This window comes from Streptococcus tangpeifui (assembly GCF_011038795.1).
Taxonomy (GTDB): Bacteria; Bacillota; Bacilli; order Lactobacillales; family Streptococcaceae; genus Streptococcus; species Streptococcus tangpeifui.
This window is the reverse complement of sequence record NZ_JAAKDU010000014.1, coordinates 1-53,864: the sequence shown is the minus strand read 5'-3', so window position 1 is coordinate 53,864 and position 53,864 is coordinate 1. Positions and strand designations below refer to the sequence as shown.

At 40.7% G+C, this 53,864-nt stretch carries 45 protein-coding genes, 14 tRNA genes and 1 rRNA gene; 3 read left to right on the top strand and 57 right to left on the bottom strand.

The genetic code is table 11. From position 1 onward, the window contains the following. Window positions 1–117, bottom strand: a 16S ribosomal RNA gene (locus G7Y32_RS09595); the annotation flags it as partial. Window positions 118–437: 320 nt separating this feature from the next. Between G7Y32_RS09595 and G7Y32_RS09590 the strand changes: the two genes are divergently transcribed. Then, entirely contained in the window at window positions 438–1,811 is a 1,374-nt protein-coding gene (locus G7Y32_RS09590; RefSeq protein ID WP_165213172.1) for an NAD-dependent succinate-semialdehyde dehydrogenase, read from the top strand. 95 nt (window positions 1,812–1,906) lie between these two features. Here G7Y32_RS09590 and purB read toward each other — a convergent pair whose 3' ends face one another. The 22 genes from purB to G7Y32_RS09480 form a co-directional block, all read right to left on the bottom strand. After that, window positions 1,907–3,205 carry an adenylosuccinate lyase gene (purB, locus tag G7Y32_RS09585; RefSeq protein ID WP_165213170.1) on the bottom strand — a complete coding sequence of 433 codons (1,299 nt, stop codon included), beginning with the start codon at window positions 3,203–3,205 and terminating at the stop codon, window positions 1,907–1,909. Window positions 3,206–3,445: 240 nt separating this feature from the next. Next, on the bottom strand, window positions 3,446–4,117 hold the full coding sequence (locus tag G7Y32_RS09580; protein ID WP_165213168.1) for a hypothetical protein: 672 nt from the start codon (window positions 4,115–4,117) through the stop codon (window positions 3,446–3,448). Window positions 4,118–4,269: 152 nt separating this feature from the next. Next, window positions 4,270–4,881: a CPBP family intramembrane glutamic endopeptidase gene (locus G7Y32_RS09575; RefSeq protein WP_165213166.1), complete on the bottom strand. Its 612-nt coding sequence runs from the start codon at window positions 4,879–4,881 to the stop codon at window positions 4,270–4,272. A 72-nt stretch (window positions 4,882–4,953) separates the two neighbouring features. Beyond that, complete coding sequence (locus tag G7Y32_RS09570; RefSeq protein WP_165213164.1) at window positions 4,954–5,646, bottom strand: aspartate/glutamate racemase family protein; 693 nt, start codon at window positions 5,644–5,646, stop codon at window positions 4,954–4,956. A gap of 56 nt (window positions 5,647–5,702) precedes the next feature. Further along, the gene (locus G7Y32_RS09565) at window positions 5,703–7,178 is read right to left on the bottom strand and encodes a YecA family protein (RefSeq protein ID WP_165213162.1); all 1,476 of its coding nucleotides are present in this window, start codon (window positions 7,176–7,178) and stop codon (window positions 5,703–5,705) included. Further along, window positions 7,175–8,266: a 5-(carboxyamino)imidazole ribonucleotide synthase gene (gene purK, locus G7Y32_RS09560; RefSeq protein WP_165213160.1), complete on the bottom strand. Its 1,092-nt coding sequence runs from the start codon at window positions 8,264–8,266 to the stop codon at window positions 7,175–7,177. Before purK ends, G7Y32_RS09565 begins: the two co-directional genes overlap by 4 nt. After that, window positions 8,253–8,741, bottom strand: a complete 489-nt coding sequence (gene purE, locus G7Y32_RS09555; protein ID WP_004226150.1) for a 5-(carboxyamino)imidazole ribonucleotide mutase — start codon at window positions 8,739–8,741, stop codon at window positions 8,253–8,255. The genes purK and purE overlap by 14 nt, the downstream gene beginning before the upstream one ends. Window positions 8,742–8,968: 227 nt before the next feature. After that, a complete protein-coding gene (locus tag G7Y32_RS09550; RefSeq protein WP_165213158.1) occupies window positions 8,969–10,150 on the bottom strand; it encodes an ATP-grasp domain-containing protein in 1,182 nt (393 codons plus the stop codon). 59 nt (window positions 10,151–10,209) lie between these two features. Next, a complete protein-coding gene (purD, locus tag G7Y32_RS09545; RefSeq protein ID WP_165213156.1) occupies window positions 10,210–11,469 on the bottom strand; it encodes a phosphoribosylamine--glycine ligase in 1,260 nt (419 codons plus the stop codon). Between the two features lie 147 nt (window positions 11,470–11,616). Further along, window positions 11,617–13,014, bottom strand: coding sequence for a hypothetical protein (locus G7Y32_RS09540; RefSeq protein ID WP_165213154.1), 1,398 nt, complete (start codon window positions 13,012–13,014; stop codon window positions 11,617–11,619). Window positions 13,015–13,024: 10 nt separating this feature from the next. Further along, window positions 13,025–15,112: an ATP-binding protein gene (locus G7Y32_RS09535; protein ID WP_165213152.1), complete on the bottom strand. Its 2,088-nt coding sequence runs from the start codon at window positions 15,110–15,112 to the stop codon at window positions 13,025–13,027. Between the two features lie 3 nt (window positions 15,113–15,115). Further along, complete coding sequence (locus tag G7Y32_RS09530; protein ID WP_165213150.1) at window positions 15,116–16,369, bottom strand: DNA cytosine methyltransferase; 1,254 nt, start codon at window positions 16,367–16,369, stop codon at window positions 15,116–15,118. 39 nt (window positions 16,370–16,408) lie between these two features. Next, window positions 16,409–17,284: an Abi family protein gene (locus G7Y32_RS09525; RefSeq protein WP_165213148.1), complete on the bottom strand. Its 876-nt coding sequence runs from the start codon at window positions 17,282–17,284 to the stop codon at window positions 16,409–16,411. 140 nt (window positions 17,285–17,424) lie between these two features. Next, on the bottom strand, window positions 17,425–17,520 hold the full coding sequence (locus tag G7Y32_RS09520; protein WP_435796730.1) for a type II toxin-antitoxin system RelE family toxin: 96 nt from the start codon (window positions 17,518–17,520) through the stop codon (window positions 17,425–17,427). Window positions 17,521–17,606: 86 nt separating this feature from the next. Then, on the bottom strand, window positions 17,607–18,590 hold the full coding sequence (locus tag G7Y32_RS09515; RefSeq protein WP_165213146.1) for a Gfo/Idh/MocA family protein: 984 nt from the start codon (window positions 18,588–18,590) through the stop codon (window positions 17,607–17,609). A gap of 326 nt (window positions 18,591–18,916) precedes the next feature. Beyond that, complete coding sequence (gene garR / locus G7Y32_RS09510) at window positions 18,917–19,798, bottom strand: 2-hydroxy-3-oxopropionate reductase (RefSeq protein WP_165213144.1); 882 nt, start codon at window positions 19,796–19,798, stop codon at window positions 18,917–18,919. Between the two features lie 99 nt (window positions 19,799–19,897). Next, window positions 19,898–21,040 carry a glycerate kinase gene (locus G7Y32_RS09505; protein ID WP_165213142.1) on the bottom strand — a complete coding sequence of 381 codons (1,143 nt, stop codon included), beginning with the start codon at window positions 21,038–21,040 and terminating at the stop codon, window positions 19,898–19,900. A 25-nt stretch (window positions 21,041–21,065) separates the two neighbouring features. After that, the gene (locus G7Y32_RS09500) at window positions 21,066–21,974 is read right to left on the bottom strand and encodes a dihydrodipicolinate synthase family protein (RefSeq protein WP_165213140.1); all 909 of its coding nucleotides are present in this window, start codon (window positions 21,972–21,974) and stop codon (window positions 21,066–21,068) included. Window positions 21,975–21,986: 12 nt separating this feature from the next. Then, the gene (locus G7Y32_RS09495; protein WP_165213138.1) at window positions 21,987–23,315 is read right to left on the bottom strand and encodes an enolase C-terminal domain-like protein; all 1,329 of its coding nucleotides are present in this window, start codon (window positions 23,313–23,315) and stop codon (window positions 21,987–21,989) included. Between the two features lie 37 nt (window positions 23,316–23,352). Continuing rightward, the gene (locus G7Y32_RS09490) at window positions 23,353–24,480 is read right to left on the bottom strand and encodes an L-talarate/galactarate dehydratase (protein WP_165213136.1); all 1,128 of its coding nucleotides are present in this window, start codon (window positions 24,478–24,480) and stop codon (window positions 23,353–23,355) included. A gap of 18 nt (window positions 24,481–24,498) precedes the next feature. After that, window positions 24,499–25,842: an enolase C-terminal domain-like protein gene (locus G7Y32_RS09485; RefSeq protein ID WP_165213134.1), complete on the bottom strand. Its 1,344-nt coding sequence runs from the start codon at window positions 25,840–25,842 to the stop codon at window positions 24,499–24,501. Window positions 25,843–26,085: 243 nt separating this feature from the next. Beyond that, on the bottom strand, window positions 26,086–27,426 hold the full coding sequence (locus G7Y32_RS09480) for a GntP family permease (protein WP_165213132.1): 1,341 nt from the start codon (window positions 27,424–27,426) through the stop codon (window positions 26,086–26,088). A gap of 505 nt (window positions 27,427–27,931) precedes the next feature. Between G7Y32_RS09480 and G7Y32_RS09475 the strand changes: the two genes are divergently transcribed. Then, window positions 27,932–29,050, top strand: a complete 1,119-nt coding sequence (locus tag G7Y32_RS09475) for a CdaR family transcriptional regulator (protein WP_165213130.1) — start codon at window positions 27,932–27,934, stop codon at window positions 29,048–29,050. Window positions 29,051–29,120: 70 nt separating this feature from the next. Continuing rightward, window positions 29,121–29,960: an aldo/keto reductase gene (locus G7Y32_RS09470; RefSeq protein ID WP_165213128.1), complete on the top strand. Its 840-nt coding sequence runs from the start codon at window positions 29,121–29,123 to the stop codon at window positions 29,958–29,960. Window positions 29,961–30,038: 78 nt separating this feature from the next. Here G7Y32_RS09470 and G7Y32_RS09465 read toward each other — a convergent pair whose 3' ends face one another. The 34 genes from G7Y32_RS09465 to G7Y32_RS09300 form a co-directional block, all read right to left on the bottom strand. Continuing rightward, window positions 30,039–31,241, bottom strand: a complete 1,203-nt coding sequence (locus G7Y32_RS09465) for a LysM peptidoglycan-binding domain-containing protein (RefSeq protein WP_165213126.1) — start codon at window positions 31,239–31,241, stop codon at window positions 30,039–30,041. A 238-nt stretch (window positions 31,242–31,479) separates the two neighbouring features. Next, the gene (locus G7Y32_RS10500; protein WP_346773319.1) at window positions 31,480–31,857 is read right to left on the bottom strand and encodes an HXXEE domain-containing protein; all 378 of its coding nucleotides are present in this window, start codon (window positions 31,855–31,857) and stop codon (window positions 31,480–31,482) included. Window positions 31,858–32,017: 160 nt separating this feature from the next. After that, complete coding sequence (gene purH / locus G7Y32_RS09455) at window positions 32,018–33,565, bottom strand: bifunctional phosphoribosylaminoimidazolecarboxamide formyltransferase/IMP cyclohydrolase (RefSeq protein ID WP_165213124.1); 1,548 nt, start codon at window positions 33,563–33,565, stop codon at window positions 32,018–32,020. Between the two features lie 67 nt (window positions 33,566–33,632). Further along, window positions 33,633–34,193: an LOG family protein gene (locus tag G7Y32_RS09450; RefSeq protein ID WP_165213122.1), complete on the bottom strand. Its 561-nt coding sequence runs from the start codon at window positions 34,191–34,193 to the stop codon at window positions 33,633–33,635. Beyond that, a complete protein-coding gene (locus G7Y32_RS09445) occupies window positions 34,190–34,507 on the bottom strand; it encodes a MazG nucleotide pyrophosphohydrolase domain-containing protein (protein WP_165213120.1) in 318 nt (105 codons plus the stop codon). Before G7Y32_RS09445 ends, G7Y32_RS09450 begins: the two co-directional genes overlap by 4 nt. Then, window positions 34,507–35,061 (bottom strand): phosphoribosylglycinamide formyltransferase, encoded by a 555-nt coding sequence (purN, locus tag G7Y32_RS09440; protein WP_165213118.1) that lies wholly within the window; start codon window positions 35,059–35,061, stop codon window positions 34,507–34,509. The genes G7Y32_RS09445 and purN overlap by 1 nt, the downstream gene beginning before the upstream one ends. Next, window positions 35,061–36,083: a phosphoribosylformylglycinamidine cyclo-ligase gene (gene purM / locus G7Y32_RS09435; protein ID WP_206221366.1), complete on the bottom strand. Its 1,023-nt coding sequence runs from the start codon at window positions 36,081–36,083 to the stop codon at window positions 35,061–35,063. The genes purN and purM overlap by 1 nt, the downstream gene beginning before the upstream one ends. Before the next feature lie 147 nt (window positions 36,084–36,230). Next, complete coding sequence (gene purF, locus G7Y32_RS09430) at window positions 36,231–37,670, bottom strand: amidophosphoribosyltransferase (RefSeq protein WP_165213114.1); 1,440 nt, start codon at window positions 37,668–37,670, stop codon at window positions 36,231–36,233. A 27-nt stretch (window positions 37,671–37,697) separates the two neighbouring features. Then, on the bottom strand, window positions 37,698–38,786 hold the full coding sequence (locus tag G7Y32_RS09425; RefSeq protein ID WP_165213112.1) for a hypothetical protein: 1,089 nt from the start codon (window positions 38,784–38,786) through the stop codon (window positions 37,698–37,700). A 36-nt stretch (window positions 38,787–38,822) separates the two neighbouring features. Then, on the bottom strand, window positions 38,823–42,548 hold the full coding sequence (locus tag G7Y32_RS09420; protein ID WP_165213110.1) for a phosphoribosylformylglycinamidine synthase: 3,726 nt from the start codon (window positions 42,546–42,548) through the stop codon (window positions 38,823–38,825). A 59-nt stretch (window positions 42,549–42,607) separates the two neighbouring features. Beyond that, the gene (gene purC / locus G7Y32_RS09415) at window positions 42,608–43,315 is read right to left on the bottom strand and encodes a phosphoribosylaminoimidazolesuccinocarboxamide synthase (protein WP_165213108.1); all 708 of its coding nucleotides are present in this window, start codon (window positions 43,313–43,315) and stop codon (window positions 42,608–42,610) included. A 439-nt stretch (window positions 43,316–43,754) separates the two neighbouring features. Continuing rightward, a complete protein-coding gene (locus G7Y32_RS09410) occupies window positions 43,755–44,657 on the bottom strand; it encodes a helix-turn-helix domain-containing protein (protein WP_165213106.1) in 903 nt (300 codons plus the stop codon). A gap of 455 nt (window positions 44,658–45,112) precedes the next feature. After that, window positions 45,113–45,358 carry an acyl carrier protein gene (locus G7Y32_RS09405; RefSeq protein WP_004229666.1) on the bottom strand — a complete coding sequence of 82 codons (246 nt, stop codon included), beginning with the start codon at window positions 45,356–45,358 and terminating at the stop codon, window positions 45,113–45,115. A gap of 95 nt (window positions 45,359–45,453) precedes the next feature. Continuing rightward, window positions 45,454–46,452 (bottom strand): phosphate acyltransferase PlsX, encoded by a 999-nt coding sequence (gene plsX / locus G7Y32_RS09400; protein ID WP_004225475.1) that lies wholly within the window; start codon window positions 46,450–46,452, stop codon window positions 45,454–45,456. A gap of 207 nt (window positions 46,453–46,659) precedes the next feature. Further along, the gene (gene recO / locus G7Y32_RS09395; RefSeq protein WP_004226755.1) at window positions 46,660–47,415 is read right to left on the bottom strand and encodes a DNA repair protein RecO; all 756 of its coding nucleotides are present in this window, start codon (window positions 47,413–47,415) and stop codon (window positions 46,660–46,662) included. Beyond that, the gene (locus G7Y32_RS09390) at window positions 47,405–48,580 is read right to left on the bottom strand and encodes a pyridoxal phosphate-dependent aminotransferase (protein WP_165213104.1); all 1,176 of its coding nucleotides are present in this window, start codon (window positions 48,578–48,580) and stop codon (window positions 47,405–47,407) included. Before G7Y32_RS09390 ends, recO begins: the two co-directional genes overlap by 11 nt. 105 nt (window positions 48,581–48,685) lie before the next feature. After that, window positions 48,686–49,654 carry a ribose-phosphate diphosphokinase gene (locus G7Y32_RS09385; protein ID WP_165213102.1) on the bottom strand — a complete coding sequence of 323 codons (969 nt, stop codon included), beginning with the start codon at window positions 49,652–49,654 and terminating at the stop codon, window positions 48,686–48,688. Window positions 49,655–49,785: 131 nt separating this feature from the next. Continuing rightward, window positions 49,786–51,102 carry a CHAP domain-containing protein gene (locus G7Y32_RS09380; protein ID WP_165213100.1) on the bottom strand — a complete coding sequence of 439 codons (1,317 nt, stop codon included), beginning with the start codon at window positions 51,100–51,102 and terminating at the stop codon, window positions 49,786–49,788. Between the two features lie 90 nt (window positions 51,103–51,192). Beyond that, complete coding sequence (mreD, locus tag G7Y32_RS09375) at window positions 51,193–51,696, bottom strand: rod shape-determining protein MreD (protein ID WP_165213098.1); 504 nt, start codon at window positions 51,694–51,696, stop codon at window positions 51,193–51,195. A 1-nt stretch (window position 51,697) separates the two neighbouring features. Then, complete coding sequence (gene mreC, locus G7Y32_RS09370) at window positions 51,698–52,528, bottom strand: rod shape-determining protein MreC (protein WP_165213096.1); 831 nt, start codon at window positions 52,526–52,528, stop codon at window positions 51,698–51,700. A gap of 64 nt (window positions 52,529–52,592) precedes the next feature. Next, window positions 52,593–52,680, bottom strand: a tRNA-Ser gene (locus tag G7Y32_RS09365). Between the two features lie 5 nt (window positions 52,681–52,685). Next, window positions 52,686–52,757: transfer RNA gene (locus tag G7Y32_RS09360), tRNA-Glu, on the bottom strand. An 11-nt stretch (window positions 52,758–52,768) separates the two neighbouring features. Continuing rightward, window positions 52,769–52,842 (bottom strand) — tRNA-Ile (locus G7Y32_RS09355). Window positions 52,843–52,876: 34 nt separating this feature from the next. Beyond that, window positions 52,877–52,947, bottom strand: a tRNA-Gly gene (locus G7Y32_RS09350). Window positions 52,948–52,961: 14 nt separating this feature from the next. Then, window positions 52,962–53,034 (bottom strand) — tRNA-Phe (locus G7Y32_RS09345). 18 nt (window positions 53,035–53,052) lie between these two features. After that, window positions 53,053–53,126: transfer RNA gene (locus G7Y32_RS09340), tRNA-Met, on the bottom strand. A gap of 10 nt (window positions 53,127–53,136) precedes the next feature. Continuing rightward, window positions 53,137–53,226: transfer RNA gene (locus G7Y32_RS09335), tRNA-Ser, on the bottom strand. A gap of 22 nt (window positions 53,227–53,248) precedes the next feature. Continuing rightward, window positions 53,249–53,322 (bottom strand) — tRNA-Ile (locus G7Y32_RS09330). Window positions 53,323–53,344: 22 nt separating this feature from the next. Next, window positions 53,345–53,418 (bottom strand) — tRNA-Met (locus G7Y32_RS09325). Window positions 53,419–53,423: 5 nt separating this feature from the next. After that, a tRNA-Pro gene (locus tag G7Y32_RS09320) sits at window positions 53,424–53,497 on the bottom strand. Window positions 53,498–53,504: 7 nt separating this feature from the next. Beyond that, window positions 53,505–53,578, bottom strand: a tRNA-Arg gene (locus tag G7Y32_RS09315). Window positions 53,579–53,592: 14 nt separating this feature from the next. After that, window positions 53,593–53,678, bottom strand: a tRNA-Leu gene (locus G7Y32_RS09310). Between the two features lie 8 nt (window positions 53,679–53,686). After that, window positions 53,687–53,758, bottom strand: a tRNA-Gly gene (locus G7Y32_RS09305). 3 nt (window positions 53,759–53,761) lie between these two features. Next, window positions 53,762–53,834: transfer RNA gene (locus G7Y32_RS09300), tRNA-Thr, on the bottom strand. Window positions 53,835–53,864: the final 30 nt, after the last annotated feature.

Below are 53,864 nucleotides of genomic sequence, written 5' to 3'. Positions count from 1 at the left end.
TACTCACCCGTTCGCAACTCCTCGTACTAGAGCAAGCTCCAGTACTCAGCGTTCTACTTGCATGTATTAGGCACGCCGCCAGCGTTCGTCCTGAGCCAGGATCAAACTCTCATCTAATAGTTTGAGCGCTTAACTCACTTGTGTCATCGCTGACTTATTGTCCTTTGACAGGTTACTCTCGTAACCCGCACGTCTTGGTTCGTCTCTATTCAGTTCTCAAAGGTCTTGCCCCTCTCTCGAGGACAGCTCCCTTATTCTAGCAAACACCTCCTCCTTTGTCAATACCTTTAGATTAATTTTTTTATGTATTATAAAATATTGCAAGACTGAAGCCTTTTGCTCTTAGGATTTGCTCTCTTGAGTTCTTTTATAGCAAATTCTTGAAAACGGTTTCTTAGGTGATATAATGAATATATATCATAAAAGGAGGAATCATCATGGCTTATAAAACCACCTACCCCTACACTGATGAGGTATTAAAATCCTACAACAATGTCACCGACCAAGACATAGAAGATGCTCTAGCTGCGGGGCATGCCCTCTATAAGACTTGGCGCGAAAACGATCAGCTACAAGAACGCAAGGTTATCTTGCATAAGGTGGCTGACCTTTTGCGACGTGACCGCGATAAGTACGCCGAAATTATGACCAAAGACATGGGTAAACTCTTTGCTGAAGCCCAAGGTGAAGTGGATCTGTGTGCAGCTATTGCTGACTATTACGCTGACAAAGCGGAAGAATTCTTAAAACCACAGCCTCTGGAAACCGATACTGGTGATGCCTACTATATTAAGCAAGCTACTGGGGTACTTTTAGCCGTTGAACCTTGGAACTTTCCTTTCTATCAAGTCATGCGGGTCTTTGCCCCTAACTTTATGGTAGGAAACACCATGGTGCTCAAACACGCGTCTATTTGCCCAAGTTCTGGTCAAGCTTTTGAAGACTTAGTTAATGAGGCAGGCGCTCCTAAAGGCTCTTTCAAGAATCTCTTTGCTAGCTATTCACAAGTTTCCGATATTATCGCTGATCCTCGGGTGACTGGGGTTTGCTTGACTGGTTCCGAACGGGGAGGCGCTTCCATCGCTGCCGAAGCTGGGAAGAACTTGAAGAAATCTTCTATGGAATTGGGAGGTAATGATGCCTTTATCATATTAGACGATGCTAACTGGGATGACCTCAAGGCTCTCTTGCCTGATGTCCGCCTTTACAATGCCGGTCAAGTTTGTACCTCATCTAAACGCTTCATCGTTTTAGAAAAAGATTATGATAAATTCGTGAACATGCTCGTTGAAGCTTTCAAAACAGCTAAGTGGGGTGACCCGATGCAAGCAGACACGACACTGGCTCCTCTGTCATCAGCTTCTGCCAAGGAAGAAGTCTTGGGTCAAATTAAACTAGCCGTTGATAATGGCGCTAAGGTTGCCTTTGGTAATCAGCCAATTGATCACCCCGGCTACTTTGTTATGCCGACCATTTTAACAAATATCACTAAAGAAAACCCTATCTATAATCAAGAAATTTTTGGTCCTGTTGCCTCGGTCTACAAGGTAGCTACCGAAGAGGAAGCGATTGCTTTAGCCAATGATTCCAGCTATGGTCTCGGTGGTACGATCTTCTCCAGCAGTCCTGAACATGCAGAAAGCGTTGCTGCTAAGGTCGAAACTGGTATGTCCTTTATCAATTCCGGTTGGGCTTCTCTGCCTGAACTGCCATTTGGTGGTATTAAAAATTCTGGTTATGGTCGTGAACTAAGTGAGCTTGGTTTCGATACCTTCACTAATGAACACCTCATTTATACCCCAAAGAAATAAGATGTCATTATCCTTAATAGGTCAATTGTCTTGATATCAAACAGCTATTAAAAGAGAGATTGAAAATCCAATCTCTCTTTTGCTTTCTTCTATGATCAATCTTCTAGACCGATACGTTTGAAAATCTCATCCACACGCTTGGTATAATAGGCTGGATTGAAGATTTCGTCGATTTCTTCTTGGCTCAGGCGGGAAGTCACTTCTGGGTCTGCTTCCAGCAGCGGTTTGAAGTCTACTTGCTTGTCCCAAGACTGCGCAGTCTTAGGCTGGACAAGGTCGTAAGCCTCTTCACGGGTCATACCTTTTTCGATCAAGGCCAACATAGCACGCTGACTGAAAATCAGACCGAAAGTAGAGCCCATGTTGCGCTTCATGTTTTCTGGGAAGACCGTCAGGTTCTTGACGATATTGCCAAAACGGTTGAGCATGTAGTCGATCAGAATAGTCGTATCTGGCGCGATAATGCGCTCAGCCGATGAATGAGAAATATCACGTTCGTGCCAGAGAGACACATTTTCATAGGCCGTCACCATGTGACCGCGGATCACACGCGCGAGGCCAGTCATATTTTCTGAGCCGATTGGATTACGTTTGTGAGGCATAGCAGAGCTTCCTTTTTGACCCTTGGCAAAGAACTCTTCCACTTCGCGCTGTTCAGACTTTTGCAGACCGCGAATTTCCGTCGCCATGCGCTCGATTGAGGTCGCGATACTGGCAAGCACTGCGAAGTATTCTGCATGCAGGTCACGCGGCAGCACTTGGGTTGAAATTTCCTGAGCACGGATACCCAATTTATCACAGACATATTTTTCCACAAATGGCGGAATGTTGGCAAAGTTCCCAACGGCACCGGAGATTTTCCCAGCTTCTACGCCAGCGGCAGCATGCTCAAAACGCTCGATATTACGCTTCATTTCGCTATACCAAGTCGCAAGCTTAAGCCCGAAGGTCGTTGGCTCCGCATGGACACCATGAGTGCGGCCCATCATGATGGTAAATTTGTGTTCCTTAGCCTTATCAGCAATGATAGCCAGAAAATTGTCCAAATCCTTGCGAATAATGGCATTAGCCTGCTTGTAAAGGTAGCCGTAAGCCGTGTCCACTACGTCTGTCGAGGTCAAGCCAAAGTGCACCCACTTACGCTCCTCACCCAGAGTCTCAGACACCGCACGGGTAAAAGCCACTACATCGTGGCGGGTTTCCTGCTCAATCTCCAAAATGCGGTCGATATCAAAATCCGCCTTCTCACGAATCTTGGCCACATCTTCCTTAGGAATCTCACCTAACTCAGCCCAAGCTTCGTCGGCAAGGATTTCCACCTCCAACCAAGCACGGTACTTGTTCTCTTCACTCCAAATATTCGCCATCTCAGGGCGTGAATAACGTGTTAGCATAATTTAAGATACCAAGGGCAACAAGAAAGTGACTGAATTTTAGAAAACCAACGATGGACGCTCACGTCCGAGGCGGTTTATCTAAATTCCGAGCTTTCCGCTCGGGTTCAGTTTGACAATTCTGGTGCCCATCTCCTTTCATTTTTTACTGCTCTACTTTTTATAATAGCCGAAAGAGCAATTCTGCTATTTGAAATTCACTCAGTTATATTTTTATGAAACAGTTTATATAATAGAAATCTATCTCATCAGTTGTTTCCTCACAGTTTGCTTATACACTTCTATATCATGATTACCTTTATGTCGATACGAATAATGGTATATAAACTTAAAATTTGTATCTGGACCCAACTCACTCTGTAACAATTGCTTATTTCTTTGTATAGATTTTTTAACTTCATCACCTAATGAAATAATCAATGGATTTTTAACACCAAGTTCTAGTAATTCTTGAATTAAATTGTTGATTTGAACTGATTCATAGTTACTATCTTTTCTTAATTTCTTGCCAACTTCTTGAGAATTACTATTTCGATACCCTCTTGGTTTCCCATCTTCATCATATTTTACTAAATCCGTTAAATAGGCTCCTAAAAAATTATTATCAACACAGATAGCTTTTAACTTGTCATCATTCTTTTGAACCCCTTCAACATGCTCGTGAAAGCTTTGAAAATTCATAACATAACTATCCAAATCATCTTCTGTTCTATCTGCAAAATTTAAAGCAAGAATTACTATATTAGGGTTCAAATTTAAACTATCTAGACTGGACTGGGAATCTATTTCATTTAAAGTATTAACAGCTGAGTCATAATCTCCTAACGACCTATTTTCCCAAACTGCCCAACTAGATACCTTACCTAGTTTTTCTTTATTTGTTAAAAAAGCATCTAACAACAACTTCTTCATTTGAAATACCCCTTTCTAGAAATCAATCCTCTCTCCAAACTCCCTCACTTCATCTGGCTCATCACTAAACACCGTCACATGCCCCATTTTGCAATTGTGTTCACCACAACAAACTCATTTTATTGAACAATATTTCTACGACTAACTTGCTACTAAATTAGCATAAACGCAGCACATATGCCTGAAAAAATATTAGCTGCCGCATGAATAATCCAACTTGGAATAATGGAACCTTGAGCCTTGTTTTCGTTGATATAGCCCATTCCATAAGCAATAGCAAACGTAAACACTGTAACCATCATTGTGGAACCAATATCCAGCACCTTTAAAAACATGAAACCATGTATCAAAGCAAAAAACAAGGACTGGATGGTATTAGCCAAAGGAAAGGTCAGCTTTTGCATCAGACGCTTCAATAAAAATCCTCTGAAGAACAATTCTTCTGGCAAAGCGGTATTAAATAGTCCATAAATGAGAATAGCAGGCAAAACCTTGAAACCACCGCCTCGGAAAATGGTTGTCGCCGTTGATACTCCCTTTAAGCGGAATAAAATAAAGAGAGAAATGAGTGAAAATAATACTGTCATCACTAGCGAAGGCACAAAGACTTGTTTAAAATCATGTTTGCTGACTTTTTTAAAGCCTAGCCAGTCTAGAAAAGGAGAGTGTTTTCTTTCTATAGCAAACCAATAAATAAATGGAATGATAGCAAATAATACTATTTCTAAAAAGCTGCTGATGACTTTTGAAATGAATAGTTCCATGTGTTAACCTCCTGATACCTATCCTACCACCTTAACATCCGCTGTCAAAATGGTCACAGGTCTCTTTCTAATTTATTCATTCACCGCTAATCGTGCGGCTTTCTCTGCATGTATAGCTGTCGTGTCATAGAGGGGGAGGTCGGTGTCTGCTTGTTGGACTAAAAGACCAATCTCTGTACAGCCTAGAATAACAGCTTCTGCGCCAGCATTTTTCAAATCATCAATGATAGCAAGGTAGGTTTGCTTGGAGCTGTCTTTGATGATTCCCAGACAGAGCTCATCATAGATGATTCGGTTGACCTCGGCAATGCCAGCTTGATCTGGAATCAGTACTTCGAGTCCAGCCTCAAGCAGCTTATCCTTGTAAAAATCTTGGGTCATAGTGTACTTGGTACCTAGGAGACCGACTTTTTGAATGCCATTTTCAAGAAGAGCCTCAGCGGTTGCCTGCGCAATGTGCAAAATCGGAATCACGATTTGCTCTTGAATCTGCGGTGCAACCTTGTGCATGGTGTTGGTGCAGATGACAATGAAGTCGGCACCGGCCTGCTCCAGCTTCTGGGCAATTTGGCTCAGCACTTCCGCACTCTTAGCCCAATCTCCGCAGGCCTGATAGCGCTCAATCTCCGCAAAATCAACACTGTAAAGCAGAATCTTAGCCGAATGCAGACCGCCAAGCTCTTTTTTGATTGTCTCGTTGATGAGCTGATAATAAGTCGTTGTGCTCTCCCAGCTCATGCCACCGATAAGACCGATTGTTTTCATGTTTGTTCTCCGATTAGGGTTTTACCATCTCAGTGTGTGAATAAAATAACTATTAATTACAATCTATTCATGCCACAACATTTTTTATATTTTAATCCACTACCACATGGACATTTATCATTACGTTTAATCTTTATCACATGTCTTGGGATTCCAATAATTTCATTGCCAACTTTCCTAAAGCCACCTTTTTCATAATCTTTCTTTTCACGATCATTAATAATCGTTAAACCAATTCCATCCGTTATTAATTTTAATTTACGTAATGTATATACAATTTCTAATATATAAAATATTAACGAAAAGTTACTCAAACACAATTGAGCAAAGTCAACAATAGAACATCTTTCTATTCGTACCTTTCCCTTATACTTATCCTCAAAAATGATTTCTTGCTTATCATAGTTCACCTCTGAACTGTAATGCTGTATTGCATTCCTAATCCTATTTGTCAAACTTGACATAGGCTTGCTAAATGGTTCAGATATGTCAAAATAAGGTTTCTGTGATGATTTGGAATTAATTTTATTAAATTTACTACCAATCTTTTCCAGGTCATTACAATAATTTTTATTATTGCAACATTCAGTGTATGAATTTCTTACAAAAATATTGTTAAGACCTATAACAATATTTATATTATCAAGAATCCATTCATAACTTGAAGCATAAAATTCTTTCATTTCTTTATAGTTACTTGCTGATATACCATAGCGTTCTTGATCTAACCTATCATATTTTCTTATATTATTCAAAGTGACAATGGGTATTAGTGTATGATAAATCTTAGAAAAAGTAATAATATTCTCAAAAGCACTTTTTTCAATTTTATCAAAATTAGGTTCAATATAATTAGTATAACTAAGTATATTATTTCTATGTAATTCCGATAACTGTATCTTCTTCCCTAATTCTGTATACTCAGATAAAACATTCTTTCCAATAACTGAACTTATTCCTGAAATGGTTAATAATAACTGATGTAAAGCCATGGTTGCATCAGTTCTATTATAAACTTTATTAATTGGTGTCAAACCTGTATATTTATCTAATAATTCTTCTAGTTCATGATATAAATATTTATCTTGTCTACCCCAGTATAAATTATATAAACGATAATAATTTTCTAAATCTCCATCTTGTATAAATTCAGCAAATGTTAAAGTACTTTGAAAATCTTTAATATCATTAAAATATTCCTTTTTATCAAATCTTGAAATTTGAGATAAAAATGGTGTTAAACTATCCAAAGCAGATTTCCTTAAACGTAATTTTTGCGTAGGAAAATCTGAAGATATTTCTAAACACCAAATTGGAAATTGAGTAAGTTCATCATAGTCTGGTCTATCATTTTCTAATCGCGTAGCATTTTTTAAATTTAATTTAAATGGTTCAAAATCAACTTGACCACTGATATTTGTTTTACACTCTGGACACACTAGACTAAAAGGCACTGAAAAGTTTCCCATTTGAATTCTTAGGTTTATGCACTTATTACACGTTATACATAAAATAAACTCATTATAAGTCATAAATCCACTCCTTCCCCAAACTCCCTCACTTCATCTGGTTTATCACTAAACACGGTCACATGGCCCATTTTACGGTTGTGCTTGGCTTCTAGTTTACCATAAAGGTGGAGGTGGGCGCTAGGGTGGGCGCGAACATAGGCTTGGGCTTTTTCCATGTGCTGGCCAAGGACGTTGAGCATGATGGCTGGAGCATGGAGATGGATTTGAGGAAGGGGTGCACCGAGCACGCCTAAGATATGAGTGTCAAATTGGGAAAAGTCGCAGGCTTCGATGGAATAGTGCCCTGAGTTGTGAGGGCGCGGGGCGATTTCGTTTACAATGATATCATCGGCTGTCGCAAACATTTCCACGCAGAGAGTGCCTGAGAGATTGAGTTTTTTAGCAATTTGTACTGCCATGGTCTTGGCCTTCTCAGCCAATTGGTCTGAGATACGGGCTGGGACAATGGTTTTTGAGAGGATGTTGTTGCGGTGGATATTTTCCTGAACAGGGAAAACCGTCACGTCCTTGCCATTGCCTGACACGATGACCGAGATTTCAAGGTCAAAGTCTACAAATTCTTCCAAGACACACTCAGCAGCGTTAGCTAATTGGCTAGCGGCAGCTAAATCGTCCTGTGATTTGATGACGACTTGACCATGGCCATCGTAACCGCCTGTAGCCGTTTTCAAGACATAAGTCTTGCCCAAATCCAAATTCTCCAAGTCCAGGCTAGAGGTTACCACCTTGTATGGAGCGACTGTCACACCAGCCTTGTTGTCGAGGAAGTCTTTTTCAAAGATACGGTTTTGCGAAATGCGCAACAAGTCAGTCCCCTGCGGCAGCTGACCGTCCCTGACAACAGCGTCGAGGGCGTCTGCATCGACATTCTCAAACTCATAGGTGAGTACATCACAGCGCGCAGCCAGTTGACGCAAAGCGTCCACATCATCGTAAGGCGCAACAATCATCTCAGACACGCGTGAGGCAGGACAGTCCGCCGTCGGATCCAGCGTCACTACCTTGTGCCCCATGTAAATAGCGGAAATGGCCATCATCTGACCCAGCTGACCGCCGCCGATAATACCAATGGTTTTAGTTGAGCTCATCTGTTGACGCCTCCGCGATTTTTCCTTGTTCCTCTGCAAAATCTGCAAGCAGTTTCGCCAGATCTTGGTCTTCAATGGCCAAGATACGTAGGGCAGTAAGAGCAGCATTAGTGGCTCCCGCTTCCCCAATGGCCATAGTTGCCACAGGCACGCCGCCCGGCATCTGTACAATGGAATAGAGCGAGTCCAAGCCACTGAGAGCGCGTGATTTGACAGGCACACCGATAACGGGCAGCGTTGTTTTGGCTGCTACCATACCCGGCAAGTGCGCTGCACCGCCAGCACCTGCAATGATGACCTTGATGCCGCGGTCACGTGCTTCTTGAGCATGTTTGAACATGAGGTCTGGTGTGCGGTGGGCTGAGACGACTTTTTTCTCATAAGCCACACCGAACTTATCTAAAACTTCTGCTGTTTTTTGCATGGTGGCCCAGTCGGATTTGGAGCCCATGATAATAGAAATAATTGGTTTCATAATAAGATACAAACGCTGTTAAACGACACCCAGCAAATAAGGAAGTCTGACGACGAGGATAGCCCTCTAGGAAAGACTTATCTTTTTGCCCAGTGTTGTAGGCGTGTTCAGTTCCTTTCGTTTTTTTATGTTATAGCGACTTTTGGTTATTTGCGAAAATCCCGTAGAAAAGAATAAGTAACCTAAACGAAATATTCCTTTTCCTTTGAATAAATGGAATCTTTTACTCAAATATTTTTTAGGGTGGCTGCTTCCACACTGTAATGTTTAACAGTATTATTGACCAGTTTTGTGACACTTCCAGGATTTATCAATAATCGGATTATAATAATGGCAAGAGGAATAAAACTCAAAAAGTCTTTCCAAATTGGTGTTAAAACCTCCTCACTATCACTTTTTAAAAGCCAGTGCCCTGTTGTTTGCAATATCTTTCTCCTGCTCTTGGTTCTTTCAGCAGTGCCAATTATCAATGCCAACAAACTGTGTGTTTTTACTCCAGCCTTTCCTATATAGATATCAGGCTGAGTGCAGCTGCCCTTGCCTAATTCTATCATCATTTTCGGGAAATTAACCCCCGCTTTATAAGCATTAGCAGGTTCAACCATTCTGGGATTGCACTCTATATAATAAAATTGATGATGAACACGTATAAAATCCAAGGTTAGACTTCCATGCCATTTTAAATAACTTCCTAACTTTTCAACATGTTTTTTCGTTATTTCAGATTCTATACTTAATCTAGCAGCAGCTGAACCGCCAGCACCAGATGCAATCTTTATACTTGAATGAACTGCAAGTAATTTCCCTTGATTAAATATTGCTTGAACTTGCCCATATTCTCCATCTATATCTTGCTGAACCATCCATCTCTCATTGTCAATTGACAAGACCTTTACTAGACTTTTCAAATCAGCTTCGCTTGTAATTTTATAAACTGAACGTCCGGCAGTGCCATAGTCTGCCTTTAACCAATAAGGATAAGGAAGTGAAATAGATTCTAGTTTTTCCACACGCTCCCATTTAGGAATCGGCAAATTTAACTGATCTGAAATTTCAGCAAAAGCGATCTTCCCAGCTAACTTTTCAAATTGTTCCTTATCAGCAAGCGCTACTGGCAAACGAGTTGGTAAAAACTTCTTCCCACTTGCCAATAACCAGCCTTCTTCATGTGTTGGCAAAATAGCCACATAATTTTTTTGATGAAGCAGCTGATTAACTTGTTTCAAATAATCTACAGGAAAACGATTCACATCAACTGTCGGAATTCTATGAGTGAGTCGACTGAATCTTGCAATAGAAAACTTATCTAGAGACAAGACATCAACCTTGTAGCCCTCTTTTAGCAATACTGTTAGCGTCTCTCTTGAAGTTAAGCTAGAACCTTCTAAAAATAGCAGTCTATTTTTCATTTTTCAAACACCAAAATTTTATATTCAAGCCTCATGTCTCAATATTTAATGCGCCTGAATTATAAAGCTTTGCTTCCGATGTCATGTCGGTAAAAGAGGCCTGCTGTTTCTTGTTGGGCAAGTTTCTTATAGATTTTGTCCTGCGCAGCTTTGACGCTGTCGGCTGTGGTGACTAGCATGTAGACACGGCCGCCATTTGACAGCAGCGCTTTGCTATTTTCCGCAAACTTAGCGCCTGCATAATAGGTGATAATGTCGCCGTCGGTCTTTTCTGGTAAAGCCACGCCTTTTTCGTAGGCCAGCGGATAGCCATCTGAAGCGACCACCACACCGAGGGTCACACCCGCGTCTAGCCAAGTGATGTCAGGCTCCTTACCAGCCAAAATGTCCGTGATGTTCTGCGCAAAATCCGAAGTCAGGCGCGGCAGGATAATCTGAGTCTCAGGATCGCCAAAGCGGGAGTTGAACTCGATGACCTTAGGACCATCCTTGGTCAAGATAAGCCCCGCGTAAAGCACGCCCAAATAAGGACGCCCTTCCCTAATCATGCCATCAAGCACTGGCTTGACAATGCTGTCAACCGACTGGTCAATTACGCTTTGCGGTAGGTGGGGAACTGGTGCATAAGCTCCCATGCCTCCTGTATTTGGCCCCTTATCGCCGTCATAGACCCGTTTGTGATCCTGAGCTGTCGGCAGGATGTAAAACTTATCGCCGTTGACCAAGGCAAAGAGGGAGAACTCCTCACCGTCCAGAAACTCTTCGATAACTACACGCGCACCCGAATTACCAAACTTATTGTCCAAAAGCATCTCACGAGCTGCTTCGACTGCTTGCTCCACGGTTTCAGCTACGACCACACCCTTGCCCAGCGCCAAACCATCAGCCTTGACGACGATTGGAGCGCCTTGCTTTTCAATATAAGCCTTGGCTTCCTCAAAGTCGGAAAATGTGCCATAGGCTGCTGTCGGAACGCCGTATTTGACCATGATTTCCTTAGCAAAATCTTTCGACCACTCCAGCTCCGCTGCTAACTTAGTCGGACCAAAAGCTTTGAGTCCAGCTTGGTTAAAATCATCAACGATGCCAGCTGCCAACGCATCATCAGGGCCAATAAAAGTCCAAGCAATATCATTGCTCTTTGCAAAATCAATCAAAGCAGAATGTTCGGAAATTCCGATATTTACAATTTCCAAACCATCCAACGTCATCCCGTCATTGCCGGGCGCCACAAAGACCTGCTCAACCTGCGGAGACTCCAACAACTTCCTCGCAATCGCATGCTCACGACCGCCAGAACCAACAACCAAAAGTTTCATAGCTAAGATACCTCAATATAAAACAATCACGAGTGCCTGCGCACCCAAACCAGCAAACCACGCAAAAACCAGACGCTTTTTACGAATTATATAGGAATATTATAACAAAAAAGTTCGGTTCAATCTACTTGAACTCGAACTTATATTTTATAATTGTTGGTAGCCCTTTTTTTGAATAATCTCTGCAAGCTGATTTTTAATCGATTGTAAAATATCACTGTTCAAAGAAAACAAGCCTCTCTTACCTTCTAAATAATCTCGATCTCCATCTTTTGTTACTGGTATTGTCTTAAGTTGAGATAAATCTAATATCATAAATACATCTTTTAATTGTTCTCCATCTTTTAATTCAAACTCTGGAAGGCAGAAAATCGATTTGGGTAATTTACTGAATTGTACCTCTCCAGAGTTTTTGCAAAAATAAATTAGAGAGTTATTTTTAGCACCCTTATCCAGACCTTTTGTTATTTCATCAAAAACAGATTTCATCAGTGACGAAGAAATAATAATTCCAGGAATTACTCTATAAAAATTTCTTTTATCCTGAGCAACATCACATTCTGGACTAATTTCAAGGCCAATGAACTGAAGATAGTCCTCATCAGCCTTTTTCTCTTGAGCAATCCTAACGAACTCGCCTCTATTATTAGTATTTTTAACAAGATTATAATCCAAAAAGAAAGATTCTTCTTCACAAAAAACCTTACCAATGTGAGTGGGATTATCTAAAGTATTAATATTTAACCACCTATTCAGCCTTTTTTTGTTAACATTATACCCACTATTTTGGGTTGATAGGCCTGAAAATGCTTGATTGTTGAGGGAAATATCTTCTATTTTATGATTTAAATACGACGAATATACACTATTCAAACTCTGATACGCTGCAGAAATCAGTTTCGCATCCTCCATTCCTTTCATTGACTGCTCTAGATTGATTTCTGCCAGCAAATGCACTAAATTCCTAGCATCTAAGTCAATCTCAGATGTTTTATTGAGCAACTTTTGACTTGTTAAAAGAACTTGATTTTCCCAATGAGAATAAAACTCTAACAATTCAAGTTCGCCAATTGTTTGATAAATTATATCTTTAAGATCTTTTTCTTTTGTAGGCTTAAATTTATATGCTTCATTTTCTGATTCAAAATACTCACTTTTACTTAGATTCTTCACCTTAACAGGTTGTAAATAAGGATAATCTTCTGTATATCTCGCCAACTCATTCTCAAATTCCTCTGCATCATCCTTATTTTTGCTCCACAACAAGGTAAAATAAGGACCATTATTTTTAGGGATGATTTTGCTTAAATTAGATGTGATTGTTGCAATGTGGTTTGTTCCACTAGTTCCTGAAGTTAAATTATAATCTAAAAATAAAACACGAACTGCCTCTTTGAGGCCTTCATCACTTGGTAAACTGCTCTTGTGCCCATCAAAATATCTAAAAGACTTATTTTCTTTAGACAAAAATCTTATCAATGGTTCCGCCTCATTTATCTGATCATCCAAAATAACAATGGAACCATTATTTGGTAAAACACTCATCTTTTCTCCTCTAATTTGATTGTGGAATACTTAAAATAATTATTGCTCCAGATTTATACTCTTCTGGGACATCTACCGAATCATTATCCGGAAAAAGCAACTGACCTTTTTGAGAATTCATAATTTCATTAACGATATTTAGTCCTAAACCTAATCCGCCTTGCTTTTCTCCAACAAAAGGTCTAATCATATCTTCTGGATTTCCTTGAAAACCAACTCCATTATCTGCAATCATAATTTCAACTCTATTGTCCTCAGAAAGTTTCGTATCAATGAGTATTTTATTTTGAGAATTCTTTGCTCTGTGAGTCCAATATATTGAATTATCAATAATATTCATAATGGCCGAAATTATTAAACCTTTATCACAAGATACAGTGAACTCTTTTTTCTTGTATGGTGTCTCTAAATTCACCTTATGGGCTTCTAACCTAAATTCAACGTTAAATAAGGAATCTTCGATGATTTCATTAACTGAATAATTTGACTTTCTCCTATTTCTCAAAATAGAGGTGTATCCTTCGATAACATCTCTTAACCTATGCGTTAATTTATCTATCCTATCAATCTCATTAGAATTCCAAGAAATACCAGACAACTCTTTGACAATTTTCTCCATCTCGTGAATAACAATAGCATAACTACTTGTAGCCGACGAAGTTTTAACGTAAGTTTCTTTAATAAACTTATACTCAGACTTTACCCTGTTCAGTTTTTTATTGATTTGAGATTTTAATTTTTTATCAATATCCAACTTTTGTATAGAATCATTAATTTCTCCAACAAGGTCAGCAATTTCTTTATTATCTTCTTTTAAAGATTGACGTAGCCTATCTTTATCAATATTCCTTTCTTTAGTAAATTCAAACAGGTATTTTTCAATAATCTTCTCGAAAATCTCATAACTTTTATTATCAATAAAACCTTCTCGGTTAGCTTTCTCAATCAACCCAGAACTGCTATCTCTCTTCAAAGAGATAGCTCCTAAGATAATATTATTACTTAATGAACTAGCAGGGTTATTAACACGCTTAGAATCTAGACTTAACCAGTCATTACCTTTCTCACCGTAATCAAGCACTCGCATATTGTCACGATAAATACGTATTCCCCCATTATCATTTAGATACTCTTTAAATGATTGTTTCCCTTGATTAATGAATCTAGTTACTTCCGAAGATTTATCAAATACATAAAGTTCAATACTAAAATCATTAATTCCATACTCTGACATGAATTTATCACTTAAAGTATCAAAAAACTGAGCAGGGTCTTTTTTCTTACCATCATCTGAAAAATTCAAGGGAATTTGTTTTTTTTCAACTTTCCTTTTTGCTACAGACATATTATCATAAGGTAAAAATTTATATTTAAAATTTTTTATATTGCCATCTATGAATTGTGCATTAGACTGGTACAAGGCATACTCTTTTATCTCACTAAAGTTTATTATTCCCTCTATCCAGTCACTATTCGTAGTATCAACATTGACTGTAAAAGATTCTAAAGACTCAAATGGCGAATTTAAAGACGTGATCTGACGATAAGTATCTCTAAATTTTTTCTTGTTCCAAACTTCAATATGTCTTATTCTTATCCATGTTCCTGTATTGTTGACAAACTTCTCTGGAATTCTCTCCTCTATAACAATTGGAATTTCATCTAAAAATTGACTGGAGTCAAACTGCTCCCAATCAATTTTAAAATATACCTCTTTCTTCCCTTCAGCCCTAGAAACTATTTCTATTTCTTTACCTAATTTGTGAATACCAAAACGACCGATTCCCTTTTCACCAATCGGAAGTCGGCCTAAGCGAGTGGTTTTTCCTTGGATTACTTGATCTTTTTTATGAGTATTTCCTGGTTGCATCCAGACATCTCTAATCGTTTCAAAAGACATACCCAAACCATTATCCTCAATTATGATTTCACCCATCATTTCAGAATCAAGATAACTTAATTCAAGGTTACAGACAGTTGCATCAGCATCATAAGCATTCTTAATAAGCTCTAATAGAGCGATTCCTTCGTTCTTTATCAATTGATCGCCTAATTGTATTAATATCTGAGCTTTTGGTCTAAATTTAACCTCTGTCATCTGCTAATCCTCCTTTGTAAAGAACTCCTTTAACTTATCAGCGATGTAATAAGCCATTAGTGGTGGAACAGCATTTCCTATCTGTGTAAACGCTGATGTTCTTGGACCCTCAAAAAAATAATTATCAGGAAATGATTGAATCCTAGCTGCCTCCCTAACAGAAATTGAACGACATTGTTTAATATCTGGATGGATAAAATAGTGTCCGTCCTTTGCAATATGAGCAATCATTGTATGAGATGTTGGCAAATTTGCTCCTAATACCTTAAATCTATCAAGAAATGATTTCTTATTTTGATGAGTAATCAAACTCTCCGGAAGCATATCATATTTTAAACGTTCACCATAGGTATTCCACCGTTCAATAACTTCTCTATAAATTTTTCTATCGTTACTATTTGTGTATCTAACTGTATGCCAAGTCAACGGGCTATTGTCATCTCTAATTCCGCTCCTCACTAAGTATTCATTCGGTTCTTTAATATAAGTATTATTTGTAGAGTTTATAGGAACAGCCGCTAAATCTTCTAGTATGGAATTTACAGTAATATTTGAATTATAGACATCTTTGAATTTTGGATAAGAAAAATTAAGTCCCTTTTTCCAACCAATTATGATAACTCGCTTCCTATTCTGAAGTACTCCAAAATTCGCGGAATCTAAAATTTTATACTCTAAATTATAACCAATATTTTTGAAAGATTCGATTATATCCGAAAGAATTAAACCGTTTCCTGCTGTTAATAACCCTGGTACATTTTCAAATATAAATACTTTTGGGGAATAGTAACTTATAAATTTAACATATAATTTATAAAGATAATTCCGCGGATCATCCTTCATGCCATTACTACTGACTGATCTGCCCATAATTGAATATGCTTGGCAAGGTGGACCTCCTATCACTAAGTCTATCGTTTTTGTTTCCGAGTCTGCAACTAATTTATCAACTTTCTCGAAGACCTCTTCTAAATTATTCTCACTAAGTTCAGTATTCAAGACACTTTCCAATATATTCTGAGGTATAGCTTTCCAAAGTTTATCCCTTGAAATATTATTCCTTAGGTAATCATAATAAAATTCTGTTCTATTATTTTCCTGCAAATAATAATAGGCAAGTCTTGATTTGAGGGTATCACAAGCATGCTTGTTCATTTCAATATGAGCAATCGGTCTATAATTCCCAGTTCTTTTAAAACCCTCAGATAGTCCTCCAGCACCTGCAAATAAATCTAAGTATTGTATGTTAGCTTTCATTTTTATATCATTTCACTTTTATATAAGTATTATACCATGTCATTTCTTCAAAACAGCTTCCCAGTCACTTGTAAAACCTAAGTGATGTAAATGAATACTAGATTGGTATTTAGTAAACAAGTCTTTTAAACGAGGAATAAAATAATTATTCCATTTATCGCTATCAATGTATAGTTGTTTGATCGCGTATAATTGTGCCATGAGGCGATTTTTAATTTTGATATTTTCAGTCATAAAAGACGGCAGCTGTCTGGGAACTTTCGTGAAACTTCTATAATATAATCTGCCATAATGTGCACAATAGTTTCTGAGGACAACTGCAACTTCAAGGTAAGTACGAACTTGAGCTGTCTTGATATTTAAGTCTTTAGCAATAAGACTTTGAACTGTACTTGGACTGTCGGCATAAAATTTAGAAGTCATACCAAATGAGAAAAATTCAACCAAGACCCAAAGAGGGAATTCGCCATCATACTTGAATTGATGATGTTTGTAAACAGGATCCTTTCTTCGATAGCTCAATTCTTTTTTTAGATTATCCATAAACTCATCGTGTTTATGAAACTTGTTAAAATTCTCCCTATTTTTATAAGCCAAAGCGCCATATTGTTCAGAATGGTGATAGGCTATTTGTGTTCTAAAATATAACTCAATATCTTCAAGATACTCCATTAACAGTAGTCTGAGTTTTGAGTCAAACTGATAGATGCTGTAGACCTTTTCTAGGGATATCTTGTTGCTATCATATTTTTGAGATTTTTCATCTCTAAAAGGTAGAAAATAAGCAGTTAGCCGATAATAATTGATACGTTTCAGAATAGTGATGGCATATTCCTTGGAAGTTATATCCTCACATCCGTGTTCAATTAGCTTGGCTACCTGCTCTTCAAAAGTCTTAAATTCTTTGATTTCCATTCAATTATCCATAAAAAAATGTCCGCCTTGTCACATCAGAGAGAGGTGGGCGGTCCTATTAATTTCATTTTACTAAAATTAATTCAGGTTTGTCAAGATTGAGATGCTTATTGCACGACAAATGCATGAAGCCATCTAGCTCACTTCTTATAGATTTCCTTCCCATGCCCCACCGCAAAGACTCCGATCACAATTTCGTCGGTATAAACATTCGCCAAAATACGATAATTGCTCACACGGTATCACCACTCGCCAGAACAGTTAGCTATCAAGCCTTTAACAATCCTACTAAAACAGCCCCGCTTATACGGAGCTCTTTTCATTATTCTTCCTCAGGATATGTCATATCCCATTCTCGGCGCAGCTGGGTCATGATGGTCATGACATCTTGTGTATAGTCCAGGTGCATGCTATCCTCGATACCTGCTACCGCTTTTTCCATATCGGCGACTTCGTAGGCCAGAGCCTGAGCGGTGTCCCCTGCTTCGATCACCTCTTGATGGCCATCCTCGGTATAGGTAATAACTGCTTTTTGACCGCGCGGATACTCATAAATCTCGATATAGCCTTTATCATAAGCAATGGTTCCCCGTTTAGGCTGCTTAGCGTGGAGGCTGAGGGTAATAGTCGCCATCTCGCCTTGGTCATTGGTCAGAAGGATACCGACCTGTTCATCTACACCTGTCGGTGCCAGCTTAACCTGCGAAGCTATCTGGTTGGGGCTCGATGCCATAAACCAGCGAACAAAGGACAAAGCGTAGACGCCGATATCCAATAAGGCACCGCCCGCCAAATCGCGACTAAAGAAGCGATTGGTCATATCGTAGTCTTTATAGCTGCCAAAGTTCATCTGGATAAGCTTGAGTTCACCCAATTTCCCCGAATTCACAATCTCTGATAATTGGCGATAAATAGGCATGTGGAAAATTGTCATAGCTTCTGCTAAGACAACATGATTGTCTTCAGCTAAGTGAATAGCTTCCGCTAATTCCTCAGAGTTGAGCGTAATGGACTTTTCGCAGAGCACATGCTTACCGTGGGCCAAAGCCTTGCGTAAAAAATTGATATGAGTATTGTGGGGTGTTGAGATATAAATAATATCAACGGCTGGATCTTCAAACACTTCATCAATCTTGTCATAGACTTTCTCAATCCCATATTTTTCAGCGAAGGCTACACCCTTTTCATAGGTGCGATTAGCAACTGAGTAGAGTTTTCTGCCCTGAGTCTGCAAGGCCTGGGCTAATTCATTAGCAATGACACCCGTTCCTAAGGTTGCCCAATTGTACTGCTTGGTTCCTGTCATAATAGTCTCCTAACCTTATCCTCTGAGAGTTTCTTTATACGCTTAATTATAGCAAAGTTCTGATAAAATCTACCAAGGTAAAAGCAAAAGGATTAAATCCGCTAAATTAGAAATTCAATCTCTTCATAAAAATCATTCAACTTTTTGAAAGTCTTACCTCAAGTCAAATACTTTTTCATAAATTAAAAAAGCCAGCAACACCACTGAATCGGTCGCCTGCTGGCTCTCTCAGTGCTATCGTTTTTCAAGAAGTTTCCGCCTTTAAGACCTCCTTCTAAGCACTAATTTTTTATCCGTAAGTATTTTTAACACTTGTAAAGAGCAACCTACTGCAGTTTTTGTCCGTTGACCAACTCATAGTAACGGGCAATGGCTGAATGGTCGTCTGAACCGTAATCATGAGCTTTCAGCACTTGTAAAATTTCCATTGCCTGAGCTGTGAACGGCGTTGAGACATTGTAAGAATGAGAGGCATCCAGAGCGTTTTGCAAATCCTTGATATGCAGATCAATACGGAAACCTGGTGCAAAGTCACCGTCAAAGATTTTTTGTGATTTTTGATCCATAACAGTCGAACCAGCAAGACCGCCTCGAATAGCTTCGTAAACCCGTGATGGATCGACGCCGGCTTTCTTAGCCAAAGAGTAGGCTTCTGACACTGCCGCAATATTAACCGCAACAATCATTTGGTTGGCTAATTTAGTCAAATTACCTGCACCGACTTCACCGACTAAGGTTACACTGCTGGCCATAGCCTGCAAGACATCCTTATATTGTTCAAAAACTTTTTCGTCGCCGCCAACCATAACAGCAATAGTCCCATCAATGGCCTTAGGTTCACCGCCAGATACAGGAGCATCCAAGAAGGAAACAGACTGCTCCTTCAATTTGTCGTGAAACTCTTTACTAGCTACTGGTGAAATAGAGCTCATATCAATGACTGCTTGACCAGCACTTAAGCCTTCAGCAATCCCATTTTCATCAAACAAGGCTGCTTTGACATGCGGTGAGTTTGGCAGCATAGTGATAACAATATCACCTTTTTGAGCGGCATCCTTGCCACTGTCTGCAGCATGACCGCCAGCTGCCACCAAAGCATCAATACCCGCTTGATTAAAATCGAAACCATAGACTTCATGACCAGCTTTTACTAGATTGATAGCCATTGGTTTTCCCATAATACCTAAACCGACAAATCCGATTTTCATCTTTAATACATCCCTTCTAAATTCTTATTCTACATTGTAACAGACCTTAATAGCAATATAAATGGTCTATGTACTACAATTATAATGCATTGCGTTCAATTATTTGATCAATGTACCAAATAAACTGATAAGATTACGGCTGGCTGAAGCGACTAAATTTCTTGTGTCCGTCATAGCTTCTTCCAAACTCATTGGACGATTAACAACATCAAAGACACCCGCTATACCCTGACGGTAGACTTCATCCAAGTCTAAAGAACAGCTACCAACAATAGCTACCGTAGGCACCTGATATTTTTGGGCAATGGCAGCAATGCCAATAGGAGCCTTCCCATTGATGGACTGGCCGTCCATACGCCCTTCGCCAGTGATAACGAGGTCCGCCTTTTTAATATCTTCTTCAATATGGATCATTTCCAGAATCTTATCAATTCCGCGCTCTAGTTTACCATCCAAGAAAGCCATCAAACCGGCTCCAAGGCCGCCAGCCGCCCCTGCTCCAGGGATATCTTTAATATCCTTTTGTAAGTTTTTCTTGATGACCTCAGCAAAATTGGCAAGCCCCTCATCTAAAACAGTAATTAAATCAGCAGTGGCACCTTTCTGCGGTCCATAAACTGCTGTCGCACCATTATCACCGCAGAGCGGATTGGTCACATCGGATAAAATATGTAATTCTACTGGACGACAGTTATTCCTTATAGCAGAAGCATCCAAGTCGGCTATTTTTCCTAAATTTTCAGCTGTCGCTGCTAGTTCTTGTTGGTGGCTATCAAAGAATCTGACACCCAGCGCTGATGCCATGCCTAAGCCGCCGTCATTTGTGGCCGAACCACCAATACCAATATAAATGCGTTCTACACCATGCTCCAGAGCATTTTTTATGAGCTGTCCGGTACCATAGGTAGAAGCTCGCATCACATTTAAAGACTCTGGCGCAATCAAGGTGATACCTGAAGCTGATGCCATTTCCAAAACAGCCGTTTTTCCATCGTCAATAATAGCATAGGAAGCGTTGACTGGGGTACCGAGCGGCCCTTGCACACAAACCGTAACCTTTTCACCGTGATTAACATCCAGAATAGCATCGACCGTTCCTTCACCGCCGTCTGCAATTGCAAAAATTTTAGTCTCATAATCAAGATATAGGCTACGGATACCCTCAGAAATATAGGTTCCAACCTCTTTAGAACTGGCACTGCCCTTAAAAGAGTCCGATGCAATGACAATCCTTTTCCCCATACAGATCCCTCCTGCTAATGTTTATTTACTCAGGCGGAAGAAAACCACCTTTGCGCATTTCTTCTTTCATCTTCTCTAGGACAGGGTCTACGGTTGCTTCCGTTGGCAAGATTGATTTACCGACATCCATTCCCATCAGATTGGCCATATCCTTAGTAGCAGCTGGGAAGCTTGCTGCATCTTGTGATAAACGAATTGGATTTAGTTTAAACTGAGCTTCCAAAGATTTGTCAAAATCACCAGCAACATAGTAATCATAGATGCTGCTAACTAACTGAGTATACATATTCGCTGTAGAGCAAACACTGCCGACAGCTCCTACGCAAAGTCCCGGAAATACAACGGTATCCTTACCTGTCAGCACTCGAAAATTAACATCCTGAGTCTGACGGACCAGTTCACTGCAAAAGGTGATATCTCCGCTTGATTCTTTGATACCAATAATATTGGGAACATCGTGAGCTAAACGGACAATAATATCCAGCGGAATCGTATAGCCGGAGCGCCCCGGGTTATTATAAAGCAGCATGGCTGTATCAGAAACGCTGTCCGCAATCGCTTTAAAGTGATGATACAGCGCTTCAGGAGTCGGCTTAATGAACATGGGATTCAGCACTGAAACAGCAGCAATGTCCCTTTTAGCAGCTTCCTGAGCAAGCTCAATGCATTTGCGGGTACGAATAGCACCGATACCAAAATAAATGGGAACACGGCCGGCAGCCTCTTCCAGCATGACATCCAGAGCCTGAAACATTTCATCGGGCTCAAACATGTAAAATTCTGAATTGCTGCCAAAAGCCAATATGCCATGGACCCCGTTTTCAATAACATGATTGACGATTTTCCTCAGTCTAGTATCATCAATATTTTCATCATCATCCACCGGTGTAATAATTGGGACGATGATACCTTTTACATCTTCTTTATTAAACACTGAGATTGTCTCCTATCTTACTAAACTTGGCTTTTTATTGTCAAACGTCCAATCTGGAATCAAATATTGCATAGCGATAGCATCATCACGCGCGCCTAGGTTATTATCAAGATAGAGCTGATGCGCTTTTTTGATAGCCTCTAGGTCTGGTTTGATGCCTAAACCGACAGAATCTTTAGCAATATGAATAAGTCCATCTTTAATCACATGAGGATTTTCTGTTAGCGCTTGGCCGTCCTGCCAAATATAATGCGTATCACAAGCATTGATGTCACCCGGTGCTGCAGCGGCCGCATGGGCCACCATAGCCAAGGAAATATCAAAGTGGTTGTTGGAATGAACGCCCCAAGTCATACCAAAATTGTGGCACATCTGAGCGACGCGGACAGAACCCTGCATGGTCCAGAAATGCGGATCAGCAAGCGGAATGGTTACAGAATGCAGAGCAACGGAATGCTGCATTTGCCGCCAATCTGTTGCAACCATATTGGTCGCTGTCGGAATACCGGTAGCTTTGACAAATTCGGCCATGACCTCACGGCCGCTAAAGCCGTCTTCAGCTCCGCAAGGGTCTTCAATATAAGCAGCAACGCCTTTTAAATCCTTACCGATTTCTATGGCTTCTTTCAAGGACCAGGCTCCATTAGGATCCAGAGTAATACGGGCATGTGGAAATTCTTTTTTCAAAGCCTTGATGGCCTTCGCCTCTTCTTTACCTTCCAGAACCCCGCCTTTAAGCTTGAAGTCCTTGAAGCCATAGCGTTTGTAGGCAGCCTTAGCTAAGTCAACAATAGCTTCCGGTGTCATGGCTTCCTTGCGGCGCAGGCGACCCCAGTCATCAGAGTCGTCATCTCCTTGTAGATAAGGAAGATCGGTTTTATTAGGATCAGCAACATAGAAGAGATAACCTAAGAAAGGCACATCTTCACGAACTTGTCCATCTCCTAAAAGAGCAGCCACCGGCACTTGCAGATGCTGACCCAAAAGGTCAAGCAAAGGCGTTTCTACTGCTGTTTGAACGTGAACAGTTGTCCGGAGGTCAAACGTTTGGAGACCGCGGCCGCCTGAGTCAAGCTGGCCAAATTGCTGACCAATTTCTTTGACAATATTTTTATATTCTCCGATACTGCGTCCGACAACTAATTCTTTAGCCTTTTCTAGCGTATCGGTAATTTTTTGGCCGCCCGGAACCTCACCGACACCCAAATTACCTGAACTGTCTTCCAGGATCACCACATTGCGCGTGAAATAAGGCCCATGAGCCCCACTTAGGTTTAATAGCATGGAATCATATCCGGCAACCGGATAAACATCCATGTTTACAACTGTAGGAACTGACATTTTTTATCCTCCAAAATTATCCTATCTAGCCGACGCTTTATTGAAAAATCTGAGCATCTAATTGCAAATCCGGTAAAACAGCCTGATTAAGTGTAAGTCCCAGACCCAGACGTGTTGGCACTTTCATCTTGCCATCGACCAATTCCACCTTTTCCTCAAAAAGACCGACGGTTTCAAACCATTCAAAATGTTCTACCCAAGCATCGCCGCTGTAGCAGGCTGTCAGCGGTAGATGGAGCTCCATGCTGTAGTGCGGCGCCAAGACTAAATGATTTTCTTCTGCCCGCTGGAGTACCTTTTGAAACTGTGTGATACCGCCGATACGCGGCGCATCTAATTGACAGACATCAAAAGCCCGTTTTTCAAAGAAAGGAACCCCTTCTTCGTAACTGGTCAGCATTTCTCCTGTTGCAATCGGTGTGCCAAGAGCTTGGGACAGGCGCAGATGCCCTTCAACATCGTGACAGGTCACAGGCTCTTCAAACCAAACCAGATTGTAGTCATCAAAATACTTACCAGCCTTAAGAGCCGTTGAGACATCCCACTGCTGATTGGCGTCAATCATAATAGGAACATCATCACCCAACGCCTTTCTTAAAGCAGCGACGCGTTTGACATCTTCCTTGTAGTCGGGTTGGCCGACCTTGATTTTTACACCGCCGACACCTTGTTCCAATACCGTATTCGCATGGGCAATAACTTCCTCAATAGTATCCTGCAAGAAACCACCAGTCGTATTGTAACAAGGGACGTATTCTTTATGCTGACCCAAAAGCTTACTCAAGGGCAGGCCGGCGCGTTTAGCCTTAATATCCCACAGAGCGATATCAAAAGGCGTGATTCCCTGCACAGCAACACCAGTATTGCCGATGGAAATACTAGACCACAATAATTTATTCCATAAGCGGCTGATATCGTTAGGATCCTGTCCTAATAGCAAGGGTGCATATTCCTTCGATAGAGCATACTGAGCCGGGCCACCATTACGCTTACAATAAGTATAGCCCATCCCCGTGTAGCCTGCTTCAGTTTCAATAAGAGCCGCTGTAATCATGACTTCTTTTAGGGGTGTCTGCTTACCTTGGATAACCTTGGCATCACTGACAGGCTTTTTGAGCGGAACGCGTATCAACTTTACTTCAACTTTTGTAATCTTATCTATCATATAACTAAGCCTCCATATTTAGCGGTGGCAAAAGACCGGCCGGTTAGGATCAAACTGCCAACCTTTTTCCAGATATTGCATGGCAATAGTATCGTCACGATCCTTGAATTCCATTTGATGGTAGAGCTCGTTTTGTTTTTGTAATTTATCCAAATCGATATCAACACCTAAACCGGGTTTAGTTGGAAGTTTGATTTTACCATCAGCAAAACTTAGCGGTTCTTTAAGCAAGGACTCACCGTCCTGCCAGATCCAGTGGGTATCGACCGGAGCAATCTTGCCTGGAGCTGCAGCCGCAACCTGTACAAAGGTCGCAAGTGTAATGTCAAAATGATTATTGGAATGCGAGCCCCAAGTTAGACCCCACTCATTCAAAAGATAGGCCATACGAACACTGCCATTTAGAGTCCAAAAATGCGGGTCGGCTAAAACAATATTGACGCTGCGCAGAGCCGCAGCATGGTGAAATTGCCGCCAGTTGGTCGCAATCATATTGGTCGCCACAGGAATTCCCGTGGCATCGCGGTATTCTGCCATGATTTCCCGACTGGAGAAGCCCTGTTCCGGACCGCACGGATCCTCAATATAGGTCAGCACATTTTTACGCTTTTGTGTCAAAGCCACTGCTTCTTCCAGTGTCCAAGCGCCATTAGGATCAATATTAATGCGGGCATCTGGAAAGGCTGCCTTCAAAGCGTCAACCGCCTTCATTTCTTCTTCACCGGCTAAAACACCGCCCTTTAGTTTAAAATTATTAAAACCATACTTATCTTTGAGCACGCGCGCCTGTTTAACAATAGCCTCGGGCGTCATCATTTCGGTTCGGCGCAGTGATTCCCAGCTGTCGCTGCCATCGCTTTTTTCATAAGGCAGATCAATCTTGGAAGAATCTGCTGAATAAAAGAGATAACCCAAGAATTCAACCTCATCACGTTGAATACCGCCTTCACCCAAAAGAGCAGCAATCGGCAGCTCTAGGAACTTACCTAGTAGATCCAGCATAGCGCATTCAACAGCTGCTTCAGACTGAACAACAAATTTTAAATTGGAAATATTTAACTGCTGCAGACCCTCACCAGTATCTTGGGCCGCTCTCTCACGGCTCCTGCGAATATTGGTCAGAACCTTGCGGTATTCACTGACCCGTTCACCAAGAACAAAGGGCTTATAGCTCTCAATCTGCTTGGTAATATGCTCTCCGCCGTGTATTTCTCCGATACCAAGATTACCGCTATCGTCTTTTAAAACAACAATATTTCTTGTAAAGTAAGGAGCGTGACAGCCACTTAACGTTAGCAAGGGGCTGTCATGACCGGCAACAGGATAAACAGCCATTTCAATGACTTTTGGTGCTTTCCCCATATTTTTCTCCTTTATTTAAGATACTAAGGCGTGAGCGACACAAAGCAAAATAGGAGATTCGACGAAGCGTCACAGGACGCTAGGAGAAGCTGTCTTTTTGCACAGTGTCGTAGCCGTGTTCAATTACATAAGATACTAAGGGCGTTAAGAAAGCGAGAAGAAAATAGGAGGCTGACGCCATGCGCTTTGCGCATAAGGCAGGCTATCTTTTACTCGACGTTCCTTCAAATGTGATAATTGGCCTTAAACAATACCAAACGAGGCGATAATAGCAATGAAAACTGAATTCAACAGAGGGAAAGCAGCTCCCAGCCAAAATTCATGATAGTAGCCTTCTTTATGAGTTAAATGAGTGTAGTTGAGACGGTTGATAACCGAACCATTGTGGGGTAGAGAGTCCAGACCGTAACAAGAGATATTAACCATACGGTGCAAAACATCTGCGCTGATACCTTGTTTTAAGAAACGCGGTGCAAAGACATTGAGCGAAATAGCTTCACCACCCGAAGCAGAACCTGTAATACCAGCAATTAAGTTCGTCGCAATCGCTAATTGAATCAGCGGCGGTCCTGGGATTTTGTCCAAGTTATTAACCAGATAATCAAAGCCTGGTGCCGCAGCAACAATACCACCGAAACCAACAACAGAAGCAACATTCATGATAGACTTCATCGTGGAATTGACACCGTCAGCCATGGTATTTTTAAAGTTAGCAAATTTATTATAGTAGAGAGCAAAGCAAGCCAAGCAGCCCAGAGTCAAAGAAAGGTAAGGAGGGACATTAAAAACATTCATAGCGACAATCAGAACAATAGAGGGCACAAGTGCTTTGATAAAATCTAACGTTGTCGTCTTTTTATCCATAGCCTTTAAGGCTAAAATTTGCGAAGCTTCTTCCATTTTGTGCCCAGTCTTTTCGAAACCTTCTCCGCGCTTTTCATTGCGTTTGAGCATCCACCAGATATACCAAGCCCCAAAGATGATGGATACGCCGGCAGCGATAATACCAAGTATGGGTGCCGCCGTTGGTTTGGTTCCTAAAGTTTTCATCGGAATCAAATTTTGAATGGCAGGCGAACCTGGTAAGATAGCTGTCCACATAGATCCACCATAAACCGCAACAGCAATGATGAAATGCCAAGGAATATCCAACTCTTTAAAAATACGGAAACATATAGGAGCAATGGTAAAGATAACAACGAAACCACTAACACCACCAAATGAGAGAATAGCCGTAATGAGAGAAAGACCCATTAAAACCCAAAACTTAGCATTTTTATTGCCCATCTTTAAAGACCACTCTGCAATCTTATTAGCAATATCTTGGGCTGCTCCACAGTCTCCGAGCATCGAACCAAGAATCGTTGCTGGTAAGAAAATCAAAAAATTGTCTTTTGCGAAATCAGCAAAAGCTGAGGCGTAGTCAGTCGTTAAACTCTTTGTCACTGGTAAGCCTGACAAGAGAATAACGATAAGAGAGGCAACCGGTCCTAAAATCAGAATAGGAAACTGCTTATAAGATCCCCAGATCAAAAAGGTCAAGGCAGCCAGAACACCTAACAAGCTAATTAGTCCACTGTCCATAATCGTACTCCTTTAGTATTGAAATTTAACATTGAGAAAGCAATTAACCAAGATAAAACACTTTATAGTGACATCCCTGCATTAGCATTCTCAATTACCGATGTCTGAGAATTGACAGGCTATCATAAATAACAACTCTATCCTCAGTTCCGATGGCTTCATGGTACCACATCCCTCTTTCTATGTTCAACGTTTCACAAACTATAGTTTACTAGAAAGTTTCCCCATGTTCTTTGGTATACATAACAAATCATTTTCTCAACAGCTAATCCTATTTAGAATTTCAAAAACTTAATGCTTTGGCTATAGCAATTGGAATGAAAGGAATAATCCGCACTATTTAAGCAATAGAAAGGCATGAGAGCCTAAAGATTATTCTCTTTTTGACACTTTTATCCAAAAAACTGCGACCGACTAACCATCGTTCTTTTTTATTACAAAAACTAATACCAAAAGTAGTATAATAACTCTAGCACCTGTGTAAGGATAAGGGGAGGAAAAACTTATGATTGAGGCTAGTGTCGTCCAGGATATCCTGACTCGTATGAAAAAAATTATCAATCAGGAACTGAACTTCTTTTCGACCGAGGGAGTCATTATTGCCAGCACCGATCCTAACCGTATCGGTCAAGTCAATCATGAAGGGGCGCAGTTTGCTCTTGATAAAAATCAGCCTATCGTCATTGAATTCGATAACCAATACGAAGGGGCTAAACAAGGGATCAACCTACCTGTTGATATTGATAACCAAATCGTTGGCGTTATCGGTATCACTGGCAAAAAAGAAGAAGTCGCTCAATATGGAGAAATTATTAAAGAGATGACCAAAGTTTTAATCCTAAATAACGCCGCTAGGGAGCTTGTTTATAATCGGCGCAATGTCCACCGAAACATTATTGATTATATTCAAAATGATGATCAGAGCGATGCTTTTTCAGTTGAAATGCTTTATGGTATCAATCTGTCGTCTAAAAAATATACAGCTATTGTTGGTTTGCCAAGCGATGATCGGCTCACTGAGCAGTATTTTGAGGATATTTCCAATGTCTATCTGGATTTAGAGCTTCTCTTGGGAGATGAGGAGGCCATTTTTGAAGTTAGGGGAAATATGATTCTGGTTCTTTTGCAGCTGCAACAGCCTTCAGCTGCTTCTAAAATTATTAAAAAAATAGAGAGTGTCATCAAAAAGAAGTACAAGATATCTCTATTGTTCGGTGTCGGAATGCCCGGTCAAGGAAAAGAGGAGTTAAATCGGAGTATCAGTCAAGCTAAAACAGCTCTTGGCTGGAATAAAACATTTTATCAAAAACGAGCACTATTATTTAGCGATATGGAATACGGACTTGTTCTACACAATATTGCCGATACTAATAAAAAGTATTTTTTAGATAAGATTTTTACCCATCTCTCTCAAAAAGACATTGAAGATATGATACCGCTTTTAGATACCTACGAGATTTGTAACGGCAGTATTAAAAAATGCGCTGAAAAACTATTTATCCACAAAAATACGGTCCAGTATAAACTCAATAAAATTACTGAGAAAACTGGCCATGATCCAAGAAAGCTTTCAGATTTTTTCATTCTAAAATTAGCTTCTATTCTCTACAAAATGCAAAAATAAACAGGCTCATCGAAAAAAGTCGAGAGTCTGCATTGCCAAATCCTATAGCATTAAGACGGAGGTACTTATTATGCATAATGCCTTATTACTACAACCTAAATTAGGAATCGGGACCTGGTTCTTAGGAGAAAAAGCATCTGCCGAACAAGAAGAACTGGCTGCCCTGCAGTATGCTTTGGATAGAGGGGTAACCATTATTGATACAGCAGAAATGTACGGTAATGGTAAAGCCGAGAGGTTGATCGGTAAGGCCATTCAGCCTTTCAATCGCGATAAGCTCTACCTTATTTCCAAAGTTCTTCCTTCAAATGCTAATAAAAAGCGTATGGAGTCCAGCCTCGATGCTTCACTTAAAGCCTTACAATCAGATTATTTAGACCTTTACCTCTACCACTGGCGTGGCGGAACCCCACTTTCCGAAACGGTGTCTGAGTTAGAACGTTTAAAAAGCAAGGGAAAAATCAAAGCTTGGGGGGTCTCTAATTTCGACCTAGAAGATATGGAAGAACTCTTAGCCTTGCCAACAGGCAGTCATTGCCAAGCTAACGAAGTTTTATATCACCTAGGCTCCCGTGGTATCGAATACTGTTTGAAACCCTTTCAGGACCAGCATCATATTCCTACGATTGCCTACTGTCCTTTAGCTCAAGCAGGATCCTTGCAAAGAAAGCTACTCCACAATAAGAGTCTCTCTGATATTGCCCAAGCATTACATATCAATATTTACCAACTTTTACTGGCTTTCACTCTGGCTCAGTCCAATATGATCTCAATTCCCCGAACAGGACAAGTGACACACATGAAGGAACTCATCGCTGCCCAAGACGTCAAGCTCACCCCTGACATTATGGAACAGCTTAACAAACTGTTTCCGGCACCCCAGCACCGAGTTCCTTTGGACATTGAGTAAAACCTGTCTTTAGACCTGTATACAAAAAAGCACCTAGCTATGAATGCCGTTAGGTGCTTTCTTATCTTAAATCACTAATTAGTTGTTGAATGACACGTGGACATGGTCCATGTGATTAGCTGTTGCATCACCACGGTCTGGCATGTCATTCCAAGTGTAAGCCGGACCATAGATATTATCGGTTGGAGCATAGAATTTTTGCTGATAAATCACGTAAGAGATATTATTTGCTTCCATGTTTGAAGTGGCATAATTAGCAACTTCTTGACCGAGTTGAGTATCATCATAAGTCATGACATCAACAGCATTACCAGTTCCGTGATCGCCTGAGTCACCTGGACGAACACCGCCGATATCAGTGGTTCCATAACGGTTAGCAACATCATTAGCGAAATTGGCTGCTGATGGTTGAAGACCTGTTGTATCAACAGAAGCATTTTGCGGAGCGGCTTGCTCAGTCGCTGTTGGCTGCTCTGCCTCTGGAGCTACTGGTGCCTGTTGGTCAGCAGGAGCTTCTGCTTGAGCTTGGCTTTCAGAAACTGGTACTGAAGCTTCTGACAAATTGTCTTCTGATGAAGCGGCGGGCATTTCTGAGCTGGCTGCTTGCTCGCTAGCTGGCTCTTGGGCTTGCGGAGCTGTTTGATCGGCCTGAACTTGTTCAGCCACTGGCTGCGCCGCATCAGTTGCTTGATTGTCTGGATTAACAGTTTCTGCTTGAGCTTGGTTCGCTGTTTCCGATGAAACTGGTGCTTGACTAGCTACTTCTGAAGTTTGAGCTTGCTCAGATGCAGGTGCCTCCGGAGCAGGCATAGCTTGGCTAGTATCAGCAGCTGGTGCTTCACTCGAAGCTGGTGTTTCAATAGCATCCAAAGAAGTTGTATTGTCACCAACGGTCACCTGATTATTGGATAAATCAACAGAAGCTTGTGGAGCTGTTTGATCGGCAGCCTGAATAGTCACACCTGTCGCACTGTGGTTAGCATCATAAGTGGCCGTAATGACAGTGCCTGGAAAAATCACATTGACATCCGCAATGGCATTGACCTTAGCCAAGACATTAACATCAATTCCCATAGCTTCGGCAATCGTGCTGAGCGTATCACCTGGCTTAACAGTATAGGTTGTTGTGTCACCTTGGTTAGCCAAGTCAGCTTTAACTTCTTCGACAGAACGGGGCGTCCAGTTTTGATTGGCATTGACATCTTCAGCCTGAACTTTAGTGGCTGCAAAGATAGACAAAGCAAGTGTTGAGGCTAGTAGCATTTTTTTATTGAATTTCATGTTATAGTCCCTTTCTTCCTACCCAGTCAAATAACTGAGTTTTATTGGATGAGGCCCGCCACCAAAGAAGCGAACACGCCTAATCATTTTTAGTACGCTATCTATCCTAACATAGATTTTTTAAAAATCCACTTCAACTGCTTGCCTTAACAAAAGTATATTATAGCTGTAACATTTGACTTATTTGTCACATATCACTAACTAGTATTAGATTAGGTTGAACTCACGAGATATCCTCTCAATGCTTATTGTACCTGTAATGCTCAAATACCTGCTCAATTTTCGGCATTAGGCCATGTAACCAAATGACATTGAAGTAAATAAGAGGCACCACTGCCACGAGATAGAGAAAGAAAATCCAGAGGCTTGTCACTGCCTGTCCATAATGAAAAAGCATGGGAATCACCAAGGGTAATTCCAGAATAGCGGTAACAACACCCGGAACATAGCCCTTAAACCAAAAGCAACTGAAATAGTGAAAAAGGAAGTGCAATTTGTAACCTGCTAGAACAGCCAGATAAAAGAGGAAATTCCCACTGACTTGACAAGACAATAGAGAGCAATCAACACCAAGAGAAGAGCAGTAAGTCACTGTATGAAAAAGTACGCTCACCATGGCAGTAACGGATATTGAACCCTATTCCGTTAAAGTTTTAACGATAGCCGTTGCTGCTTTAGCAACTGACGGATATCTATGCAAAGACAAACCATCACTTCACGGACCCGTAACAATGATGGCTATTTATCCCAAGATGAACGATGGTCGAAAGCCTAGATCAATGTCTAAAATGACGAACTCCTGTGAAAACCATGGCAATTCCGTATTTATCCGCCGCTTCAATGACTTCTTGGTCACGCACTGAACCACCTGGCTGGATAATCGCCTTGATGCCTGCAGCTGCAATTTCTTCAACATTATCAGCAAAGGGGAAGAAAGCATCACTGGCAAGAACTGCCCCATCAAGACGGTCCGCTGCGTGTTCCAGAGCAATCTTAACTGCTCCAACTCGGTTAGTCTGACCCGGACCAAGGCCGAGTGTCATGTGGTCGTTGGCCACTAAAATCCCATTTGACTTAACGTATTTGATGGCTTTCCAAGCGAATTCAAGCGCTGTTTGCTCCTGGTCATCAGGCTGACGCTTGGTAACAACCTTCCAGTCAACTGGATTTTCCTTGACCACATCTTGGTTTTGTACCAACATACCGCCGACAACACCGGTATACTCTGCTTCTACTTCGCTGGCTTCTTGAGCGTCAAAAGGCAATACCAAAATGCGTAGGTTTTTCTTTTTAGTCGTAAGAATTTCAAGCGCTTCATCTGAATAAGACGGTGCAATGATGATTTCTAAGAAGATGCTGTGCATTTTTTCAGCGGTAGCCGCATCTACCTCACGGTTGAGCACAACAATACCACCGAAAATAGAAACGGGGTCAGCCGCATAAGCATTGTCCCAAGCGCCTTCAATCGTGTCAGCCTGACCGATACCGCAAGGGTTCATGTGTTTGAGAGCAACGACAGTCGGACGATCCGTAAAATCACGAATAATACGGATGGCTGCATCAGCGTCACGAATATTATTGAAAGAAAGCTCTTTACCATTAAGCTGTTTGGCTGAAGCAATGGAATACTCGGTCGGAATCGCAGACTGATAGAAATCCGCATCCTGCTGTGGATTCTCACCGTAGCGCATAGGCTGTTTGAGGTCGTAGGTAATGGTCAGCTTTTCAGGCTTGGTTTCACCCACTTGCACTGTGAAATAATCGGCAATCAGTGCATCATAAGCTGCTGTATGACGATAAACCTTGGCTGCTAAGCGTTGACGTGTTTCATAAGTTGTCTCCCCAGCTTCTTTAAGCTCATTGAGAACCACTGCATAATCCCTAGGATCCACGACAACCGTGACACTAGCATGATTTTTCGCAGCCGAACGGAGCATAGACGGACCACCGATGTCAATATTTTCTACAGCATCGGCATAAGTAACATCTGGTTTGAGGATGGTCTCCTTGAAAGGATAAAGATTGACCACCACGAGATCGATGAGCTCAATATTATTGTCTCTTGCAGCCTGCAAATGGCTATCCAAGTCACGGCGAGCCAAAAGACCTCCATGGATCTTAGGATGGAGTGTCTTAACACGGCCATCCATCATCTCAGGAAAACCTGTCACATCGTCAATGGCGATCGTGTCAAGCCCCGCCTCATCAAGGACCGTTTTGGTGCCACCAGTTGAAATAATATCCCAACCGAGTTTTTTAAGTTCTTGGGCAAACTCTACGATGCCCGCTTTATCTGAGACACTAATAAGTGCGCGTTTAGTCATGATTTTTCCTTTCGTTGATACTTTTTAGCATCGTATCCATGTTGCTTATTTTTTTATTTCTATTCTATTAGTATTTTCTGATTTTGGGTGCTTGGTAGGTTTTTATAAATTCTTCTATCTCTACTAAATTATCAGAGAAGAGAATTTTATCGCGGTCTATCTGACTGAGAAATCCTTCCCTTACCATATCGTCATATTGGTCTTGTAAGCGATCAAAATACCCAGCTACATTATATAAAATACAAGGGGCATCATTTTGACCAATCCGAGACCAAGATATGACTTCCGTAATTTCTTCTAGAGTTCCCGGACCTCCCGGGAGAGCAATAAACACCTCTCCAAGTTCAACCATTTTTGCCTTACGACTAAGCATATCATCAACTACGATTAGCTCATTTATATCGGAATGTGCGATTTCTCTATCCTTTAAAAAACTTGGGATAACTCCTATAGCATAACCTCCATTCGCTAGAACAGTATCCGCTATAAGCCCCATAAGGCCGATTTTGCCGCCACCATAAACTAAGTCATGACCATTATGAGCCAGCCATTGTCCAAGTTCTCTGGCTTTAGTTTGGTAAATATCCTTATGGCCCAAGCTAGCTCCACAATAAACCGTTACTTTCATGGTGCAAATCTCTTTTCCAATTTATTTTTATGGGTTTCCATAATATCCTCTAAGGAAATTTGATATTTGTCCGCCAAGATAAAAATATTATCCAACACATCTCCCAACTCTTCCTTGATATCAGCAAGATTTTCAGCATCACCTTGAACGAGCTCATCAGGCCTATCCCGACCGATCTCTCTTTTTCTAACAGCCTGTGCTAACTCACCAACTTCTTCTGTCAAAAAGTTACAGCGGATAAAAACATTATACTGATACCAATGGCGCTTTTTATAAAAAGTACTGACCCACTTTTGATAATCTTTTAGATCCATTATTTTTCCTCAACTTCAAGTTCTCTCAGCACCTCTGGATACAACTGATACTCAGCCTCATGGATCCGAGCTTCAAAGGTTTCAATGGTGTCATCAGCTAGGCGTGGCACGCGCACTTGTTTGATAACTTTGCCCGTATCAACTCCACTGTCCACCCAGTGTACCGTTACACCGCTCTCAGAAACACCAGCTTTCCAAGCATCCTCAATACCATGGGCACCAGGAAATTCCGGCAGGTAGGCGGGATGAATGTTAATAATGCGACCTTCATAGGAAGTCAACAGAGTTTCACCGACAATTTTCATGTAACCAGCGAGAACAATTAGATCTATCTGATGTTGCTCCAAGAGTTCCAAGATAGAGGTTTCATAGTCAGCCTTATTGTTGAATTCCTTAAGTTCAAAGGCATAGGACAAAACATCTAGGTTCTGTGCCCGCTCAAGCACATAGGCATCTCGATGGTCTGAAAAGAGAAACTCAACGGGGAATTGCTCAGCAATAACTTGGAAATTGGAGCCATTACCAGAAGCAAAGACTGCGATCTTTTTTCCCATTACTTGATCACCACACTAGCGTCAGTTTTTTCCACAATGCGACCCAACTCATAGGCAGCCTCATCTAGCAGTTCCTTGACGCGGCCGACATTTTCAGGACTAACAGCCAGCATCAGGCCAATACCCATATTGAAAATTTCAAACATTTCTTGGTGTTTGATATCGCCGTATTTTTCAAGAGCCTTGAAAATTGGTAGAACAGGTACCTTATCTTCTTCGATTTCAGCTGCCAAATGGTCACCAAACATACGGGGAACGTTCTCGATAAAGCCACCGCCTGTGATATGGGCAATCCCATTGACTAAGCCTTCCTTAACCAGAGGCAGTACTGACTTAACATAAATCCGTGTTGGCTCAAGCAGGACTTCCTTAAGTTTTTTGCCGTCTAATTCCGGCAATTCTTCCTCACCGGTATAGTTCGCAAAGACATGGCGCACCAAGGAATAGCCGTTAGAATGGATACCGCTTGAGGCCAAGCCAATCAGAATATCACCAGCCTTGACCTTTGACCCATCAATGATTTGGGATTTTTCAGCGATTCCGACTGCAAAGCCCGCTAAATCGTAGTCATCTTGGCCATACATACCAGGCATTTCAGCCGTTTCCCCGCCGATAAGAGCCGCACCAGCCTGCACACAGCCTTCAGCGACACCAGCAACAACCTGTTCCAACTTGGCAGGCTCATTTTTGCCAGTAGCCACATAGTCTAGAAAATAGAGAGGCTCAGCACCTGCAGCAATGATGTCATTGACACACATGGCAACACAGTCTTGACCAATGGTATCGTGCTTATCATATTTGATAGCCAGCATGAGCTTGGTTCCGACACCATCTGTTCCCGATATGAGAACAGGCTCTTTAACACCAGTCGTCGTCAAATCAAACATACCACCGAAGCCCCCAAGAGCTCCCATGACACCCAGACGCTCTGTGCGTGCGACATGTTTTTTGATACGCTCGACCACTTCATAACCAGCCTCAACATCAACACCTGATTGAGCGTAAGCATTCTTTGTCATAATCTAAAATACCAAGAACGTTGAAAAAGTTCACCAGACTTTTTTAATCAGGCAATAGAGAAAGCTGGGCTTTCCCACTAGCAACTAATACAACGTTCAATTCCTTTCATTTTGTCGTTTTGAAAATAACAGAATAACTGTTTATTTTCTTCAATAAAAACTCGTTTTCTCTTTCAGGCTTTCCAAATAGCGTTCTTCATAGTCATACAGCGGCGTTGGATAATTGCCATCAAAATAAGCGACACAGAGACCACCATTTGGCGCATCTGTCTTCAACCCAACCGATTCAATCAAGCCTTCCTTAGACAAGTAAGTTAAACTATCTGCACCGATGATTTGACGGACTTCCTCAACACTATGATTAGCTGAGATAAGCTCCTTGCGATCTTGAATATCGATACCATAAAAACATGGATAAGCCAAAGGCGGGCTGGCAATAGCCACATGTACTTCTGCTGCCCCTGCTTCACGAAGGAGCTGTACAATCCGACGGCTGGTTGTTCCACGAACAATGGAATCATCGATCATAACCACACGCTTTCCTTTAACCACACCAGATACAGCAGAGAGCTTCATGCGTACCCCTTGCTCACGTAATTCCTGAGTCGGCTGGATAAAGGTTCTTTGCGTATACTGATTTTTGATCAGCCCCATTTCATTTGGTAAACCAGATTCTTCTGAAAAACCCATAGCTGCAGATAAGGAAGAATTAGGAACACCAACGACAATATCTGCCTGCTGATGAAACTCTTGAGCCAGACGCTTACCCATGTGCTTACGAGCCGTGTGGACATTGACCCCTGCAATAGTGGAATCAGGACGGGCAAAATAGATATACTCCATAGAGCAAATAGCTAACTGCGTTTTGGTCGTATAATGATCATACTGAATACCATCTTTATCAATGATGACTATTTCCCCAGGATTAACATCTCGAACCCACTGAGCACCGACAACCTCAAAGGCACAGGTTTCACTAGATACCACCCAAGCGCCATTCTTCATACGACCAACAGACAAAGGACGAAAACCATTAGGATCCAGAGCGGCAATCAGTTTATCCTCAGCCATGAGCAGGTAAGCAAAACCACCTTTAATAGTATTAAGCGCTTCTTTAACCTTATCAATAAAGTTTTCTTGCTGACTGTGACGAATCAGGTGGATCAAAATCTCACTATCTGAAGTACTAGAAAAGATGGCTCCTTTGTCTTCCAACTGAGCTCTCAAAGTCTGAGCATTGGTCAGATTACCATTGTGAGCCAAGCCTAAGTGACCGTCGTGAAAGCGAAAATGAAAGGGTTGGATATTATCAATTGTAGCTTCACCAGCTGTCGCATAACGAACATGGCCAATAGCAGCCTGCCCTGTTAATTTTTCCAAATCAGCTGGATTGTTAAAAACTTCTGACACCAGTCCTGTATCGCGGTGACGCAAAAGTGTCCCATCATCGTTGGATAAGATACCTGCACCTTCTTGACCGCGATGCTGAAGACTATGGAGGCCAAAATAAGTTACCTGCGCAGCTTGAGGATGACCCCAAATACCAAACAGACCACATTCTTCATTAAGAGATTTTACTTCGTATGTCATTGTTTCTCCTATTGTTGAAAACTAATTTTATTCTGATAAAGCCCAATCTTCTAAAAGAAAATTAGGAATCTCATTCGGCTCTACTCTCTTATAGTTAGTTGCCTCTATATTATTTCCTAAATTAGGTTCACCAAAAAGTTCTTGACTAAGCAATACTAATTTTTCATCTGTCCTTATTTGATCTTTGACTTTTGGAGAAAAATAATAATTTTCAGTATACGCAAATATCAAGTAATTAAGAAACTCTAACTTCTTTAGTCGAGAGCTACTATTAAATTGACTTTTTAAAGATTTATACTTCCTATCTCTTTTATGATAAAAAGCCAATACCATTGTATTTTCTCTTAAGGGAAGAACTGCCAGATGTAATTTCTGAATACGATTTTCTTTTGAAAAGTCTTTTGTATTATTAATGGGATACCCGTACATATCTCTAATCAAAGTTAACGAACCTTGAAATGCAATCGGTGTCTTATAAGGAAGTATTTCATGGAAAATAACTTGATAGCTGCCTGTGAGATTGTTTTCGATCACATCTTTATGTATTGAAATTTCATTTAAAAAATCTTCAATATCGTAATCAAAGGAATTATGAACATCTTCCAGTCTTTTGGATAAACCGTTCAAATAATTTTCAGAGATGTCATTATAGTTTATTTTTAAAACTCTTGTAACATTTTCAAGTGACCATAATTTTTGATGCTCATACTTTTCTCTTTTTCTTCTGACTAGTTCTAAAAGAAAATTTTTTAAAGCAATTTGGGCTAATATTTTATCATTTGGATAACTCAGTAAATTGTTTTCATTTTCATACTCTTGAAAATAGAGTGAATCACAGTCATTACATATAGTTTGAATAGTTCCTGAATTATTCAAACCTCTTTCATTCTCAATATCATTACCAATTAAATAGCTAGATTGAAGCAACATACCAGATTCTGTGATATTTTTTAATGATAATTGAGGAATTGTATGCGAATTACAAAAACCATTTCTTACTTTTCCACAAAGGACACATTCCTTAGGTTTTACAGCCTCTCGCATTTCTTTTCGGGATTTAGATACGAACTTTCTAAATTCCATTTGATTATCAATATCTATTGTCTTTTTCGGCATTTTGCTATCTTTCCTTCAGTGCTACGATACGTTGCTTTAATTCCCTGTAAAGTAGCTGACCGCTGATTCAAAGAGTTTTTGGTCTTTATTACCCGGAATATTTTGAAAGAGACCATCTTCATAACGCTCAGAGTGTCCCATCTTACCAATAATTTGACCGTTCTTGCTGGTAATCCCTTCAATAGCATAACTGGAACCATTTGGATTGTACTTAGAATCCATAGATGGCTGACCATCAAAATCTACATATTGACTCCAGATTTGGCCATTATCACGCAGTTCAGCAAATTCTTCAGCAGTTACGACAAATTTACCTTCACCATGTGAAACCGGTATTGTATGAACATCACCAACTTCAACGCCTGTCAACCACGGTGAATTAGTATTAGCAATCCGTGTTTCTACCATTTTTGCCACATGCTGATTGGCATCATTATAGAAAAGAGTTGGACTAGTTTCAGACGCTGCTTCAAAGTTACCATAAGGCAGTAAACCAGACTTGACTAAGGCTTGGAAACCATTACAAATACCAATGATGAGCCCACCGCGTTTAATGAAAATTTCAATAGCTCGACGAACCTTATTGTTTAACAAAATGTTGACAATAAATTTAGCTGAACCATCTGGTTCGTCAGCAGCTGAGAAGCCACCTGCAAAAAAGATGATATGAGCCTTGTCAATCTTGTCAACCATAGTGTTAACAGAACTGTCAATAGTAGCCGCGTCTAAAGTAACAAATGGAACTAGTTCAACTTGAGCACCAGCCGCCTCAAAGGCTTTGGCTGAATCGTATTCTGAATTGGTTCCAGGGAAAACAGGAATGTAAACCAAAGGCTTATCTATCTTGTTCTTAGCCTCTTTGACAACCATTGTTGAGACAGCTGGTACTTCTTCAAGTTCCATCGCCTGTTTAAATTCAGTCGGGTAAACCTCCTCAAGTTTGCCTTCAAAAGCTGACAGAAGCTTTTCCCCAGACATGTTGACACCATTGACAAGGAGTGTAAAGTTTTCACTGGTTTGACCCAACTTGACAGCTCTGTCAATCTGATCAGGAGATGTAAAGACAAAGCCTCCCAGCTGACCTGTCAAGATAGTGTCAACTCTGTCAATATTGATATCTACCCCGATATGATTACCAAAAGCCATCAGAGCCAGACTCTCCATCAAACCACCGTATTTGATGGCAGATGCTGCTGTAATCTGATAATCTTCTTGCAGACTTGCAAAAGTCTCAAAGTTTCGCTTAATCAGATCAAAATCAATAGATTGACTCAGAGCTTGACCGGGAAGGTAGTAGATATTTTCTCCAGCTGTTTTAAATTCTGGCGAGAGAATCTTATCGCTATTGGCTGTTGTTACTCCGAAAGCTACCAGAGTTGGCGGAACCGTCAATTCTTCAAAGGTACCAGACATAGAATCCTTACCGCCGATAGAAGGCAAGCCTAATTGAATCTGAGCTTCAATAGAACCCAGCAAGGCTGCTAGAGGCTGACCAAAGCGTTCTGCTTTCTTGTCCATTCGCTCGAAATACTCTTGATAAGAGAAACGAGCCTTGGACCAATCCGCCCCTGTCGCTACCAAACGAGCCGTCGCTTCAATAACAGCATAGGCTGCTCCATGGTAAGGCGACCATTCAGCCAAATAAGGATTGTAACCTTGAGCCATAACTGAAGCAGTCTTGGTTACCCCATGCTCAACTGGTAATTTTTGCACGGAACTTTCTGGTGGAGTAATTTGATAGCGACCGCCCAGTGGATGGTTGACCGTTGACCGGCCGACCGAGCTATCAAAGATGGTCTGCAAACCTTTCTGACTAGCATGGTTGAGATCAGCAAGGACCGCAAGCGTATCTGCCTCTAGATTAGTTTGCGATGTCCGCCGTACTTCAGGCAAGTTTAGTTTTTTATCCACAACCTTGGCATCAACTACGACACGAACACCGTTAGTATCAAGAAAAGAGCGTTCAAGATTGACAATAGTTTGGCCATTCCAAGTCATAACCAAATTGGTTTTTTGAGTAACCTCAGCCACAACCACCGCCTGAATATTTTCCTTAGCAGATTCGGTAATAAAGGCATTCACATCTTCTGGACGAACCACAACAGCCATCCGTTCCTGACTTTCTGAAATGGCAATTTCGGTTCCGTTAAGGCCAGCATATTTGAGCGGTACCTTGTCCAAATCAATTTTCAAACCATCAGCCAGCTCACCGATAGCCACACAAACACCGCCAGCACCGAAATCATTAGACTTCTTAATCAGACGAGTCACTTCTTTTTTACGGAAAAGCCGTTGAATCTTACGTTCTTCTAAAGCATTCCCTTTTTGAACTTCTGCACCAGCAGTTTCAACCGATTCCACCGTTTGCACCTTGGAAGAACCCGTCGCCCCGCCAACACCGTCACGCCCAGTCTTACCGCCAAGAAGGATAACGACATCACCAGCCTCTGGCTTTTCGCGAACAACATTCTCCTTAGGTGCCGCACCGACGACTGCCCCCAGCTCCATCCGCTTAGCCACAAAACCTGGGTGGAAGTATTCTTTAACATAAGTAGTCGCAAGTCCAATCTGATTGCCGTAGGAAGAATAGCCATGAGCAGCCGTTTTAGAAATGACCTGTTGGGGCAATTTCCCAGCTCTGGTTTCAGCGATTGGTGTCGTAATATCACCAGCTCCTGAAATCCGCATAGCCTGATAGACATAAGAACGACCTGACAATGGATCGCGAATAGCCCCACCGATACAGGTAGCTGCACCACCAAAGGGTTCAATTTCTGTCGGATGATTGTGGGTTTCATTCTTGAACATGAGGAGCCAAGGTTCTTTGATCCCATTAACATCAACTTCGATTTCAACCGAGCAGGCGTTGATTTCGTCGGACACCTCCATATCATCCAGACGGCCATTTGCCCGTTCATACCGACCAAAGATTGTTGCCATATCCATCAGGGTTTGAGGCTTATCATCACGGCCTAATTCATGCCGCATAGCTAAATATTTATCATAGGTTGCCTGCAGCTGTTCCTGAAACTTGGATTGCGAAAAATCAACGGCTCTAAGTTCTGTTTCAAAGGTTGTGTGACGGCAGTGATCGGACCAGTAAGTATCCAAAACTTTGAGCTCTGTTTCAGTAGGAACCCGTCCCAACTTTTTAAAGTAATCCTGAATAAAGAGAAGGTCATCCACTTCCATGGCCAGACCTTCTTTGACCTTATAGGTTTTGAAGTCTTCCGCCGAATAAGCCGCAAAGAAATCTAAACGAGGAATAGTCTTATCAGAAGCCGCAAAAGTTTGCGGTGCCAAGCCTTGATTAATATCCTTAAAACGGGAGTCCACCGGATTAAGGAGATAGTCTTTAACGGCCGCTAGTTCTTGGTCTGAAATATCCCGATTGACCAGATAAAGTTGAGCTGTATTAACCTGAATGTCCGGACTACCGCCCAATAGTAAGAGAGCTTCCTTAGAACTGGCTGCCCTTTGATCAAACTGACCCGGCAAGGCTTCAATAGCAAAGTAAGTGTAAGTTTTCAAAGCCTTTTTAACCTCAGTCTCATCCAAAACGTGATCGGTTACTTTTTCAGAAAAAATATGGGCCTCAGCCTTAGCCAAAAGATCCGACTTAATATTGAAAACATCATAAACCTGAACTAAACGCAACTTTTTCAAACTCGACAACTGTAAATTATGTCTCAATTCCCTAACTAAAGAAACAGCTTTCATCTGAAAATCAGCCTTTTTCTCCACAAAAATCCGCTTATCCATGATTAAATCCTTCGTTTTAAATTTCCTAACTCGTATTTCTATCTGCTTAGCCAATCAGCCTAGTCTAGACCTTGCAACTTTTCCAAAACAACTTCATAGACATCAGTCAGATTCCCTAAATCCCTGCGGAAAACATCTTTATCCATGTGATGGCCTTGGACATCCCAAAGACGGCAGTTATCTGGCGAAAATTCATCTGCCAAAATAATCTTTCCATCCTTGTCAAAACCAAATTCCAACTTGAAATCAATCAATTTCAAACCGATTTGGCCGAACCAGCCTGTCAAGAGTTCATTGATGCGGCGAGTCTCTTCCTTGAGAAAGGCGATTTGCTCATCAGTGGCAATCCCCAAAAACTTAATATGTTCATCATTGATAAAGGGATCATCTAAATCATCATTTTTGTAGTAGAATTCAACAATTGGACTTCCAAATTTGATGCCTTCTTCCATACCAAAACGTTTAGCAAAAGAACCCGCCGTATAATTTCTAAGAACGACTTCCAAAGGAATAATTTTAACTCGCTTGTTGAGCTGTTCAGTCTCTGATAATTGCTTAACAAAATGGGTAGCCACACCTGCCGCATTTAATTTCTCAAAGATTAAAGACGAGATTTGATTGTTGAGTACTCCCTTGCCCTTAATGGTCTCCTTACGAGCTCCATTGAGCATGGTTGCTTGGTCCTTGTAAACCGCTACAATCTCATTCTCGTCTTCCGTATTATAAATATCTTTGGCCTTACCTGTATAAATCAGTTGTTTTTTCATCAGAATGTTCGCCTTCCATGTTTGTTACCCTAGATTTTAACACAACTCAGTAGCTTATTCAACATTTTACAAACAATATAATATTACATTATTATTAATGTTCGGTTTTAGTCTGAAAGCACTCAATTTCCCCAGACTTGTTACTAAAAAACCCCATGATAGACTACTTTCGACGCTAAATAGTTTCAAAATCAACTACGCTGGTGGTTTTATTGTTTTTCACTGTGTGAAAAACTTGCTTCAATCCATCATAAAAACGAGGCCTTTTTAAAACCTCGTTTCTCTTTAATTTTGCTAATGCGTTCACCTAAAAGGTAAACAAAACCATCGTTGCTGCTAGCAACAAAATTGCAACTAACCTTTTCATTTTCTCTATCCTTTCTTTTCGATATTTTCATTATATAAAATCTTCACCAAAAAGAAAGTGACATTCATGTCACTAGACTAGATCATCCTCAGCTTTTTCATCACGCAGACCATCTGCTAAAACCTCATCTCCCAACAAGGTTGCGAAGTTAATGGCTTGATCATAAAGCTGAGTAGCCCTCTCTTTGTCCTCCTCAATATTAAGATAGTATTTAGCCTCCACCATCATAACACTAGGCCGATAGATAGGCTGTTGGGTCTTCTCAATCAGCTGGTAAATCTTCTTGATCACCGGCAGAGTTGCCTGATAATTCCCATGTTGTACATAAACACCTAAGACTGAAATAAGAATTGATAAGAGGTCAATATTATAGAGCTCATTTGTCGAAGGTTCTTGCTCTAGTAGACGATTTTTTAACTTATTGAAAAGTTTTTTATCATAATATTTTTTGTTATGAATTCCAAACAAGTAGTAGCCAACAACCATGAGGTCATTCATAGTATAGACTTTTTTCCTTTGAATCTGCTCGAAAGCGTCCTCATAAACCTCTTTGATATCTACTATCTTTTGCGTTTGGCTCCAATTTAAAATCTTTTCCGAAAGGTCTAAAAAGAGCAGTTCCTCCTCAGGCAATACCGTGAAATACTTTTCGTAGGCTTCTTCAATCATGGCCTGTTTTTGCTCCACTCGTTCAGGATCGCCATAGGTGGGAAATTTTACTAAACGATGCTTGAGTTCAAAATAATCAGCCGGAATAGCTAGGCTTTCCTCCGCTAATAAATCAGAAAGTTCGACCTTTAACTGCTTAGCAATGTAAGCCAACTTCTCTAGTGATGGTAACGATTCTCCCTTTTCAATACGAATCAACTGACGAACAGTCAGATGACTACCATCGCGACAGACTGAGTCTCGAGAGAGATTTCGGCTTTCTCTAGCCTGACGAATTCTGGGACCAATTGTTGATTTGAAAGGCATAAAGGCCCTCCTTCTAGCTTTTATTACCCTTCATCTCTCATCTCTATTTTATCAAATATTAGTATCGTTTAAATAACAATCTTGTATCTTTATTTACAGAAAAAGTTAAGATTCTAAAACTTAAACAAAGATTAAAATTTCCTTTTTCCCAGCAAACAAAAAGGGGAGTAGAATCAACCCAAAAAATTGAAAATTTTGGTTCTCACCACGTCCTGATTTTAAGGTTGTGACCTGAAATGGTCTCTCCCCAGACCATTTTACTCCCATCCTCGCACAATTGATTAGGATGGTCGCTAACAAGGGGTTAGGACCTCAGTGCTTCATTGGTGCTAGCTAAAGCACCTAATGAACTGTGCAGGGGTAATAGTCACCAAGTCTTACTCCCAGCTACTGCGTCAAACTCCTATTACTGCAAAAATAAAAGACTGGAATACTTTTTTCCAGCCTCGACTTCCTTATTTTCCAATTCGACCTTCTAAGTAATCTAACATATCTCCCAACTTTACTATATCTTCAATGTCATCATCTGGAATTTCGACAGAAAATTCATCTTCAAGATTGACGACAAATTCCATTAGATCAATAGAATCAACGCCAAGTTCATCCTTTAAAGATGTATCTTCTGTTACCTCCATGTCCTCATGATGCATTTGTTCCTTAATCATTTGACTAATCTTGTCAAAAATTTCATTTCTGGTCATTTGCTCTCCTTTCAAGAAGATTCATAAAGTATATAGTAAGGATGTTAGGGGAGTCCGATCAGCTCCATTTTTATTTACTTTTTTCTCCTTTCTTATCAATGGTCCTCCTTAGAGAATTCATCTACAATCTTATCTACAACCTTGTTTTCCAACATAGTGCGGACCTGCTTGATAGTATAATAAACAGATGTAGCATCACTAGAACCATGGCATTTCACAACAGGAGCCTGCAGTCCAATCAGAACAGCCCCTCCAGCTGAAGAATAATCCATAATCTCCCGCATGCTATAGAGGCTATCTTTAAGGAAGAAAGCTCCTAATTTTGCCTTTTTCCCGCCATTTTTGATAGCGGATTTCAAAGCAGAAAGAATAGAGAGACCAGTTCCTTCAATGGTTTTCAACACAGCATTACCAGTAAAACCATCTGTTACAACAACATCAGCTATCCCGTTAAGAAGTTCACGCGCTTCAATATTTCCGATAAAATTAATTGCAGGCTCCTTGGACAGAAGGTCATAAACCTCTTTACGCAAGGGATCTCCCTTGGTACTTTCAGTCCCATTATTTAAAAGACCAACCCGAGGTTTAGTTATCCCTTGTACAGCTTCCGAATAGAAGGAGCCCAAGATGCCATACTGATGGAGGTGCTGAGCCGTGTTTTCAGCATTGGCTCCCAAGTCTAACATAACAAAGTTTCCCCCATCAATAGTTGGTATAGTAGACAGTAAGGCTGGCCGATCAATCCCTTTGATGCGACCAACAACAAATAGTCCAGCTGCTAGAAGAGCCCCTGTATTACCAGCAGAAATGACTGCATCAGCCTGACTATCCTTAACAGCTTGAGCTCCCAAGACCATGGAGGCATTTTTCTTTTGTCGAATGGACTTGACTGGCTCATCATCCGAATCGATTTTTACTTCGGTATGGACAATCGAAACACGATCACTGGCCTTTAAATATTTTTTTATTTTTTCTTCATGACCGTAAAGTTTAATCTCGATATCCGTAAATTCACCAAGGGCTTGATTTACCCCCTCTACAATAGCCTGGGGGGCGTTATCTCCGCCCATAGCATCCACAGCAATTGTCTTCATTTCGATCCCCTTTTCAGTCTCTTTAGTGTCAGTATTATAGCATAATTTACCCCGCTTTTCATCCCCAGTTAGTAACAAGTCCCAGCAAATTTAGCAAAACGTTTTAATCCAATTAACTTTATCAATATCCTATTCATAGGTTTACTAACTTTATCATACCCAAGAGCCAAGAAAAAGACCTAGACCTTACTAATCCAGATCTTTCACTTATTTCATAATATCGCCCCAGCTAGATAAATCATCAATAAATTTTTTGGATTTTAAATGTAGCCCAACATAATTTTCATAAATATCATCAATAAACTTCCGCAATTTTCGCTTCATTTCAGGTTTAACCGAAATTGTTTTCAAATCATCAAAAGAGATGGTTTGAAAACGATCCAAAAGATAGAGAACATTGGGATCTAGATGACTGCGATGGCTATCCTTTTCATAATGCTGAGGGCAAAGAAGCCCCGAATATTGGTAAGAAAAATCAAAAGGCAGACCGATACGGTGACAAAAGACACATTCATGAAAATTTAGGCGAACACCAAAACGCTCTAAAATCTGTATTTCAAAAATATTGGTCAAAATCTCATAGTCTAACCCCTGCTCCATCATCTCCAAGGTCTTAACTAGAAAATCAAAAAGGGGAGCATCACGGAGGCCATCATCAATAGCTGCATCTACCAAAGACACGATATAACTAGCATAAGACAAACGAAAAATATCCTCATTAATGGTCTTAAAAATCTGAACTTCCTTGTAATCATCAATATACGATAAGCCAGCATCATTAATTTTCATGAGAAAATCAGCTACTGTCAAAGGCTGGATGACCGAGGTTAACTTAGACCGACTAATATGTTTCACGAAAAACATTCGCTTACCAGCCATCTCCGTAAAAATTTTAACCAACTTATCATCCTCACGGTAGTTGCGATTAAAGAGGACTAGACCACGTGATTCCTTAGTCTGCATACTGTTCCATAAATTCCTTTAACCGTCTCATAGCCTCTTGGATAGTTGCCATGCTAGCTGCGTAGGAAATTCGCAAGTAACCTTCACCATACTTTCCAAAAGCCACCCCTGGGATCATGGCAACTGCTTTTTGATGGGCAAAATCTTTCAAGAATTGAAAAGAATCCTGTCCCTCCGGTACTGGAATTTTAGCAAATATATAGAAGGCCCCCGTTGGTTTAATGATTTTAAAATTCATCTCAACCATTTTTTTGATAATATAATCCCGACGTTTGATATATTCTTCCTTCATTGGCAGAGCATCATCCTTACCGACTGTCAGAGCCTCAATAGCAGCAAACTGAGCATTGGTCGTTGCAGCCGTAACTAGATATTGATGGCTTTTAATCAACTGTTGTGTGAATATCTCAGGTGCAAAGATAAAGCCGATCCGCCACCCTGTCATCGCATGAGATTTAGACAAGCCATTAATAACGATAGCTTGATCTCGTAGGTATTCTCCAATAGAAACATGTCCCGTATCAGTGTAAGTTAATTCCGAATATACCTCATCACTCACTACAAATACATCATATTTTTTTAAGACATCCGCAAAAGCCTTAATTTGCTCACGTGAATAGGTCACTCCTGTCGGATTTGTTGGATAATTTAAAAGTACCACCTTAAGCTTATCACCTTGCTCAAGAATAGCCTTCTCCAATTGCTCAGGTGTCAAAATAAAATCATTATCAGTTGTGTCAATTTCAACAATTTCAGCACCGACAAGATTAACAATTGGCTCATAACCCGGATAAGCAGGTGCAGGCAACAAAACAGTATCACCAGGCTCCAAAATAGCAGTTAAAGTAGCAGATAGGGCTTCTGTTGCTCCAATTGTCACAAGAATTTCTGAATCAGGATTATAAATTAAATTGTACTTTTCCTTGACAAAGTTCGAAGCTGCTTGACGTAATTCCAAGAGTCCAGCCATACCCGTATAATGGCTCTGATTAGCATCAATTGCTGCCTTAGCAGCCTCTTTAACATGATCAGGTGTTGTAAAATCGGGTTCTCCTAGAGTCATCTTTAAAATTCCAGGTACTGAAGAAATCGACTGATCAAACTGTCGAATTAAAGAAACTTCAATTTTTTCCAAATTTTTATTGAAACGTCTTGTTAAATCCATAATGCTATCTCCTATGAAATATTACCTTTATTATACAGTAAATCATTAAAAATTCCAGTAAGCCCACAAATATAAATGAAAAGCCTGCTTGCACAGGCCTTTCATTTATTTAGAAAGTTCAAATTCAAAAAGTGGAGAAAGTGGACGTTTTTCATGAACACGAATAATAGCTTCACCAATTAAATCAGCAATCGAGATTTGCTCAATCTTATCAATCAGACGCTCATTTGGTAGATAAATAGTATCCAAAACAACTAATTTTTTAATCGCCGACTTATCAATATTATCCAAAGCAGGTCCTGAAAGGACTGGGTGAGTACAAGAGGCATAAACTTCAGTTGCCCCTGCTTCAGCCAAAGCATCAGCTGCATGGCAAATAGTACCAGCAGTATCAATCATGTCATCAATGAGAATACAAGTTTTGCCCTTGACATCCCCAATAATATTCATCACTTCACTAGTATTCATTTTATCGACACTGCGACGTTTATCGATAATAGCAATTGGTGTTTTAAGACATTGAGCCAACTTACGCGCACGGGTAACACCCCCATGATCAGGACTGACAACAACAACATCTTTGCCAACAAAGCCATGACGAATAAAATAATCAGCAATCAGAGGAGCCCCCATCAGGTGATCAACAGGAATATCAAAGAAGCCCTGAATTTGAGCAGCATGCAAATCAACAGTCAAAAGACGATCAACACCAGCTACCTCAAGCATATTAGCCACCAATTTAGAAGTGATTGGTTCCCGTGAACGAGCTTTTCGATCTTGGCGAGCATAACCATAGTAAGGCATAACTACGCTAACAGTCTCAGCACTCGCTCGTTTAAGAGCATCAACCATAATTAATATTTCCATTAAGTTATTATTAACTGGCGAACTTGTTGATTGAAGAATAAAAGCGTGGTGCCCACGGATAGATTCCTCAATATTGACCTGAATCTCACCATCTGAAAACTGTCGAATAGTTGCCTTACCCAAAGGAATTCCGATAGAATCCGCCACTTTTTCAGCCAACTCTTGATTAGAAGAGAGAGCAAAGAGCTTCAAATTATTAAATGACATGACTTCCTCCAAAGATTTTATCCTTTACTATTTTAACGTTTTTCCCTTTGATTTTCAATGTATAACAAAAGGAATAAAAAGAATCCGAAAAAGGAGAGAACCTTAATGGCCTCTCCTTACAAATTAATTCATTATTGATAGATAAAGTAGTGTTCACCTGAAGAGTTAATATCAAAGCTTCCACGATAATCACCAATTGATTGGTTACCAGCATAGTTAGCTTCATTAACAGTAACAGTAGAACCATTCACAGAAGTCACGTAAGCAACGTGTCCATAGCCACCACCATCATTTGGCCAAACAACAACTGAACCAACTTGTGGAGTTGAACCAGTTGTGTGACCTGCAGCTACCGCACTAGCTCCCCATTGGTTCGCATTACCCCAATAGTTACCAACCCAAGATGCCAATGATTTAACACCCCAAGTACATTGACCTGCTGGATAAGTATTAGTATCATCAACCGGTGCAGCAGGCGCTGGTGCCGGTTCCGGAGCTGGTGTAGCTTCTTGACTTGCACTTGAATCTTCAGCAGCAGGTGCTGGTGCAGCTTCTTGTTGTTGTTGCTGATCTTGAGCTGGTGCTTCTGAAGTATCAGTTGTTGGAGCATCCGTAGCAGCTTCTGAAGCAGATGTTTCAGCTGAAGCAGATTGGTTATCAGCTGGCTGTTGCTGATCTTGTTGAGCAGCGGCCTCTGATTGAGCAGCAGCTTGAGATGCAGCAACTGCTTCTGACTCAGAACTTGCAGCAGATGCAGAAGCTGCAGCACTAGCAGCTTGTGACTCAGCTGTTGATTTAGCCGTCACAAGTGCTTGTTTATTAGCTTGCGCATTAGCTATTTCTGCTGAGATAGCAGCTTGTGCAGAATCAAGTGCAGCCTGCTGTTCAGCAAGTGCTGATTGGTTAGCTTGAATCGTTGCTTGGTTAGCAGCAACTTGATTCATAGCAGCTTGATTTTCTGCTTGTTTTGTCTCAAGTGCAGCCTGATCAGCTTGTTGTTGAGCCAACTGACTTTGACTCGCAGAAACAACTTCATGAACAGCAACAATACGACTGATAGCTTCTGAAATTGATTTTGAGTTCAAAATCGTATTAATATAACCTGTTGCTGTGTTATTCTTTTGAGCATTTTGTGCTTGCGCTTGAATAGAAGCATTACGAGCAACAATTTTAGCTGACAAGTCTTGAATTTCACTTGCAAGAGTATTTGACTGAGCTTGAAGTTCATTATTTTGCGCTTCAAGTTCAGCGTTCTGTCCTGCAAGAACAGCTGACTGATTTTGAACCATTGCTGACTGAGCTTGTGCAGCCTGTGACTGAGCCGCCAAGTTACTGATTACAGAATCTTGATTAGCAATCGCTGTATCATAATCATCGGCTTTTACAGCTGTAGCTGCTGTAAGAGCAACACCACTAAGCAATACTGTTGATAAAATACGTTTTTTCATGTTAATTAAACTACTCCCATATTGATAAGACTTTTATATTATATCAAAAACTGCCCTTTTTATTGTTACGTCTATATTACAGTTATATGTTTATTTAGCACTATTTCTATGGACAAATTTGTCTAAAATGACAAAAATAATCACGTTTAAAAGCAGAGTCTCTGCTAGCTGATAGGTGACAAATGATAAAAAACTATAGGTCGTGAGATGGTAGAGAAATGCTAAACCATAACACCCAACCTCAAACAAAACTAAGAGTAGAAAGAAGGCCAATAAACTTCTTGTGGGAGTTACAAAATATTTTTTACTTCTTTTTATCAAATAGACTAAAATAGGGAGCATAAAAAAAGTAATTCCAATAAAATTTAGATAATAACTATCATAAATAAGACCAAGAATAAAACCCAAAAGATAAGCGAAAAAGTCAGTGTCCAAAAATCTCAAAAGTAAGAACATAAAAATTATAAGAAGATGAACACGTAAAAAGACATAACGTCCAGTTAAAGTCGTCAATAAATCTGAAAGCTGTCCATCAATTAATAAGAGAAAAAAAGCCAGAACTGAGATGAACCATTTATTTTTTAGCAATTTCATTTTAATTTCCAATCAGGGTAACATAACTGATATTATCCAAATCAGCTGTTGGAGTAACATAAACCTTCCGCTTACTGAGCTCTTTAGCATTGCTAATAGATGATATTTTTCCCACACTGATACCAGCAATACTTTTACCGTCTAAACCACTAGTTATAACATTGTCATCCTTCTTAAGTTCCTTATCAGCATTTAATTCTTCAATAATTAAAACATTCTTCTTGGCATTATAACCTGTTAAAATGCCATAGACATCACCTGCTGAACCCGTCATCTTAACAGGAATCTCATAGGTTCCTTCTGAATTAGAAACCAATTGAAGACTTGAATCAGAACTAGTTAAATTAGAAACTCTGCCAACCAAACCACCATCAGAAACAGCTAACATATTCGCTGACACTCCATCTGATTTTCCAACACTGATCGTTAAGCTTTCATACCAAGATAATGTGGAACGAACGGTAACTTTACTGGTAATCGTCTTATAGCTAGAAAAATTCTTTTCAACTTCTAAAGCTTTTGACAAGCTCATATTTTCCTCTTTTAAGGTACTTAAATCAGATGATTGATCCTTCATCTTAGCAAGATTTTTCTTCAAAGACTCGTTCTCATCATAAGTATTAAATAAATCAATTAGCTCATCCTTTGCCGTAGAGATTAAGCGAAACGGATAAGAAATAGCTTTATCAACTTTTGAAGTTATACCACTGATAGGGGTAGTAATATCTTTTATAATAGCTGTATTTCTAAAAATAAAAAAAAGAAGCACCAAAAATATTAATAGACTTGTCACAGATAGGGTAACGACACGGGAAAATCTAATTTTTTTCATAAGGGACCTCTTTTTAATATAAACAAAACGAGATATCTTTCGATAACTCGTTACTTCACTAATACGGAGAATGGGGGATTCGAACCCCCGCGCCAGTTTCCCGACCTAACGATTTAGCAAACCGTCCTCTTCAGCCTCTTGAGTAATTCTCCAACAATAGTCCGTACGGGATTCGAACCCGTGTTACCGCCGTGAAAAGGCGGTGTCTTAACCCCTTGACCAACGGACCTTTGTTGCTAATGGGCACAAGTGGACTCGAACCACCGACCTCACGCTTATCAGGCGTGCGCTCTAACCAGCTGAGCTATGCGCCCAAACTTTTTGTTTGGTTTATAATTTTCATTATAAAGCGGGTGACGAGAATCGAACTCGCGACAACAGCTTGGAAGGCTGTAGTTTTACCACTAAACTACACCCGCTAATTAAAAATAAATGGCGCGAGACGGAATCGAACCGCCGACACATGGAGCTTCAATCCATTGCTCTACCAACTGAGCTACCGAGCCTTTCCTACCTATAAGGTATTGCGGGAGCAGGATTTGAACCTACGACCTTCGGGTTATGAGCCCGACGAGCTACCTAACTGCTCCATCCCGCGATATTATTAAAGGAGGATGTGGGATTCGAACCCACGCGTGCTGTTACACACCTGACGGTTTTCAAGACCGTTCCCTTCAGCCGGACTTGGGTAATCCTCCGATTAAAAATAACTAAGCAATATGGACCTTGTAGGACTCGAACCTACGACCGCTCGGTTATGAGCCGAGTGCTCTAACCAGTTGAGCTAAAGGTCCAAAGTCATCCATATACTAATAATAGCGGCGAAGGGGATCGAACCCCCGACCTCCCGGGTATGAACCGGACGCTCTAGCCAGCTGAGCTACACCGCCAAAAATCGGGAAGACAGGATTCGAACCTGCGACCCCTTGGTCCCAAACCAAGTACTCTACCAAGCTGAGCTACTTCCCGTATATGATGCACCCTAGAGGATTCGAACCTCTAACCGCCTGATTCGTAGTCAGGTACTCTATCCAGTTGAGCCAAGGGTGCTTAACTTTCTATTATGCCGAGGACCGGAATCGAACCGGTACGAAGGTTACCCTTCGCAGGATTTTAAGTCCTGTGCGTCTGCCAGTTCCGCCACCCCGGCAATCCTCAAGCGAACGACGGGATTCGAACCCGCGACCCCCACCTTGGCAAGGTGATGTTCTACCACTGAACTACGTTCGCAAATGCCGGCTACATGACTTGAACACGCGACCCTCTGATTACAAATCAGATGCTCTACCAACTGAGCTAAGCCGGCCTATTGCTTCTTATTATGCGGGTTAAGGGA

What these genes read in the sequence shown, in the direction of transcription:
- G7Y32_RS09590 (WP_165213172.1), top strand. Translation starts at nt 438, where the DNA reads ATGGCTTATAAAACCACCTACCCCTACACTGATGAGGTATTAAAATCC.
- purB (WP_165213170.1), bottom strand. Translation starts at nt 3,205, where the DNA reads ATGCTAACACGTTATTCACGCCCTGAGATGGCGAATATTTGGAGTGAA.
- G7Y32_RS09580 (WP_165213168.1), bottom strand. Translation starts at nt 4,117, where the DNA reads ATGAAGAAGTTGTTGTTAGATGCTTTTTTAACAAATAAAGAAAAACTA.
- G7Y32_RS09575 (WP_165213166.1), bottom strand. Translation starts at nt 4,881, where the DNA reads ATGGAACTATTCATTTCAAAAGTCATCAGCAGCTTTTTAGAAATAGTA.
- G7Y32_RS09570 (WP_165213164.1), bottom strand. Translation starts at nt 5,646, where the DNA reads ATGAAAACAATCGGTCTTATCGGTGGCATGAGCTGGGAGAGCACAACG.
- G7Y32_RS09565 (WP_165213162.1), bottom strand. Translation starts at nt 7,178, where the DNA reads ATGACTTATAATGAGTTTATTTTATGTATAACGTGTAATAAGTGCATA.
- purK (WP_165213160.1), bottom strand. Translation starts at nt 8,266, where the DNA reads ATGAGCTCAACTAAAACCATTGGTATTATCGGCGGCGGTCAGCTGGGT.
- purE (WP_004226150.1), bottom strand. Translation starts at nt 8,741, where the DNA reads ATGAAACCAATTATTTCTATTATCATGGGCTCCAAATCCGACTGGGCC.
- G7Y32_RS09550 (WP_165213158.1), bottom strand. Translation starts at nt 10,150, where the DNA reads ATGAAAAATAGACTGCTATTTTTAGAAGGTTCTAGCTTAACTTCAAGA.
- purD (WP_165213156.1), bottom strand. Translation starts at nt 11,469, where the DNA reads ATGAAACTTTTGGTTGTTGGTTCTGGCGGTCGTGAGCATGCGATTGCG.
- G7Y32_RS09540 (WP_165213154.1), bottom strand. Translation starts at nt 13,014, where the DNA reads ATGAGTGTTTTACCAAATAATGGTTCCATTGTTATTTTGGATGATCAG.
- G7Y32_RS09535 (WP_165213152.1), bottom strand. Translation starts at nt 15,112, where the DNA reads ATGACAGAGGTTAAATTTAGACCAAAAGCTCAGATATTAATACAATTA.
- G7Y32_RS09530 (WP_165213150.1), bottom strand. Translation starts at nt 16,369, where the DNA reads ATGAAAGCTAACATACAATACTTAGATTTATTTGCAGGTGCTGGAGGA.
- G7Y32_RS09525 (WP_165213148.1), bottom strand. Translation starts at nt 17,284, where the DNA reads ATGGAAATCAAAGAATTTAAGACTTTTGAAGAGCAGGTAGCCAAGCTA.
- G7Y32_RS09515 (WP_165213146.1), bottom strand. Translation starts at nt 18,590, where the DNA reads ATGACAGGAACCAAGCAGTACAATTGGGCAACCTTAGGAACGGGTGTC.
- garR (WP_165213144.1), bottom strand. Translation starts at nt 19,798, where the DNA reads ATGAAAATCGGATTTGTCGGTTTAGGTATTATGGGAAAACCAATGGCT.
- G7Y32_RS09505 (WP_165213142.1), bottom strand. Translation starts at nt 21,040, where the DNA reads ATGGGGAAAAGGATTGTCATTGCATCGGACTCTTTTAAGGGCAGTGCC.
- G7Y32_RS09495 (WP_165213138.1), bottom strand. Translation starts at nt 23,315, where the DNA reads ATGTCAGTTCCTACAGTTGTAAACATGGATGTTTATCCGGTTGCCGGA.
- G7Y32_RS09490 (WP_165213136.1), bottom strand. Translation starts at nt 24,480, where the DNA reads ATGATAGATAAGATTACAAAAGTTGAAGTAAAGTTGATACGCGTTCCG.
- G7Y32_RS09485 (WP_165213134.1), bottom strand. Translation starts at nt 25,842, where the DNA reads ATGGGGAAAGCACCAAAAGTCATTGAAATGGCTGTTTATCCTGTTGCC.
- G7Y32_RS09480 (WP_165213132.1), bottom strand. Translation starts at nt 27,426, where the DNA reads ATGGACAGTGGACTAATTAGCTTGTTAGGTGTTCTGGCTGCCTTGACC.
- G7Y32_RS09475 (WP_165213130.1), top strand. Translation starts at nt 27,932, where the DNA reads ATGATTGAGGCTAGTGTCGTCCAGGATATCCTGACTCGTATGAAAAAA.
- G7Y32_RS09470 (WP_165213128.1), top strand. Translation starts at nt 29,121, where the DNA reads ATGCATAATGCCTTATTACTACAACCTAAATTAGGAATCGGGACCTGG.
- G7Y32_RS09465 (WP_165213126.1), bottom strand. Translation starts at nt 31,241, where the DNA reads ATGAAATTCAATAAAAAAATGCTACTAGCCTCAACACTTGCTTTGTCT.
- G7Y32_RS10500 (WP_346773319.1), bottom strand. Translation starts at nt 31,857, where the DNA reads ATGGTGAGCGTACTTTTTCATACAGTGACTTACTGCTCTTCTCTTGGT.
- purH (WP_165213124.1), bottom strand. Translation starts at nt 33,565, where the DNA reads ATGACTAAACGCGCACTTATTAGTGTCTCAGATAAAGCGGGCATCGTA.
- G7Y32_RS09450 (WP_165213122.1), bottom strand. Translation starts at nt 34,193, where the DNA reads ATGAAAGTAACGGTTTATTGTGGAGCTAGCTTGGGCCATAAGGATATT.
- G7Y32_RS09445 (WP_165213120.1), bottom strand. Translation starts at nt 34,507, where the DNA reads ATGGATCTAAAAGATTATCAAAAGTGGGTCAGTACTTTTTATAAAAAG.
- purN (WP_165213118.1), bottom strand. Translation starts at nt 35,061, where the DNA reads ATGGGAAAAAAGATCGCAGTCTTTGCTTCTGGTAATGGCTCCAATTTC.
- purF (WP_165213114.1), bottom strand. Translation starts at nt 37,670, where the DNA reads ATGACATACGAAGTAAAATCTCTTAATGAAGAATGTGGTCTGTTTGGT.
- G7Y32_RS09425 (WP_165213112.1), bottom strand. Translation starts at nt 38,786, where the DNA reads ATGCCGAAAAAGACAATAGATATTGATAATCAAATGGAATTTAGAAAG.
- G7Y32_RS09420 (WP_165213110.1), bottom strand. Translation starts at nt 42,548, where the DNA reads ATGGATAAGCGGATTTTTGTGGAGAAAAAGGCTGATTTTCAGATGAAA.
- purC (WP_165213108.1), bottom strand. Translation starts at nt 43,315, where the DNA reads ATGAAAAAACAACTGATTTATACAGGTAAGGCCAAAGATATTTATAAT.
- G7Y32_RS09410 (WP_165213106.1), bottom strand. Translation starts at nt 44,657, where the DNA reads ATGCCTTTCAAATCAACAATTGGTCCCAGAATTCGTCAGGCTAGAGAA.
- G7Y32_RS09405 (WP_004229666.1), bottom strand. Translation starts at nt 45,358, where the DNA reads ATGACCAGAAATGAAATTTTTGACAAGATTAGTCAAATGATTAAGGAA.
- plsX (WP_004225475.1), bottom strand. Translation starts at nt 46,452, where the DNA reads ATGAAGACAATTGCTGTGGATGCTATGGGCGGAGATAACGCCCCCCAG.
- recO (WP_004226755.1), bottom strand. Translation starts at nt 47,415, where the DNA reads ATGCAGACTAAGGAATCACGTGGTCTAGTCCTCTTTAATCGCAACTAC.
- G7Y32_RS09390 (WP_165213104.1), bottom strand. Translation starts at nt 48,580, where the DNA reads ATGGATTTAACAAGACGTTTCAATAAAAATTTGGAAAAAATTGAAGTT.
- G7Y32_RS09385 (WP_165213102.1), bottom strand. Translation starts at nt 49,654, where the DNA reads ATGTCATTTAATAATTTGAAGCTCTTTGCTCTCTCTTCTAATCAAGAG.
- G7Y32_RS09380 (WP_165213100.1), bottom strand. Translation starts at nt 51,102, where the DNA reads ATGAAAAAACGTATTTTATCAACAGTATTGCTTAGTGGTGTTGCTCTT.
- mreD (WP_165213098.1), bottom strand. Translation starts at nt 51,696, where the DNA reads ATGAAATTGCTAAAAAATAAATGGTTCATCTCAGTTCTGGCTTTTTTT.
- mreC (WP_165213096.1), bottom strand. Translation starts at nt 52,528, where the DNA reads ATGAAAAAAATTAGATTTTCCCGTGTCGTTACCCTATCTGTGACAAGT.